The following is a 54,968-nucleotide window of genomic DNA, read 5'->3' as shown; positions in this document are numbered from 1 at the left end:
AAAAACGATTCCCAGCAGTTTGCCACAGTGGGGCGCGCTTCCAACGCCTAATTTGCAGCTCGCTTTAAGTTGCCGGCTAACAAATTCCGACATTGCCTTCGTCGTTAGCGCCTTTTGCAGCCTTTGCTCTTGAATGCCCCGGCAGCCCTGATGCGCGCTGTCATGGTGATGGGGTGGCAAGTTCAACTCCGCCGGCGGCAATTTGCGACGAACCGGCCTTCAATTCCTCTCTGGTTTGTTCTAAGGAACGAATTCATTCGGCGTAATGCCGACGCATCCCAACGAGGTTTTCTGCCCCCATGCTCGACTCCCTGAGAAACGCTGCCCAGACCCGGGTCGTCAAAGGCCTGCTGGCCCTTCTCATCCTCTCATTCATGGTGTGGGGTGGTCAGACGTTGATGGTGCCAAGCACTCCCAATGCGGTCGTTACCGTCGGCGACATCAAGGTATCGGCGAGCGACTTTCGCCTGGCTTACGAACGGCAGATCGCCCTGCTCTCGCGCCAGCTCGGTACGCCTTTGTCGCGCCAGCAGGCACAAGCCTTCGGCGTCGAGAACCAGGTCTACGCCCAGCTCGTCGCCGGTGCCGCCCTCGACCAGCTCGCTACCGACATGAATCTCGGTCTTTCGGAAGACAGGCTTGCGCGGCTGATCGGCGAAGACCCGGCCTTCCATGGAGTCAACGGGCAGTTCGACCGGCTGACATTTTCGAGCGTGCTGCGCAATGCCGGGCTGACCGAGCAGGATTACATCAACAACCGCAGCCAGGTCGCGGTTCGATCGCAGATCGTCGATGCGCTCACGGATGGTTACACGGCGCCCAAGGTACTCGTCGAAGCCATTGGCAAATACCGCCACGAGACGCGCACGATCGACTATCTGCTGCTTTCCAACGCAAATATCGATGCGGTCAAAACGCCGGGCGACGAGGTGCTCGCGCCCTGGTTCGAAAGCCGCAAGGCGAACTATCGCGCTCCGGAATACCGCAAGATCAGCTACATCAAGCTGGAGCCCGAGGACTTGGCCGCACCCGACGCCGTAACGGAGGAAGAGCTTCGCGCCGATTATGAGAAGCGCAAGGAGAGCTACCGCACGCCGGCAACGAGGACGGTCGAGCAGCTCACCTTCCCCTCGCGCGAGGCCGCCGATGCCGCGGCCGCCAAGCTTGCCGCCGGCACGTCCTTCGACGATCTGGTCAAGGCCGAGGGCAAGACGTCGGCAGATGTACTCCTCGGCGACTTCACCAAGGATCGCATGCCCGACGCAAAGATTGCCGACGCAGCCTTTGCCGTTGCCCAGGATGGCGGCACCACGCCCGTCGTCGAAGGTGCATTCGGCCCGGTCATCCTGCGCGTAACCAACATCCGGCCCGATGCGGTTCGCAGCTTTGACGAAGTCAAGGAAGAACTGCGCAAGGAAATCGCCCTCGACGCCGCCCGCGAGCAGCTCGTCGGCCTTCATGACAAGATCGAAGATGAACGCGCCGGCGGCGTGACCGTCAAGGAGATCGCCGAACAGCTGAAGCTCAAGCTCGTCACCGTCGACGCGGTCGACGCTTCCGGCAAGGATCAAAACGGCGACGAAGTTAAGGACCTTCCGGAACCGCGCGCCCTTCTCCAGGAAGTCTTCAAGGCTGACGTCGGAACGGATACCCTTGCCGTCAATATCGGGCGCGACGGCTCCGCATGGTTCGATGTCGAGGAAATCATTCCGGCGCGGGACCGGACGCTTGACGAAGTTCGCGACGAAGTGGCCGCCGACTGGACTGCGGAGCAGCAGCGCGCGGCACTGGCCGCCAAGGCGAAGGAACTCAAGGAACGTATCGAGAAGGGCGCCAAGCTCGCCGATATCGCAAGCGAACTCGGCCTTGTCGTCGAGACCAAGACCGGGCTGACCCGCGCGACCAACGATGCGAGCCTCAGCCCTGCCGCGGTGATCGCGGCCTTCGGCGGCCCGAACGGCCATGTCGCCAATGCCCCGGGGATCGGCGGCGATGGCCAGGTGCTCATGCAGGTTACGGCGGTCGAAGAGAAAGCGCCTGCCGACGCCCTCGACAACGACAGCAGCCAGATCGATGCGATTGCGCGCGCGAGCGGTGACGACATCCTGGATCAGATGGTCTCCACCTTGCAAACTGCCTACGGCGTTTCGATCAACCAGTCGCTTGCCGAAACGGCCCTGGCGCAACGGTGACGACGGAGAAGCGAACCCATGAGTGATTTGAAACCGTTCGTCGCGAAGGTCGCAGGGCGCGAGGCACTGAGTCGCGAGGATGCGCGCGCGGCCTTCGAGATCATCATGTCCGGAGCCGCCACCCCATCGCAGATCGGCGGTTTTCTGATGGCGCTCCGGGTGCGCGGCGAAACGGTCGACGAGATCGTGGGCGCGGTCGGCGCGATGCGCGCACGCATGTTGCCCGTGGAAGCGCCTGACGGAGCGATCGACATCGTCGGCACGGGCGGCGACGGTGCCGGTACCTACAACATTTCCACACTCGCCGCGCTGATCGTCGCGGGTGCCGGTGTACCGGTCGCCAAGCATGGCAACCGCGCGCTCAGCTCGAAGTCCGGAACGGCCGATGCGCTCTCCTGCCTCGGGGTCAATCTCGATATCGGACCCGCGACAATCTCGCGCTGTATTGCCGAGGCCGGTCTCGGCTTCATGTTCGCCCAGCAGCACCATTCGGCCATGCGCCACGTCGGACCGACGCGGGTGGAACTTGGAACGAGGACCATCTTCAACCTGCTCGGCCCCCTGGCCAATCCCGCCGGCGTCAGGCAGCAGCTCGTCGGCGTCTATGCGCCGCAATGGGTCGACCCGCTCGCGGAAGTGCTCCGCGATCTCGGTTCGCAAAGCGTCTGGGTCGTGCATGGCGAAGGGCTCGACGAGATCACCACGACCGGCGTGACCAAAGTGGCGGCGCTCAAGGACGGCACGATCACCAACTTCGAGCTGACGCCGGCCGATTTCGGCCTCGAACGCGTGTCGCTCGATGCCTTGAAGGGCGGAGACGGAGCCCACAATGCCGCTGCGTTGCAGGCCGTTCTCGACGGCGCGGAAAATGCCTACCGGGACATTTCCCTTGCGAATGCCGCCGCGTCGTTGATGATAGCAGGGCGCGCCAGGGACCTGTCCGAAGGCATGGCGCTGGCCCGGCAATCGCTTTCGAGCGGCGGTGCCAAGGTCGCCTTGCAGCGGTTGATCACCGTCTCGAACGCGGCTTGAGGAGAAGACATGACGGACATCCTGCGCCGCATCGAAGCCTATAAGCGAGAGGAGATCGCCGCTGCGAAAGCGCGCGTTCCGCTCGAAGAGTTGAAGGCGCGGGCCGCCGATCAGTCGGCGCCGCGCGGTTTCCACGCCGCGCTTGTGGCCCGGCGGGAAAAAGGCCAGTTCGGGCTGATCGCCGAAATCAAGAAGGCGAGCCCCTCGAAGGGTTTGATCCGGCCCGATTTCGACCCTCCGGAACTGGCGAAGGCCTATGCCGCGGGCGGCGCTGCCTGCCTCTCCGTCCTGACCGACGCGCCGAGCTTCCAGGGTGCGCCGGAGTTCCTGACGAAGGCACGCGAGGCCTGCCCGCTCCCGGCTCTGCGCAAGGACTTCATGTTCGACACCTATCAGGTTTTCGAAGCGCGCGCCTGGGGCGCCGATTGCATACTGCTGATCATGGCTTCGCTTGGCGACGATGATGCGCGCCGGCTGGAAGAAGCCGCGTTTACACTCGGCATGGATGTCCTCGTCGAAGTACACGACGCGGAGGAGATGGAGCGAGCACTTCGCCTGTCATCGCCGCTCATCGGGATCAACAACCGTAATCTCAGGACGTTCGAGGTCAACCTCGCCGTCTCCGAACGGCTCGCGGCAATGGTTTCCTCAGACCGTCTCCTGGTCGGCGAAAGCGGCGTTTTCACCCACGAAGACTGCCGGCGCCTCGAGAAGAGCGGGATTACGACCTTCCTGGTCGGTGAAAGCCTGATGAGGAAGGACGACGTGGAGGCGGCGACGCGCGCGCTGCTGACCGGCTCGGCAAATATCCTGGCGGCAGAGTGATGAGCGGGCCGACCCTCACCCATATAGACAGCGCCGGCGAAGCCCGCATGGTCGATGTCGGCGACAAGGCCGAGACGGTCCGCATCGCTGTCGCGGAGGGCTTCGTCAGGATGAAGCCGGAGACGCTGACACTCATTCGCGAAGGAAATGCCAAGAAGGGCGACGTGATCGCGACCGCCCGGCTGGCGGGCATCATGGCCGCCAAGCAGACATCCAGCCTCATTCCGCTCTGCCATCCCTTGATGCTGACGAAAGTGTCCGTCGATATTATGCCGGATGACGCCCTTCCCGGGTTGCGTGTCGAAGCGATGGCGAAGCTGACCGGACGGACGGGTGTCGAAATGGAGGCGTTGACCGCCGTCAGCGTAGCCTGCCTGACGATATACGACATGGCCAAGGCCGCTGACCGGGAAATGGAAATCTCCGGCGTGCGGCTGGTCAGCAAGTCGGGCGGGCGTTCCGGCGATTATCACCGCGGGGGAGAGATGCGCTGATGTCGCTTCTTTCGGTCGAGGAAGCACTTCAGAGGATTTTGGCCAGGGCCAATCCGCTGCAACGGACGGAGCGCGTTTCGCTGCAGGAATGCCTCGGAAGGGTGCTCTCCGAGAACGTAGCGGCCAAGCTGACTCACCCCCCTTTCGACAACTCCGCGATGGATGGTTATGCAGTCCGCCACGAGGATATCGCCGAAGTCGGAGCGGAGCTCTCCGTTATCGGCCAGTCGGCCGCAGGACACCGTTTTCGCGGCGAGGTGAAGGGCGGGGAAGCCGTACGCATCTTTACCGGCGCGCCGGTACCTGCAGGCGCCGATACCGTCATCATTCAGGAAGACACGGAAAAACTGCCGGACGGACGCATCCGCACCCTGTTTGCGCCGGCAAAGGGCCGCCACATCCGTTTGGCGGGCCAGGATTTCCTGGCAGGTGACGTCGCGCTTTCCGCCGGAAGCGCGCTCGATGCCGGCCGCCTGACGCTCGCGGCCGGGATGAATCATCAGGACCTGCCGGTTTTCTCGCGAACCAAGGTTGCAATCATCGCCACGGGCGACGAATTGTTGCCGCCGGGAAGTACCCTCGGCCCCGACCAGATCATCGCTTCCAACAGTTTCGGGATCGCTGCGGTTGCCCGCGAAAATGGGGCCGAAGTTCTTGATCTCGGCATTGTCGGCGACGATCGGACGGCGATCGCCAGCGCCGTCGCCAAGGCACAGGCAGCCCAGGTGGACGTGCTGGTAACACTCGGAGGAGCCTCGGTCGGCGATCACGATCTCGTCCAGTCGACGCTTCTCGGCTGTGGCATGACGCTGGACTTTTGGCGCATCGCCATGCGACCGGGAAAACCGCTGATGGTCGGCGATCTCGACGGCGTCACGGTGCTCGGCCTTCCCGGAAACCCGGTTTCGAGCCTCGTCTGCGCCCTGCTCTTCCTCGAGCCTTTGACGCGCAAGCTTTCGCATCTTCCGCCCCGTTCGAGACTGGTCGATGCACGGCTTGCCGCAACGCTACCGGCCAATGACCGGCGCCAGGATTATATACGTGCCCGCCTCACGCTCGAGGCGGACGGTTCGCTCGTGGCGCATCCCTTCCCGCGGCAGGATTCGTCCATGGTCAGCGTTTTCGCGCAGTCCGACGGGTTGATCGTGCGGCGACCGGGTGCTCCCGAAGCCGCAAGCGGAGAGGCATGCAGGGTTTTCAGGCTCAGAGATCCCGCCTGACTTGCGTTGGACCTAATTGAAATGCCCCCGAATCGGCGAAGAAGGCTGGAGAGCTGAGCTACGGCGCCCTGCCCGCGGGAGGTTTTTCCTGCGCCGCTTTCCGAAACAACAAGGCCGATGCGACCCAGAGCATTACGAACAAGGCATTGACGCCAAGGATCTCCAGCGGCGGACTTGCCGGGTAACCCATCCCTGCGGCTACCGCGACCGCGGCGACCAGCGCCTGCGCGAGCGCCGTTGCGAAGAAAGCGCGTGCCATTCCGGCCGGTTGAAAGCGCGCAATGAAGGCGCTGATGATGCCGAACGCCAGCACCCCGCCATAGAGGGGGTTGGCGGGGTCATCCTCGGTCCCGATGATGCCAACGGCGAGATTCGCCCACACCAGGAGGAATGCTGTCGCCAGCGCAAGGCCGACGGCTGCGCGGTATGCGTTGCCGGCAGAGAACCTCGCCGACGCCTCATAGACGCCGCCTGCGGCGATCAGCATGGCTCCGAAGACAGCGAAATCGGCGACATCCCAGGCCACTTCCTCCGTGACTTGCATTGCGAGCAAGGGCAGCAGCATAAGCGCCGCGGCCGCGCCCCACGCCGCTCTCCTCCAGAGTCTCCCGCGTCCCTTACGATTTTCCGCCTTCGCCGCCATCTGCATCGCCCGCGCGCATTCACCTCGACTACTTCCAAGCGGATCGCGGTGATTTTAGGTCGGATCGACCTGAAATCATGAATGTGATCGATTCCGATGAGTCGAGACGCGGGATGTCGCGGAAAACCGCGTCATGAAAGTGTTTCACCGGCCCGGCTGACGAGGATCTTGTCGATGCGTCGGCCGTCCATGTCGATCACCTCGAAGCGGTAGCCGTGGGCCTCGGCGGTGTCGCCCTCCTCCGGAGTCTTGCGCAACTGCTGCACCAGGAAGCCGGCTATGGTTTCGAAATCGCCGTCCGCTTCGATTCCATCGATGCCGATCTGGAGGTGAATTTCATCGATCGGCGTCCGTCCGTCTACGATATAGCTGCCGTCGTCGCGCTGGCGAATGAGAGCGTGTTCGGAATTATCATAATTCGACGGGATGACGCCGACGATTGCCTCCAGGATGTCGGCGGTGGTGATGATCCCCTCCGTGCTCCCGTATTCGTCGACAATCATCGCCATATTGATGCTGGACGACTTGAAGGCTTCGAGAGCCTTCAGACAGGAGGCCGTCTCCGGCAGGGTAAGAATTTCGCGGACATAATCGCGGATGTTGAAGGGCGCGGCCGGCGCAACATTCAATATTTCCTTGGTAAGGACCGCGCCGATGACATCACCCGATGGGCCGTCGATCACCGGGTAGCGCGAGTGGCCGAATTGCCGGATCTTCTGTCCGATCGTCTCCAGGCTGTCGTGAACGTCGATGAAACCGACCTCTGTGCGGTGGGTCATGATCGATTTGACGTTGCGATCGCCGAGGCGGATGATTCGCCGCAGCATCTCGTGCTCGCTCTTCTCGATGGCGCCGCTTTCGACGCCTTCCGCCATGATCGCCTGCACTTCCTCTTCGGTGACGCGATCGGAATCCTCCGGCCTCATGCCCATGAGCCGCATCGCAATAGAGGCCGCCGTTTCGAAAATAAAAACGACCGGCGCTGCGATACGGGAAAGCAGCGCCATCGGACCGGCGACGAACATGGCCAGCCCTTCCGGATTTCGCAGCGCCAGCTGCTTGGGGATGAGCTCGCCGATGACCACCGACAGAAATGTAATCAGCGTGACGACGAGTGCGACCGCGACGGTGTCGCCGTAAGGGCTGATCCAACCGATGTCGTTCAGGAACGGAGCAATCTTTGCCGCGATCGTCGCGCCGCCATAGGCGCCCGCGAGGATGCCGACAAGGGTGATGCCGACCTGCACCGTCGACAGGAACTTGCCCGGATCCTCGGCGAGCGTGAGCGCGGCCTCCGCGCGCCGGTTACCCTGCTTCACCATCTGACGAAGCAGCGGCTTGCTTGCCGAGACGATTGCCATTTCCGACAACGCGAAGAAAGCGTTGATCAAGAGCAGAATGAAAATGACAAGAAGCTCGAACATAGTCTCCGGTTCACCGTTGAAAAAAGGGCCGCCGCGCGACTGCCCGCTTCCCAGATAGGCTAAGCCGCATGGTCGGGCAAGGCCACCAGCAGGAATTCACGACCGGGCGCCGGAGCCTGGATCACGATGTTCTGAGGTCGGCTCGACCTAAAAGCATGAACGTAAGTTAGCGGGAAGCGTCTCATAAGACGCGCGGCGCTGTAGGAAACGTATCGGAGGACTGCAACCTCTCCTCCCCTCATCCCTGTGCTCGTCACAGGGATCCAGCAGCGCCGCGTCCGCGGCGCGGGAAGCGTTCTTTCAGCCCAAGGACTTGGTCTGGCTGGATTCCTGTGACAAGCACAGGAATGAGGACCGGGGATGTGCGCCTATTGCAACATTCGCTGCGAATAATGCGAGGGATGATCGACCTGCGACGCGAGAAACGCGCCGAGGGCCGCACCCTCTCCGCCCCCTGTGCTCGTCACAGCGATCCAGCAGCGCTGCGTCCGCGGCGCGGGAAGCGTTCTTTCAGCCCAAGGACTTGGTCTGGCTGGATGCCTGTGACGAGCACAGGAATGAGGAAGTCAAAAAAAGCGCGGCGGGTGTCCCGAATCTCAACAGGCCTTAGAAGGCCGCTGTCTTGTCAAAGTGTTTGAGGGCCTTCGGTCAGGCTTCTGCACCGCCGCCGCTTAGCGCCTGACGGATACGCGCACGCCCCACCTTGATCACATGCTCCATCGCCAGGCGTGCAGCCGCTTCGTCGCGTTTGCCGATCGCCTCGACGATGCGGATATGGTTGCGCGCAACTTCGTCGATGCCGCCCTTCTCGGCTGTCGGCGAACTGAGCTTGAACACGCCCACAAGAGCTGCCTCGATCAAGCCCCCGACGGTACGCAGAAAGGGATTGCCGGATGCTTCGATGACCGAGAGATGGAACTTGAGGTCCGCTACGGCGAGGCTCTCGGGGGTGTGATTCGCCTCGCCCATGGCGACGGCGAGCCGCATCATCCCCGCGATTTCCGCATCCGATGCGTTTCTTGCCGCCAGTGCCGCAGCATGGGTCTCGAAGGCAAGCCGTACCTCGCTCAGATGGTAGAGAAAGTCCTCATCGACGCCGCAGGCGAAATGCCAGGTGAGAATGTCGCTGTCGAAAAGATTCCATTCCTTTCGGGGCGTGACGCGCGTGCCGATCCTGGCGCGCGGAACGATCATGCCCTTGGCGGCAAGCGTCTTCATCGCTTCGCGCAGTACCGTCCGCGAGACGCGGAAACGGAGCGCCAGTTCAGGATCTCCGGGGAGAATGCTGCCGACCGGGAACTCGCCCGAAACGATCGCCTTGCCGAGCTGATCCACGACCTGTGCATGGCTCGTCCGCTTCGGCGTGCCGGATATCACGGTCTCAAGCACGCTCTTCAACCACTCCTCCCCAGGGAAACTCCTCATCGTCAGCGTGATTCTTGCCGGCGACGATCAACACTAGATCGAATAGGCGATTCCTGAAAGGCCTGCGGAGAGTTGCAGGCAGGCCGTCGGACTATAGAAAACCCCGCGCACGAGGCGCGGGGTTGCAATTGCCGTGTTCGGGCGTTCGATTATTGCGGCAGCTTGTCGTCTACGCCTTCGACATAGAAGTTCATGCCGAGCAGCGTCGCGTCGTCGGCGGTCTCGCCCTCTTTCAGCCACGGGCTGCCATCCTGCTTGTTGAGCGGACCGGTGAACGGCTTCAGTTCGCCGGACTTGATTTTCGCCTCCGTCGCTTCCGCCATCGCCTTCACGTCATCGGGCATGTTGGTGTAGGGCGCCATGGTCAGGATGCCGTCCTTCAGGCCGTCCCAGCTCGAAGTCGTCGACCATGTTCCATCGAGGAAGGCCTTGGTCCGCTTCACATAGTAGGCGCCCCAGGTATCGACGATCGCAGTCAATTGCGTCTGCGGGCCGGCGGCAATCATGTCGGATGCCTGGCCGAAAGCCTTGATACCGCGCTCGGCTGCGACCTGCATCGGCGCGGTCGTGTCGGTATGCTGAGTGATGATATCGACGCCCTGGTCGATGAGCGCCTTGGCGGCGTCCGCTTCCTTGCCCGGATCAAACCAGGTGTTCGCCCATACGACCTTGATCTTGAAGTCCGGATTGACCGCCCGGGCACCGATGACGAAGGCGTTGATGCCCATCACCACCTCGGGAATCGGGAAGGAGGCGATGTAGCCGGCAACGCCCTTTTCCGACATTTTCGCGGCGATCTGGCCTTGGATGTAGCGGCCTTCGTAGAAACGGCTGTTATAGGTGGCCACGTTCGGCGCGGTCTTGTAGCCGGTCGCGTGCTCGAACTTCACATCCGGGAACTTGCCGGCGATCTTGATCGTCGCATCCATGAACCCGAAGGACGTGGTGAAAATCAGACCACAGCCGGAACGCGCCAGGCGCTCGATCGCGCGTTCGGCGTCCGGACCTTCCGGCACGTTTTCCAGGAACTGCGTTTCGATCTTGTCGCCGAGTTCCTTTTCGAGCTCCTGGCGGCCGATGTCGTGGGCCTGGGTCCAGCCGCCGTCTGTCTTCGAGCCGACATAGATGAAGCAGATCTTTGCCTTCTCCTGAGCGCTTGCAGCCGGCGCGATACCGAGCACGGCGACGGTGGTTGCGAGGGCGACGAGTAGTTTTTTCATTTTTAACCTCTGTCGGTTTGAGAAATGTCCGTCTGGCTGTTGTTCTTCACCGGTCCGGCACAAACGGCTTGCCGAGCGATGCCGGCGTATTGATCAGGGTCATACGCCGGTTATGCGATATGAGAATGAGTACGACAATCGTTGCGAGATAGGGAAGCGCAGTGAGGAACTGCGACGGAATGCCGATGCCGAAAGCCTGCGCATGAAGCTGGCTTATCGAGACGGCTCCGAAGAGATATCCTCCGGCGACCACGCGCCAGGGCCGCCAGGAGGCAAAAACCACCAATGCCAGCGCGATCCAGCCGCGGCCGGCCGACATGTTCTCCACCCATTGAGGCGTGTAGACGAGCGACAATTGCGCGCCGGCAAGTCCGGCGCAGGCGCCGCCGAACAGAACGGCCAGGTAGCGTGTGCGAATGACGTTCACGCCGAGGGCGTGGGCCGAGGCGTGGCTGTCGCCCACCGCCCGCAACTTCAAACCCGCACGGCTCCGGAACAGAAACAGATGGACGCCCACCACGATCGCGACCGACGCATAGAATATGGCGTCCTGCCGAAACAAAAGCGGTCCGACGACCGGTATCTTCGACAGGAGCGGAACTGCGATCGGCTGCAGCTTGATACCCTGCATCCCGAGAAAACTTTCTCCGACCATCCCGGAAACGCCGAGCCCGAGGAGCGTGAGCGCCAGGCCGGTCGCTACCTGGTTGGCAACGAGCGTCAGCGTCAGGAAGCCGAACAGCAGCGAAAACACGGCGCCGGCAGCGATGCCGGCAAGAATTCCCACATAGGGCGAGCCGCTGAGCTGCGTCGCCGCGAAGGCGCAGACAGCTCCCATGATCAGCATGCCTTCGACGCCGAGGTTGAGCACGCCGGACCGTTCGGCGACGAGCTCGCCCAGGGCGGCGAGGACCAGTGGCGTCGCAGCCGTGATGACGCTTAAGAGGATTGCTTCGACTATGCCCATCAGTGCGCCTCTTCCGTCTTGACCGCTGCGAAGCGATCCCACACCAGCCTGATGCGATAGTGAATGAGCGCGTCGCACGACAGCACGAAGAACAGCAGCAGCCCCTGGAAGACGCGCGTCACCTTGTCGGATACGCCGATCGAAAGCTGCGCGGCCTCGCCGCCGAGATAAGTCAACGCCAGGACGAGACCGGCGGCCACGATTCCGAGCGGATTGAGCCGGCCGAGGAACGCGACGATGATGGCGGTGAAGCCGTAACCGGGCGAGATCACCGGACGCAGCTGCTGCATGGCTCCGCTCACTTCCGAAATGCCGGCGAGCCCCGCCAGCGCGCCGGAAAACAGCATCGAGAACCAGATCATCCTGCGCGAGGAAAAGCCGGCAAAGCGCCCTGCCCGCTCGGATTGGCCGAGAACGGTGATTTCGAATCCCTTCAACGTATAGCGCATCATGAACCACACCAGCACCGCCGCGATGATCGCGAAGGCAAAACCCCAATGCGTACGCCCCGAGGCGAGCATTTCGGGAAGGACAGCGTCCGCGCCGAACGTTCGCGTTTCCGGGAAGTTCATACCTTGAGGGTTGCGCCAAGGGCCACGCACGAGCCAGTCGAGAAAGAGCTGGGCCACATAGACCAGCATCAGACTCGTCAAGATCTCGTTCGTATTCATATGCGCCTTCAGGAAGGCCGGTATCGCGGCGAAGAGCGCTCCACCGAGCATGCCGAGAAGCATCATCAGCGGCAATATCAACGGCGACTGCCAATCGTAGAAGAGTACCGGGAGGGCCGAGCCGGCGATTGCGCCCATGATGAACTGCCCTTCTGCGCCGATGTTCCAGTTGTTGGAGCGGAAGCAGACGGAGAGCCCGACGCCGATCAGGACCAGTGGCGCCGCCTTGATCGCGAGTTCATGCAGCGACCAGACCTCGCTCAGCGGCTCCACGAAGAAGCTGTAGAGCGCGGTCGCCGGATTCTTGCCGAGCAATGCGAACATCACGCCGCCGAAGATGATGGTCAGCGCAAAAGCGATGAACGGCGAGAGGATGGAAAACAGCGTCGAGGCCTTCGCGCGCTTTTCGAGTTCAATGCGCATGCGCTGCTCCCGTACCTTCCGCCCGGCCTTCCGATCGGCCATACATGCCGCCCATCAACAGGCCGATCTTTTCGCGCGAAAGTTCACGGGCCGGATAGGGATCGGAGAGACGCCCGTCGCTTATGACGGCAATCTCGGTCGCCACTTCGAATATTTCATCGAGGTCCTGACTGATGACAAGGACAGCGGATCCCGCTTTTGCGAGATCGACCAGGGCCTGACGGATACGGCTCGCCGCTCCGGCGTCGACGCCCCAAGTGGGCTGGTTGACGACGAGCACGGCCGGCTGACGGTCGAGTTCCCGTCCGACGATAAACTTCTGCAGATTGCCGCCGGAGAGTGATCCGGCCGGCGGATCCTCGCCGCTCTTGCGCACGTCCATCGCCTCGGCAATCCGCTTCGTCGCCGCCTGGACGGCGCCGTGGCGGATGATCTTCAGTGCGCCGCCGCCGAGAAAAGCCCGTCGATCCGATTGGTTGCGCGCGAGCACGAGATTGTCGGAGAGCGACAGCGCCGAGACCGCGGCGTGCCCATGGCGCTCCTCCGGCACGAAACCGGCGCCCATCAGACGGCGGGCATTGATGTTCCTGGTCCCCACCGGCCGCTGGCGGATCTGGATGGCATTGTCGTCGGCGACCGGATATTCGCCCGAAAGCGCATCGAAGAGCTCGCTCTGCCCGTTGCCGGCCACACCGGCGATCGCGAGCACCTCGCCTGCCCTGACCTTGAGACAGATGTTCTTCAAGGAGACCGCAAAGGGCGTGCGCGCCGCGACGGAAAGATGCCGCGCCTCCAACTGCACGTCGCCTCTGGTGCTCGTTCCCTCCGGCGTCACGACGGCAACGTCGCTGCCTACCATCATGCGTGCAAGAGAGGCGGGCGTTTCCGCGCGCGGATCGCAGGCGCCGGTTACCTTGCCGTGTCTCAGCACCGTCGCGCGGTCGCAGATGCGCTGCACTTCCTCGAGACGATGGCTGATATAAAGGACGGAACGCCCCTCCGATCGCAATTTCTGCAGCGTCTCGAAAAGGCGGTCCGCTTCCTGGGGCGTCAGCACCGAAGTCGGTTCGTCGAGGATGATGAGCTGCGGGTTCTGCAGGAGAGCCCGGACGATTTCGATCCGCTGCCTTTCTCCGACCGAGAGATCGGCGACGTGCGCCTTCGGATCGAGCGGCAGGCCATAGATGCGCGACAGCCGTGACGCTTCCTCGGCAACCCGGGCAAGCGAAACCGACCTGTCCATTGAAAGGGCGATATTCTCGGCGACTGTCAGCGCCTCGAACAGAGAGAAATGCTGAAAGACCATGCCTATGCCGAGCCGGCGGGCGTCGCTCGGGCTGCCGATGCGAACATTCGACCCCTGCCACATGATCTCGCCGGCGCTCGGCGCGAGCACGCCGAACAGCATCTTCACCAGCGTCGACTTTCCCGCGCCGTTCTCGCCGAGCAGCGCTTGGATTTCTCCGGGTTCTATCTGCAGATCGATTGCATTGCAGGCCGCGAACGAGCCGAACAATTTCGTAAGGTTGCGAACGGCCAGCAGCGGGCCGCTCGCGGTTTGTCCCTTTTCAGGCACGCTGCCCTCTTCCCCTCTTCGATCCCCGCTCGCCATACTGCACGTTCCTTTGATCGTACCCGATCAATCGACAAGAACCTGCAGCCACGTGAAGACTACGGCGACCTTCGCGTCCGATAAGACGCCGGCGCCGTAAGGCCTCTGTCAGGGAATCAGCAATGTCGTTCCACTTGTTTTTCTTGTTTCGAGATCCGTATGCGCCCGACCGGCTTCGGCGAGCGGATAGGTCTGATTGATATTGATACGCACTTTGTTGCTTTGCACAACATCAAACAGGGAATTTGCACATGCCTCCAGGGCCGGCCGGGTCGCGACATACGTGAAGAGCGTCGGGCGCGTCGCATAGAGCGCGCCCTTCTGCGCCAGGATACCGATGTTGAAAGCATCCACCGGCCCGGAGGAATTGCCGAAACTGGCCCAGAGGCCGCGCGGCTTCAGGCAGTCGAGCGAGGCCGGATAGGTGTCGCGCCCAACGGAATCGTAGACGACATCGACGCCGCGCCCGCCGGTCAAGTCCTTGACGCGCTCCACGAAATTGTCCGTGCGGTAGTTGATGACGTGGTCGTAACCATGGGCAAGAGCCAGATCGATCTTCTCCTGCGATCCGGCTGTTCCGATCACCGTCGCACCAAGTGCCTTGGCCCACTGCCCCGCAATGAGCCCGACGCCGCCGGCGGCGGCGTGAAAGAGCAAGGTCGTCTCCGGGCCTACCTTGAAGGTCTGGTTGAGAAGGTATTGCGCGGTCATGCCCTTGAGCATCATCGCAGCCGCCGTCTCCAGGCTGATTCCGTCCGGCACCTTCAAGAGTTGCGAGGCGTCTACGTTGCGCTCGCTGGCATAGGCGCCGTCAGCGGATGCATAGGCGACGCGGTCGCCGACCGAAAACATGCTGACCCCATCGCCCACCGCAGTCACTACCCCGGCGCCTTCCTTGCCCGGAACGAAGGGAAGTCCGGTCGCCGACTTGTAAAGGCCGGTGCGAAAATAGACGTCGATGAAGTTGAGGCCGATCGCCACCTGCCGGATCTGCACTTCGCCGGGTCCGGGCGCCGCAAGCGTCACGCCCTCCATCTTCAGAACTTCCGGTCCGCCAAGTTCGCGAACGACGATCGCCTGTGCCATGTCCAACTCCTAATCGATTGCGATGATTTCGGGCCGAGCCTGACCGATCGCGCTCAGGCACGCCCGAGTTTCGGGAATATCTGCAGTATGAAACCGATGACGTAGAGGTAAAGCCCGGTTGCCACGACGCCCACCACAACCCAGGGCGGGGTCTTGAAATGCAGGAGCAAGGCATACATGCCGAGCACCGACCAGATGAGAAAGACGCCGAGATTGAGCGGCCTCAGCCTTTTCACACGCACCGGATGCAGGAAGTTGATGGGCAGGAACGTCAAAATCACGGAGAGGAAGACGACAATCGATGCAGTGACTTCGCTCGCCTGGATCACAAAAAGGGTGAAGACGACCATGTTCCAGACGACCGGAAATCCGGAGAAGAAATACTCATCCGTCTTCATCCCCATATCCGCATAGTAGATAGCGCTCGAAACCACGATCGCTCCGGCGGCCACGAACGACCAGGGTTCGCCGATCATGCCGCTCTGGTAGAGCGCGAAGGCCGGCAGCAGCACATAGGTCACGTAGTCGATGACGTTGTCGAGCGTATCGCCGGACCAGTTGGGCAGCACCTCCTTGACCTGGACCTTGCGGGCGATCGGCCCGTCGATGCCGTCGACGAGCAAGGCCAGACCGAGCCACCAGAACATGTCGACGAAGCGGTGCTCTGCCGCAGCGACGACGCCGAGAAAGGCCAGGAACGATCCGGACGCTGTAAGGATATGCACGGAAAAGGCGCGGATTTCCGCGTAAGGAACGCGTCTGTAATTGAAGAACTTCATGTGCGAAGCTGCCCTGTCCCTTGTCCCGGTCCCTCTGCGCCGCCAGTCAGCCGCTATTTCAGCACCGGCACCACTTTGGCCGTAATATGCACCGTTTGCCGAGCATCGCCAGCAAATTCCAACCGTTCGCCGCTTTGAGGCGGTATTGTCCTGTGGACATGCGGCGCATGCCCCTGCGGTGATTCTGCCCATTTATTTCAATGGGGTAAGCGGCTAGAACTAAAGCATGTCGCCCGAAGCTGTGGGCACGAACAGCACGCTGAAGGACTTCGGATGAACGCGGGCACTTCAGGCTGCAATATCGAGACGAACGCGGGCAACCGCACGGGAGGGCCTGTCGGCCATGGATCACTATGACATCGCAATAATCGGCGCGGGGCTTGCCGGCTCGTTGGCGGCCATCGCTCTTGCACGCGAAGGTCACCGTGTTGCGCTCGTCGGCCCGCGGCCTGCCATCGCCGACGGCCGCACCACCGCGCTCATGGACCAGTCGATCGAATATTTGAGGAAGCTCGATCTTTGGGATGAGGTCGAGCCGCTGACGGCACCACTGGTCGCCATTCACATCCTCGACGGGACCAGGCGGCTTTTTCGGGCGCCCCCGGTCAATTTCCGCGCCTCCGAAGTAGGCCTCGAGGCTTTCGGCTACAACATTCCGAACGCGCCCTTCCTCGAGATTGTGGAAAGGCACGAAGCGGAACTGCCGACGCTCGAGCGTGCGACCGCCGCGGCAACGAGAATCGACATCGACGGCGCAGAGATTCGGATCGGCCTTGGCGATGGCCGCTCGATCACTGCCGATCTGGTGGTCGGCGCCGACGGGCGACGCTCGGCCGTGCGGGAGGCGGCCGGGATCGGCGTTCGCACCTGGTCCTATCCCCAGGCTGCTATCGTCCTGAATTTCAGCCATGAACTGCCGCATCAGGACGTTTCGACCGAGTTCCATACGGAAAGCGGTCCGTTTACGCAGGTGCCGCTTCCCGGCAATCGCTCGAGCCTCGTCTGGGTCCGGAAGCCTCGCGATGCCGAGGAGATGCTGACGCTTGCACCGGATATCCTCTCGCGCACGATCGAGGATCGAATGCAGTCGATTCTCGGCAAGGTCACGACAGAGGGAATGCCGCAATCATTTCCGCTTTCCGGCCTTTCTGCCCGTCGTTTCGGCAAGGGTCGCGTCCTGCTCGTCGGCGAAGCCGCCCATGCCTTTCCACCGATCGGGGCCCAAGGGCTGAACCTCAGTCTTCGCGACATCATGACCCTTGTCGATCTCGTCGGCCGGCCAACGGGCAGCCGCCTGCCGGCAGACACAGGCGACCGCTTCGATGGCCGGCGGCGCGCCGACATTCTCAGCCGCACGGCGAGCGTCGACCTGCTCAACCGTTCGCTGCTCTCGAATTTCCTGCCGGTGCAGGCCTTGCGTGCGGCTGGCCTGCATCTCCTCTCCTCTGCAGGCCCGTTGCGCGGACTTTTGATGCGCGAGGGAATTCACCCCGGCAGCGCGCTGCAGGCGTTCAAGGAGGGTTTACGGGAACAGATCCGCCGGAAGAGCGCCTGAGCGTATGAGGTATAGCAGCCCGGTGACCGTCGCGACCGAGAGCAGCGTCGTGATGAGGATCGTCGCCGATGCCCGCTCCTGCCAGACGCCGTATTGTTGGCCGATCACGAACACATTGGTTGCGGTCGGCAGCGAAGCGAGCAGCACTGCCGTCTGTACCCAGATGGGATCGTAGGCACCGCCAAGGCTGAGCGCCAGATACATGAGCACCGGATGAAGCACGAGCTTTGCCGGAACGATGTAACCGATCTCCGCGGGAATACGCTTAAGCGGGCGCAGCGCAAGCGTGACCCCCATCGCAAACAGGGCGCAAGGCGCCGCCGCTTGCGCCAGGTAGTCTATCAGCCGCTGCAGCGGCAGCGGGGCTTCGAAAGAGAGAAAAGCCGCGGCGACGCCGGCAAAGGTCGACAGGATGAATGGATGAAAGGCTATCCGGCGCGCAATGCCGAGCGCGAGGACTGCAGGCTTCTGCTTGCTGCCTCCCGCAGCCGCCATCAGCGCCGGAGCGACGGTGAAATGCGCTGCATTCTCGAAGCAGAAAATCAGCGCCACCGGAACGGCCGCCGTCTCCCCGAGAGCCAGCAGCGCCAGGCCGGGGCCCATGTAGCCGATATTGCCATAAGCACCGGCGAAGCCCTGCATCGTCGCCTCGGCAACCGTATTGCGGCGAAGGAACAGCCCTATGGCGAAAATCAGAGCAAAGACGACATAGGTCGTGCCTACGCTGGTCAGGATGAAATCGGCACGGGTAAGCTCCTCCACCGGCGTGCGCGATACCAGCTTGAAGAAGAGCGCCGGCAGCGCCAGGTAGACGATGAACGTGTTCAGCCAGCCCATCGCCTCGCCCGGATGGTCGACGAGGCGCGCCGTCAGGTAGCCGAGAAAGATGAGGCCGAAGAACGGCAGCACCAGACCCGTGATTTCCGCCATGATCTCCCTCGCCGCTGCTGGAGCGCTTCCAGGAAAAGTGTGTAGCGGTTTTCCGTCCGGAAGTGCGTTGTTTAAAGACTCAGCGCTTCCAGGAAAAGTGCGTAGCGGTTTTCCGTCCGGAAGTGCGTTGTTCGAAGACTCAGCGCGTCCGGGAAAAGTGGGTGACGTTTTCCGCCCGGAAGCTGTAGCTGGGCGTGCTTAGCCGATTTGGGAGAGAATTGGGAAGGTCTGCTGGAACCAGATCGCGACGGAACTGACGAAACCGAAGAGGAAAGCAAGGCCGGCGGCGACGAGCAGAGCGCCCATCAGCTTTTCGATGAGCCCCAGATGGCGGCGAAAACGCGAAAGAAAACGCATGAAGGCACTCGAAAAGCCCGCCGCGATCCAGAACGGCACTGCGAGCCCGAGCGAATAGATCGCCAGCAGAGCAGCGCCGTCGACGACCGTATCGCGCGCGGCGGCAACACCCAGTATGGTGCCCAGCACCGGGCCGATACACGGTGTCCAGCCGAAGGCGAAGGCAAGACCCATGACATAGGCTCCAGACAGGGTCGCCGGCTTGCCACCCTGGAAACGTGCCTCGCGGGCAAGCAGGCCGATCCGGAAGACCCCGAGGAAATGCAGTCCCATGACGATGATGATGATCCCGCCTATGCGCGAAAGAAGATCGAGATGCTGCCTGAGCAAAAGACCGATCGAAGAGGCGCCTGCCCCGAGCGCCACAAAGACCGTCGCAAAGCCGAGCGTGAAGAACAGCGCCGCCGGCAGGACGGCCCTGCGCGTGCTTGCGGTTGCCACGGCATTTCCGTCCCGGAACTGGTCGACGGAAACGCCTGCCATATAGCACAGGTAAGGCGGCACCAGGGGCAGGACGCAGGGCGAGAGAAAGGACAGAGCACCTGCCAGAACGGCGGTCCAGATGGAAATATCTGCAATCGACAAGGTATCAGAACTCCGGCACTCGACTTGCCGCCTTCTTACCCGCATGTATGGAGCGAAACCAATCACCTTTTGGCGATCATTTTGACGCACCGAGCCATGGCCGCACCGACGGGGACGGCCGCGCACAGGGCCGCTCGCTTCGAACCCATAATGATGGTTTAGTGCAATTTTTGGGTTGACCGGCGCAAAGCCTGCGTGCATATGTCCGGCCACTCCGCCGGGCCTGCAGGCCCGGCATGGGAGCGCGTAGCTCAGCCGGTAGAGCAACTGACTTTTAATCAGTAGGTCCAGGGTTCGAATCCCTGCGCGCTCACCATAAAAAACAAGCACTTAAAGACGCTTTTCCGATACGCCAGGAATGGTGGGTCGCCACCGAGTCGCCACGGCGTCGGGTCAGCTTAGGGGTGGCGGATCGACCCTAAACCTCTCGTCGAGCCCTTGGGGGAGTTTCGGCTGACTCTCCTCCGCTGCCTTGCGCATTATTTTGGAAGCTTGCTGCACGGCCGCCAAGTCGGCTTCTGACGTATCGAACGAGGCCAACAATTCCGACAAAACCTTTTCTTCCAATTCATCGATCAAGTGCCATAGCGCAGAGTCTGGGTATTTCTCGATGAAAGAGGATTGATGCGGGAGTGCGATCTTCAAGATCTCATTGGTTTCGCTGATGTCTTTTAGCGAGAGGACACCTCCAGTCCTGAGGCTTGTCAGAATCGCAGTTGCATAGCTGTACACAGAGCGAAGAGCCGCAAATGAAGCCCAGGCCTTCGGCGGGGCGAAAAGTCGCTCTTGGCTTGCATTTGGCTTTACTTCAGCCAACGCCTTCTCCACCCCGGACACCTTCCAAAGGGTTTCGCCAAAAGCTGAGAGTTTTCGGCTCTCGACAGGATCGTCCTTAAGAGTTTTAAAAATTGCGTCAACGTTTAGATGGGAAACGAAAGAGACGGCCATTCTAAATCGGCTCTGATCGACGGTTGCGGACCAGAGCGCTTCGGCAGCTTTGATTCTGCGTTTTTCAAGTTCTTCGTACCGACTCGACATTGCGGCTAGGGCGCCGGCTCGGAGATCCTTGATTTCCAATTCCTTGGTCCGAAGATCAGCCTTCAGCTTCTCGATCTCTCTGTCAAAGCCATGCTGAACACCTTTTTCGACGAAAGCTTTCAAAAGGTATCCGCCTGCAAGCGACAGTATCGCCACAGTGCCACTTGATACGAGTGCCGGTCCCCAAGCTTCCCACGACATGCCACAACCCCGTTTGACGGTCATCATGTGTTGCAGAGTCGTGCTTCAAGGAAAAGAGGCGCAGGTAACCGCTTGGGAAGACAACGTGTGCTAAAATAAAACTTGTCAGAGTATGGGGCGTCTCATGTCAGAGAATCGCTATAACCTCCGTCAGGAAGCAGACGGCTCGTGGACTGTGTTCGACATCTTCACCGGCATGCCGGCCGAGGTGAATGAGGTTGAGCAAGTGGGGCTGGAGCTCGAGCAAGCCGACGATCTCGTCGACCTGCTGAACCTGTTGTATATCAAGCGGAGATCTGGGCCGGTGCATTAGCGTGACCGCGTCTTTCCGCGCTTGCCGGTTCTCAGTTCGTGAGCTATCGCCCTCGCCGCAGCCAACGCCGCCTTGCCTCGATCGTCGGGATGCAGCGCCGGCTCTTTCTGACCCGGCTGGACTACGCACAGCCTCTGCATCTCCTCAATCGCAGCGAGAGTCGTGAGATCCTTTCCAGCGATTCGCATCAGCTTCAACCGGCCGCGCTTTGCCTCACGGCGGAGACCGGCGGGCGAAATACCTCCCTGCGGAAATGCGATTGCAATGATGTCCTTGAGGCGCATTGGTGCGTTAGGATCAGGCTTTTCGTCTTCCGCTACGAGACTCACCGCATCGCCTTCCGCCACCCAGCCGCCCTCGCCTCTTGCCCAGTACCGCAGCCCAGCCCCCTCGCCTCAACGTCGGCGAGCCGCTAGAAATTCAAGTAAATATTGACGCCCGGTCGACGGTTGTAGCGATAGTCGTCGCGATATCCGTAGCTCTGGGTGTAGTCGTAGCGTGGGAAGCACCTGCCGTAGTAGCGGCATGAACGCCAAGCGTGCCGCCTGTTCCAATGGCTGTCGCGCCAATTGCGCCGATGATTGACCTGCTCAACTGCGCCCGTCTTCACGTGATCCGGCCGAGGCACGGAGATCGGCGCGGCGCTTGCCGGCAGAGCGAAAGTCGCAGCCATAACTGCGGCTGTGAAGGCCGATAAGAACTTATTCATGAAGGCATCCTCCTCGGTGCGGATGAGATTGCACCGTGGTGGCTGAACTGCTGATGAATGGGTTACGCATCACAGGAAAGGCCCCTCGCCCAAGATGAGCGAAGGGCTGGCGCCAGTGTGAACCGTCGCCGGGAGCGCGTTGATCCGGTTGGTGAGCCGGCAGCCTGACGGCTGGTGGTGGCAAGTAGCGCTCTGTGTTCTTAGAATTCGTCGCGTCGCCAGGACGCGTAACTCAGCCAATCACGATCGCCGCGGTTATTGTTGCAGCGCTTGCATGCCATCGCGAGGTTTGACCAGTGGCCAGTGCCCCCATCAGCGCGGCGATGTAGATGCTCCAGTGTCGCTGCATAGGGCTGCGCGGCGTCGTATGGCCGGTACGTCAGGATCACGTGCTCGCCGCAGTAGCAGCAGCGCCCTTGCTGCTGCCAGAACAGAAGCCACCGGAAATACCTTCCTGCTCGCGTGTCCATTGCTGCCTCCAAGTGGTTGCCGCCTTCATGGGTCGACGCGGCGCCGAGCCTTGGTCTCGGCTGCCGCAGATCGGCATGCGTGAAACTTAGGCGGGCTGCAGCCGCTCCGTGGCTTTTTGGATTTCATTGATTTGGAAGGCAAGTTCGTCGAGGCCAGAGTCTTCCCGCAGCTTGAACTCGAGCAGATCTTCCATGGCCTTCAGGTTGCTGAATACCTCTCCGATCAAAGTGACGGCTACCCTTGCCTTCATCTGAAGATCGTGGGCGTCCTGCGACCAGGGGCGGTGCGGGCGGCTGTCATCAGCGCCCTGCACCTGCTCTCTGCCAGTCTCAGCGGACTGGCATCTTAATCTTTTGCCTTCTTCAGGCTCAAAGGCGATCGTCGGCACGGGTCTTAATCTTGCAATCTTCGCGGTCATGTTGTCTCCTCGTGTTGCGATGTTACCGAAAAACCGGTATGTCATTAAAAAACACTAACATCACATCAATGTCAACATAAAATTATGACATTGGTGTTTTTTAATGAGGTCAATGAATGTCACCTGCACAGTGTCGTGCCGCCCGAGCATTGTTGAACTGGACGCAACCCCATCTTGCCGAAGCGGCTGGGGTGTCTCCATCTACCCTTCGCGACTTCGAATCTGGCAAGCGGGTGCCAATAGCGAACAACTTGGTTGCAATTCGCACTGCGCTCGAAGCGGTCGGGGTCACCCTCTTGGAGGGCGGCGACGTTGCAGCGGGACCAGGGGTCGCCATGCATCCGAAGTCTTAGACGATGGCGACGATGTACTTTACTGACAAAGCTCTCAAAGAGCTCGCGTCAGGATACCAAGAGATCAAGCCGAAATGCCTGGCATTGCGAGAGGAGTTTGTGGACCACCCCTACAAGACCGAACGTGGTCGAGAATACGGAACACATGGATTTGGCAGGAGAGTCGGTACTCTAGCGCGATGCATCCAGAGAATTTTCTCCGACCTCCCGCCTGATGCTGAAGGTGTTCCCCAGCGGGAAACGCTGCTGGACGTTTCAATCACGCTTCAGGCGCTCATCACAAACGTCTCGGGCTGCCTGGACAACCTCACTTGGACTTGGGTGTTCGAGAAGAGCGTTGCTCAGCCCGATGGCGCCGCACTTGATCAAAAGATGGTCGGACTTGGAAAGAGGTACAGGCATGTCTGGCAATCCTTCCCGCCACCCTTCCGCGACTACCTTAAGAGCCGAACGGATTGGTTCAGGCATGTAAAGGAATTCCGCGATTCGCTTGCCCACCGCATTCCTCTTTACATTCCACCCTATTCGATCGATCCGAAAAATCAGGATTGGTATTACGAGCTAGAACGGATGTCGTGGGCCGAGTTGTGCAATGGGAACATCGAAAAGCATAAATCACTGAAGAAGGAACAAGAGGGCCTAAGGTTCTTCCGACCCATCATCGCGCATTCCCTGGTCGAGGGGTCACCCCTAGCAGTTTTCCACGCCCAGATCATTGCTGACTTTAATACAGTGGAGGAGCTCGGTCGCCGTTTCCTCGATGAGATGAAAGCCGAACCTTGACCGCGCCAACTCAAGGTAATAGCTTCCAATTCGCGGTCTACCAATCCGCGCAGGCGACCCGGCCTCTCACCACGAAATGGGCTTTCTTGTGCTTTCGGCGCCCGTCGGAAGCTGCTCTGTTTTTGTGGTGGAAAATGAACGAACCAGCAGCGCTCGACGCCGTTTACACAACTGACGAAGCAGCCGAACGTTTGCGCGTATCCCGGCGGACGATGATCAAGCTCGGCCGCGATCTGGGGGCGTGCTCCATGATCGGCCGGGAGTACTTTTTCAGCGAGCGCGACCTGCTCGATATCTGGCAGGCTCAGCGGGCAATGCCGACGAGCTCGCGAGGACGCGCCATTAGCGTGAAGGGGTTTCTGTCTGATGTGCGGCTCCAACATTCGCTACAGCGGCTCACGCAGAAAAAGAGGAAGCGCCGCCAATGAAGATCGATCTTCTTTCCCAACTTCCGCTCTTCGCCACCGACAAAGAACTGGCCGTGGCGATTGTCGGCAAGGAACGCGCATCCATGTGGGTAAAAACCGTTATCCCGCAACTCGAGCGCAAGGGATTCCCGCGCATCGACCCTCTGCACGACGGCAGACCAGTGCCGCTGGTAAAAAAATTCTATGACGGATATTTCGGCATCACTGCCGGCTTCGCGGCGGTAGCGCCCGACGGGAAAGAGAACTTGGGCATGTGGAAGTCTCAACGCCGCGCCAGGAGGACTGGCGGTGAACCACTACCCAAAGTCGATCAACATTCCTAACGGCAACAATTTAGGGGCGACTCATGCATCGAAAAATTCTAGCCGTGGCAAGCATCGCCGCGATCGTGTCCTCGTGCGCCACGACCGAAAGCATGACGCGTATGAATACGTATAAGTTTCCCGTCCACCACGTCAAAATGGCGGACGACACCTATAGGGTCTACGATCACAAAACGGATAACTCCTTGATGGCCGCTCCGAGCCTCGGCACGACAATGGCGATCGGTGCAGCGCAGGGCGCAACGCTTGGCCTTGCCGACACGATGACGCCCGAGACGCGGCTGGAGGCAGCCGCGCAACAGCACCTGGTAAATACTGGCCGCGGCGGCTGCAAGATCAATCGGGGTTATCTTCTCCAGAAGCCTCTATTCGAGTTCTGGTTTGAGTGTCCGACTGTGGAGTCGAAGGTGTAGCGGCGCTACTTGCCGTCGCCGTGTCGCAGCCACCTGTGGAACAACAGCCGATCCGCCCTTCCCTGCCGCCGCTGACCATGCTTAGTTGCGCACGGGCTAAATTTCTTCTTTGAGGGGCATTACATGAAAATCCGTCTGATCGTGCTGGCGTCCGCGCTGGCTGTGGCTTCCTGCGCAAAACGTCCTGACGCAATCGTGCCGGTCGATATCCCAATGGCTGCGTACAGCAATCAGAGCTGTCAGGGACTGGCACAGGAGCTGATGAGGGAGCAGGCCAACCTTGCAGCTGTTTCAAAGCAACAAAACCAAGCGGCAACAGGCGACGCGATCGGAGTGTTCCTGGTCGGTGTACCGGCATCCAGCACCTTTGGAGGAGACAAGGAAGGACAGGTCGCAGTGTCGAAGGGCAAGGTCAATGCGATCGAAAGCTCGATAAAGGCGAAGGGGTGTAAGTAGCACGTCGGCTTTGATTAGCCCCACGCCATTAGCACAGGAGGTTTTGTTGTCGGACAGAGTACCGTTCAAGACGACGCCGCTCTACCGAATGACGGCCTCCTTTCAGGAGGAACTCGAGGCGGCAAATGATGCAGATCTGGAGAAGGATCTCCTCGCAAAGTTCGTCGAACGATTCAAGGAAGCCGAGGCCAAGCGCGACAATAACTTCAGAGCTCTGCTTATCATCGATTCACTGTTGGCCTTCGCCCTTTCGGGGAGAGACATAACAATCCCTGTGGCAGGAGTGCGCACAAGTGAAGTCCCTGCGCTGCTCGAAATTCTCGTCGTACTGAGCACTGTGGGGCTATGGGTCTCCGCGGCGACCTTTGTGACTTGGCTATGTTATTCACAGCTAATATGGACGCTGCACAATCGAATAGGTGATCCAGCAAAACTTGATCCGAAATGGAGATCATTCGCAACGGCTTACAACGAAATATCAGCAACAATATTCAACCGCCAGACGACGATCCGACACAGCGAGCTTTTCGAACCCCAACGCGGATTCAAGATATTTGCGTGGCTCGTCGAAAAGGCAACGTATCTACTCTTCCTATTGGCTCCGATGACGCATCTCCTGCTGCTCGGATATGCACTTCATGGAATTTACCAGATGCATGGCCTCGCTCCGCTTTACTCTGTACTCTACAGCGCCGTAGTGATTGGGCACACCCTTACGTTAGCCCTTTGGTTTGGTCACGGCATCGAATTCAAGTTCCTGCTGCGCCGACAGAAGCTCTACGCCTAGGTCTGAATGTCTGATAGACCACCGCTGGTGTGGGCGCCTAACCAGCGCGTGTCGAGCCGTTCTCGGCTTCTGGTGAGCCGCAGTCGCACTAACGGCGGATAGGGATGGTCGAGAAATTCGTGGCCACGTTTCCATACCCATTAGCCTGCAGGAACTGCTGTAATGCGATGTGGGACACATTCGAATACGGAGACGGACCGACCCAGACCGCGCGAATTGGCAGCTTGGCTTGACCCGAAGGCCGGAACTCATAATACGGGATCACACCGAGTTTGCTGCTCCTGAACTGCGGCCATGTGAACCGCTGAACGGTGTCCCCGTGTGAAATTAGGCGCCACTCCTGCTCTGCGGCGAAGGCTGGATTTTTGAACCGATAGAGAAGCCATAAGATTTCCGCCGCTACAGACTGCATCAGTTGTGCTTTTAGCTCCGGAGAGATTTGCGCACTTGCGGGAATATCCTGTGTCCGCTGATAGATGGCCGATATTAGCTTCTTCAGGAGGTACTCCTGGAACGCCATATCATAAATTACTTTTGCCAAATATACGGGAAAGCTGAACTCATTTGCTCTTTGCAGAACATAAGTATCGAGCTCGATGGAATAGGGAACTACGTCTGAGCCGTAATCGCGCCATTGATTCAGCAGATTTTGCTCTGCACTCATACAAAATATAATCGGTCGCATGATATTTGCGGTGGCGACAATCTGCTGTTTCAGCTCCTCTACTATTTGAAGCTCGTGGTCCGGCTTTCCCTCCATAAACTGCGTTACAGCTTGCGCGAACATATACATCCCATGGACGGTCTCTGATCCGTCGTTCATGAACATCGCGTCTGCAAAACGGAGACAATTGTTTTCAACAATTCCCTTAAGGCCATCAGATGAAGTGTAGTGAAATAGACGCTCTGGGAGCGTCTGATTTATCAATGTCTCATGGATGGTGGCGGCTGAGATATTTTGAAACCAATTTTGATCGACCATCTGGTAATCCGTGAAACCCTATTTGGAAGACCGTTCTACCCAGCTTTATTGCGAAACAGCAACTGCTCGGAACTATCCATCGCCGGTTGTCAACAGACGCGGGTCGCGCCACACCGTTCGTCTTAAGATCCTAGATCGAACACCTCCGCTCCACCCTCCCAGGCATCGCACCGAAGGGCCGACTCCGGTTCCGCAGGTCGACGTTCTCGCGAAACTGTGACGGCGCGCAAGGGGCGGGAACCTTTCGAGGTATAACATGGCGCGGTGATGGTGGCGGGATTGGCGACGATGGCGGCGGCAGCAACGCCCCTCAAAACGCGACGACCGTATGGTTTCGACATCCGGGGCGGCAAGTTCGCTCTGGCTTGCCAGGCGCGAGCAGAGCGTGCGAAGCAGGAGTCGGCTTGTTGAGGAGCCTGTTGATTCTGCCGCGAGGAAAATATGGCGATAGAAAACGATCCGCTGTACGACGACTGGGACAGCGCGTTTCGGAGATTTCAAGACGCACATGACCACGTCAGGGGTGTAGTTCAGACGGGAGACCGGGGTCGGATAGAAGCCGCCAAGCGAGATCTCAAAAGGGCGCAGGAAGAGTACGACAAAATTAGCGATAAACTTTGATGAGCCGCCAGCCAAGCAAAAATAGGCCCGCCACCTTGGTGGCGGGCGGGCGAGTGCTTTAAAGCAATGTCAACAGGACATTCTTTACGATAGTTCGGTCAGGCTTTGGCATCGATCGAACTGTGTCGATGAATTGAACCATTTCTTCCACGACGTCTCTAGGCATGACGCCGAGGACTTCAGCCTCGTAAAGGTCGAGCTTTTCAGCCGTATATCGAGCAGCAATCGAAAAGCTGATAGCAGTCACGCCTGTGTCTGAAGCAGGCAAGAACGGTATGCGATTGCAGTCGATTACCAAGCAATCTTTATTATTCGGATCAGAGTTCAGGTAAAGAAACCTGCCAGCTGCCCCGTCTGCAGGGATGCATACACAGAAATGAAACTTTTTATACCCGGCAACAGGCGCGTATACTCTTACAACGTCGCCTGGATTCATTAGATGTGCTCAGAGATAAACTTGAGCTCATGCGCTTTTTCCAGAGCCGGTACGTCATAAAGCATGACGTAGCTCATATCAAAAGACTTCTTTTCGCTGTCGTCTTCCCACGCGTCAACGTAGGCCGGATCCTCGTGGGTAAGCTTCCGTATCTGCTGGAAACCTAGGGCCTTCACGGTTACAAAAGATTCGGCCAGCGCTTCGCAATCGCTTTCGGCCAGAATCGCCTCGTCGAACTCACGGCCCGCGTTCTTGTATTGAAAAGCCTTGGGGCCCACCTGCACCTTTTCCCAAGGAAAGCCGTGCTCCTGCGGGTCAAGCCTTAGCAAATTGTAAACGTTCGACGGTACAGGGCCATGCTCCATCGCCACATACCGATCGAAAGTTATCGGCCTACCGTATTCGTTCAGATGACGACGATCAGCCAGAAAGATTGACTTCACAATGTCGTACTGAGTTGCTTGCTTCCCGAGCCGGTCAGCCTCGGATACCAAAAAGACAACGGCCTCCATAATGCGAGAGTCGTTTGGCTTTAGATGAACTATGGGCGCTTTTGCGCGAATCATAACCTTCTCCAGTCCGACCAAGGGGGCCGAAACATCCGATGGCTGCTTTGCATCGTTATCTTAATATAGGAGCTATTTAGAAATTATCTACGGAGACTCGCTACGCAGATCTCGTGCTGCGTGGGTATCAGATGCCGGCGGTTTCAGCAAAGAAAAACTGATAGGGGCTCGATGCACTTGATCACCCTGCCCTGGTCGTCCGCCTCTGCGGCTGATTCTCGACGATGCGGTCAACCCGAAGGGTCATGTTATCGACCGCATCCTTCACGCCCCCGATGGCCGCCATGATCTGCTCGGTGGTTTCGCGCAGGCCCTGCTTGGAAACGTAATGCTCGGCTATATGTAGTTTGTGATGGGCAAGGTCATCCCTAACCGCTCCGATCTTGCCGTCGACGTATTTCCACACGCCGAATATCGCGCCGAAAAGGCCGACGAAGAAACCGACGGCATACATAATCTCAGGCCCGGTCACGGCTTCACCCCGCAAAGCCGAGCGAGTTTCTCATTCTCCGCCAGGATCTGGCGCTTGGTTCCTTCCGTCATCTTGTCTTCGACGGACGGCCGAACGGCGCGCGCAATGTCGCAGTAGTTACCCTGCGTCACGCAGCCACTTAGAGATAGCGCGATCAACGTCGCCACCCCCCATGTTTTGAACTTCATCTTCGACGCCCCTCGCCTGTTTTATGGCTTTCGCGTTTGCCTTAGCCTGCTCCGCCTTGGCATCAGCCTTGCCGCTGGAGCGTCCGTAAAAGAAAGCGCCCGCGACGATCGCGAGCGCAACGCTGGCAGTTGTTAGCCAGCCAGAAAAACGGGACCAGATTGCCGCTAATAAGATCACGTCGGCCGCCCCATCTTCCTGGCCCACTGCCACCACGCGACGGGAATGGCGCCGATGGCGGCAACAATGCCGGCCTCGATGGAGGCTGCGATGGCGGGATCCTCGGTAATCATGGCCCTGACTTCCTCGCCAATGTAGCCGGAGCCGTAGAGCCAGCCCGCGACCATGTAGAGCGCGATGCGAATGAAGGGTGACATTTGTCCTACTGTCATTTCTTACCCCCTTTGATGAGCGCGAGCAGGATGCGGCCGAGTGCAGCCCAGAAGCCGCCAGAGGCCGGAACAACGGCGCGCGTGCCGTAGCCGCCAGCCTTCAATGCCGCTTCGAACACGGCAGCGTGGCCGGCGATCGTCTTGGCCTTGTCCGTGCCGTTGATGATTCTGCGTGCGCCGACGTAATCGGCCTTGTCGGCGACGATGTAGTCCGCAAGCCGGCGCCCGGTGAACCAGCCGTCGGTCATGCCCTCGAACATGATTTTGGCCGCGATGTCCTGCCGCATGGCGAGATTAAAGTCGCGCAGCAGCGCGCCTTTGAGGCCGAGCTCCTTATCGGCGCGCTCGTAGTTCGAGTCCCACGTCAGTTGGACATAGCCGCGCCCATAGGGAACCTGCCCGTACTTACCTTTGACGCCGTACTTGCGGCCAGCGCCTTTGCCGTATTCGGCGATCGGCTGCATCGTCTTGGCCGTCTCGAGAAAAGCCGTTGCAAGCATGTAGGCCAAGTGCTTCAGAGGGGTGCGGCGGCGCTCGGCCTCGTCAAGAATTGCGTCGATGCCCCTCACCTGCGCGTCGGACATCTTTCCGGCGAACAGGGGCGAGCGCACCGCCGCGAAGAATTTCGCGCGGTCCATAGTGTCTCCTGAATGTTGATGGGGGGGCAGCGGGCTAAGCCACACTGGCTAATGGTGACCGGTGAAAGTTCGGCCTACACTGAAGTTGGTCGTCTCGCCCCTCGTAGGCGGCCGGGAGGCTCGTCGCCGGCCGCAGCCCTTGACGGGCCTCGCCATTGATCCACATCAATGGAAACGGGACTGGAACATGCACGATAACGAAGCGAAAAGCGCCGGGCGAAGCGAGCCGGCTTCCGACCTATCGGCAACCGCGGAAGGGTGCGCCGCTTCCAATCTTCTGGACTTTGCGGCGCAGCTTGCCGATCTCGCCGAGGACCTCAAAGCTCTGGCAGCAAGGCCGATTGAGCCAGTACCAACATTGTGCGAGCCCAACGATCAGCCTGAAGAAGGCTTCCCCGGCATCATTTGAAAGTCGATCTCCCAAGGCAGTAGCGCCATATGGCACCTTCCTGTCTGGGAGGAAGTGTCTGCCCTATAGGCAATAAAACCCCGCGTGGCGTCGGGACGTGGGCGTCACCCCCCAAATTATAAGGGTTCATCCCTTTCCAAATTATCTGAAAGAGTTCTAATGTACGAGCGAAGCACCTGGGAGGGGCATATGAGGTTTGCGTTCAGCCTTGCGTTCGCTGCAGTCGGCGTTTCATTTCTTCTTCCAAGCGACGGCTACAAGGCTGCGCTTTTTGTTCTGTGCGGAGCGCTGGTATTTTTTCTTATGCCAGGACCCGAACTCGCAATGGCTGACGTTCGTCAAGTCAATGACGTCGAGCAAGAAGACGAGGACAGCTACGACGACGACGACAACGATCCCCGTTAGAGGGCAAAAAGGCCCCTTCTCTCTGGACGAAAGAAGAGGCCCCCGTTCTGAGGGTTCGAATTCACAGACACTGCCATCTATGCGCGAATTGAGAACTTTTCAAGCGCCGCTGCAGAGACTGCACCGTCTTGTTCATGGTTCACCTTGTCGTTGTGAGGTGTGGGAAGAGCTTCTTAGAGAATCCTGAGGCGCACGCGTCTTGCCGTGCCAGTGCGATTCTCAAAATAGAGGTCGCCGCTTGCGTCGAGGCTTATGTTGAACGTTCCGTCCGCTCCGCCCGTCCCGGTGAGGCCAGAACCGAGGGTTGAGCCGGCCAAGCCGGCGCCGATGGCGCCGAGCGTCGTCAGTGTCGCGCTACCGGAAGCAATGATGAATGTGCCGTAAGCCGTCCCCGCGTTCGGAATGATCTGTACGGCGATCTGGTCACCGTTCCTCGAGGCATTCCTGATTACGCCACCGATGTCGTCGGGTATCTGTACCTGCCACTCGCGTTCGCCAATTTGCACGGCCGCGTCACTACCACCCTGGGAAAGACTTCCCAGACCCATATTGGCAATTGCCGCAAACATTTTCGCGGTGCCAGGCCCACGGTTGACCAGCATATTCGAACCATCATTGAGGCAGGAACGGAAGACACGAGCTTCACCGCCGCCACTGGTGTTGAAGAACGTGAATGTCTGTCCGGTCGCCACCCGAACGAGGGCGAAATTGTCCTTGGCTATCACGTTCTCGACCGCGTTCGTTGCTGACACTCCGAACTCGACAAATGCCCGCTGCAGCCCATGGGCGACGTTGTCTGTGATCTTGACAGGGCTCTCATAGTCCCAATCACCCACTCCGGAGCTGATGCCGAGCCGAACAAACGCCAGCGGCATCAGTTGATAGAAGGCCAGGCCATCTGCGGTCGACGAGGGGATCTTGTCCGGGTAATCGTCGCGCATGTAGCGGCAATTGTGGACCTCGAGTCCGGTCCCGTAAGTGCCGTAGACGCAGTATCCCAATTCGCCCGCGAAATGCACGTTGGAAATTTCCGTGTTTCGCGAGCGAATGTTTATGCCCTGCTCGACGTCGGCAATATAGCCGGAAGTGATTATCAGGTTCTCCACTGGACCATGGCCGCCGACGCCATAGTTCGGCGCCAGACCTTCGGGGAAGAACTCTGTGCCGGTCCCATCGATGCCGGAGCCGGTGATATGGAAATCCCTGAAAATGCAATCGCGAGACGGCGCAGCCATCGTTTGCGCCGTTAGGCTGTCGAAATCAACGGTGCGCCGGCACCCTCGCGATTTTGTTCCGGTGAATATCGAGCCGTAAACCGATGCCTCCTGAACCCCGTAGCCGATGCTGCTCGTATCCGACAGGGCGAGTCCTGTGTCTTGTATCTCTAGGTTGCTGTAGCGGGCAAGCCAGCTTCGCGAGTTGAGAATGCCCGACCCGGTGGAACCCTTGACAAGGCAGTCGTTGAATTGTGGCTGGTACATTCGATCGAGAACAAGAGCCCTCGTGTTTGCGGTGTTGTCAGCTGGATCAGGATATTCGACCGCGATGTTGTTCCAGACCAGGCGCGAAGGCGTCCAAACTCGCACCGTAACGACATGACCGGACGATGGCAGGTAGCGGTCGCGGGTGTAGTCGTCGATCTGCACCTCATTCGTGCCGGCAAGCACCCTCTGAATTAAATGGATTTCGCCGCGGTAGTATTCGCCGCGATCATCATAATGCCATAGCTGGTTTGAGGCGATCTGGATCATCATCCCCGGCTGGATGCCGGAAACCGAGTTCAGCTTGATCTTCTGTTGGAAAACCCCGACGTCACCGTCGAGCGCATAGCTTCCTACTTCGTTGCCTGCGTAGGACGACCCACCAGGCAGGAACTGAAACAGCCTGCCGGCGCTACCCGTCGCGTTGGCAACCGATTGAAGCGCGTGGAAAATGGGGCGCGATACCGGATCGCCCTGCATGAACAGCTCAAGCGGCGAAGTCCGCGAATACTGGCCCGTCTGGTAATGTGCGCCAGGAATGTAGAGCTCACGGCCCTGCGCGATTGCCGCATTGATAGCGGCAGCAATCTGCGTCGTCTCATCGACCAGGCCGTCGGGGTCGTCGGAGCCGAACGCACCGTATTCCTGAATGTTCAGGGGAATGGTTCGCGAAATCACGGTCGCCATTTTCGGGCGCGTCACCGAACCGTCCGGGACGGCAGATGCGCCAAGGGCGACCCAAAGCGTACCGTCAAAAACGAGGAAGCCGTTGCTGGTCGTATTCCAGTAAAGCGTCCCTTCCGACGGAGAGCCGCCCGCAGCCGCTGTAGCAGCCGCATCGTCAGCGAACTTTCCGAGGTATCCATCGTGGAAATCCTCGAGCAGCGCCTCAGCCGCCGCCAAAACCGCCGCACTCGCCTGATCGCTCACCAGCCGGAACGTCGTGCCGCTCACGATGCCCATGACGTTCATGCCGGCAGTCAGGCCACCAGCCGCGACGTCGTTGCCGCTGTTTGTCTTGATCGTGAGCGCAGAGCCGCCGTTGAACGAAACCGTGACCGGAGACGCCGTATTCGCCTCGAAAATGTTCATCCAGACGAGCGCCGATCCCGAAACGGGGATCGAAGTCGTCGCTTGGATGGCGTTCGGGGTGCCCGCACCCACGTCCGAAGCGATGATGAAGCTGAACGGCAGGTCCGCAACGCGAGTCCAAGATCCTACGCCGGAAGCGCCGATCTTCCGATAAATGCCGTTGTTGGCGACGGTCGCATCGCCGATAACCCACGCCATCGAGTTGGGGCCATGCGCCAAGTCGGCGTCCATAGCCGCCTTGCTGGAATAGATCAGGCCGCCGTTCGACAGGAAGGCGTTGATGGTGGACTCGTATTCGCTCAGCAGCTGCCGAACGTCAGACTTCTTGACTTTGTGGCTGCCGGAGGCCGGTACGCCATCAGTTTCATAATCGCGAAACACGGTTGCTGCGGTCGCCATGTCTTCTCCATAAAAAGAAAAGCCCCGGCGCTAGCCAGGGCTGAAAACTCAATTGTTGTTGCTATTTCAGGCCGTTACGTCAGTCCGCTACGTCACAACGAAGCTACCCGTCGCGACTGCCGTACCAGGCACGCCCGAAGGGTTGATCGACCGCAGCCACCCGTAATAGGTGCCGGCCGCTAGTGACGTGACGACGCGAAGGTCGGTCGCGCTGGGCGGCCCGTATTCGGTCGCTGCGAGCGTCGCCGTTCCAAGGTCATCGACGGTGTTGATGTAGATGCGGCAGGCGTAATAGTTGGCGCTGTTCGGCGCGGTCCATTGGAACTCCGCCTGCCCAGCGGCTGGCGTTACCGACACGCCGCTTACAGGATCAGGCGCAACCGGATCGGCCGTAGCTGTCAGGAAGATGTAAGCCGTCCATTCGGACTTGGAGCCGCCACCCCACGCACGTAGGCGCACCTTGTATTCCTCGCCGTCGACGAGGTAGCCGGAGCGAACCTGCGTGGCGCCCGCCTCAGAGAACACCGACTGCACGCCCGTCGAGCCGCTGGTGCGGTCGTATTCCAGCTCGTAAGTCAGCGTATCGTCGACAAAATCCCACGTCGCATTGATGAATGCCGCCGTAGCGCCACCCGAAACGACTTCCGTTTGGATCGTTGCCGAAAAGTCAACCGGCACAGGTACGCCGGAATCCGGCAAGGGCTCGACGGATTCGCCAGGTTCGCCTTCTTCCGTGGCAGCGTTGAAGCTGTACAGGTTCGAGTTCACCAGAATGCCCGAGAACGATATGTGCATGTTGCGCAGGTCGATCGTCACGCTGGACGTGATCTCCACAACGGCTTCGGCCAGCCCCCGAGAAGGATAGTGCAACGTCACAAAGCGCCGGTACGGAATGTCTCGCGCGCCGTCGGCCGTGTAATCCGCCACCACCGACACCCGCCTTGCATTGGCGCGAACGAAGGTCAGTTTCTGCTTGCGCTGGCAGTGATTGTGGCTCTGGATCGCCGCATTCTCAAAAGTCCGCGTGCGCTCCGTATTGTCGTCGACCACGGCATAAGGGTCGCCGTAGATCGCGGCGTCTTCCGTGATGTAGTCCTTGGCCGTGTTGACGTACCGACCGCGCACGCCGAGCACGGTGTTGGCGCGGCGCTTGTTCTTATCGACGCGGATGCTGTAGACGTTCTCCGCGGTCAACCGCACGTCAGGCGTCACGAACTCGCCGGCATGCACGCCGATCTTGCCGTCGGCGCGCTCGTAGACGACAAGCTCGGCCGCCTCGTCCATGATGCGCCCGACTTCGATCGGATCATTGCTGGCGCGGAACCAGAAGCCGCCGTGATAGCGCTTCTCAGTGCCGCCACTGCGGTTCGTCACGTTCTGGTCGCAGACGTTCGCCGCATTCGCCCAATCAGGCAGATACATGTTCTCGTAGGCCATCTTCCCGCCGACTGGATGGCAGAGGTGCCAGAGCCGCATCAGCGCCAGGTTCGTCGAGAACTCCCACGTGCTCGGGTTGTTGTAGCGATGCGAGCCGGAGCCGCCCTGCGTGCTGTCCTTGCGCGGGTCGCAGAGAAGCGCGCCGTCGCCTACTGCCGAATGCTCGGGCATCTGGTTTGGAAAGACGTCGAGGAAGTCTTTCTGGTCAACGGTGCTCACCCGCATGTAGACGGAAGCAAGTCCGTCGCCGCGGCAGTTGTTATTCCAGATCGTCGGGAATGCCGTGACAACTTCCGAATAGGCAGTCTCGGCGTTTAAGCCGAGCTTCGTCTTTATGTGGACGAAGCTGACGCCGTCCTTGTCGTAATGGCCAGGATCGGTGACACCGCCGTCGGCGTTGAGCGTTACCTTGTCGTCGTGCAGGTAATGCTGCACAAATCCCTGTATGCGGTGACCAGCCCACACCATGATGTGGTGCGCCTTGCCACCCACCTCCTCGAGGAAGACATAGTCGCTGCCCTTCTTGGCGCGGCCCAACACGTAGGCAAGAGAAGGCACGCTTTGCTTCAGGTTGTAGCTGCCGTCGTCTGGTTTCGGCACGGCCGGCTTGGATGCGAAAGCGCCCTGAAGGGCTGCTGCGCCGAGTGCCAAGCCGCCGTAGATCAGCGCAGACGTGCCGAGATAAAGCGCGTTCGCCGCGAGCGTCGTGGTCGCAAGCGACGACACGATCAGAGAGATCGTTTCAATGATACCTGGCATGGTGCTCCTAGCCGCAAATACGCGGCTACTGGATTTCCCAGGCCGCTAGAGTTTTCGCGGTCATGCGGCCGAAGCCGCCGTGCATGCGCACAAGCCAGCCTTCGCCGTCATGGATTGCGCCGAATTGGCGATGAATGTTGGATTGGCTGCCGATGACGCCGATGGCGCCACGTACGGGGCGCTGGACGCGTTTGCCGTTGACGTTGGCAACGCAGGTCGCCACGAGCGGAACAGCACCTTCGTGGGCCGCTATGATGACGCGGAAGCCTTCGTCGGTGTCGTACTTGCCCCGCAGGTGTGCCGCTGGATCCGCATGACCAAGCCATACGGCCCAGTCAGCGAGAACCATGCAGCAGTCGACGTGGCCTGGCTGCCAAGGGCGGGCGTTGTTGTCGGCGAGGAAGGCGGCCAGCGCATCAGCTCGAGCTGCTACCAGTTGGGCCACTTAATCGTCTGGTCACGCATCAGCGGCACGCGCTTGCAGAACTCATCGTCTGCCGCAGATGGATTCAAGATGGCGGAGCGCGCACGCTGGTCGACGTCCGAGAGCACGGCACCATTCGTTACGGTGCGCAGCGTGAAGCGGTTGGTGATTTCGATATTCACCATCGACCGAATGCCGTCGGCACTGGATTCGTCGACAACGTCGAGATTGTCGATCTCGCCGGTAAACACGACAATCGGATCGCCGTCGGGCTGCTCGTCCTCGTCGAGGATTTGCAATTTCACCACGAATGGCGACCCTTGCACCGAGCTCGTCTCGTCGTAATCCCAGATGCTATCGGCGGCCGATTGGCTGATCGAGATGAGGGACAGCGCCAGAGTGAACGCCTCGCCGTTGATAGCCGCCTCGAGCGACTGCAACGCGTCCTCTGTGAACTGCGCTGGCCGATAGATATTACCCTCGCCGTCGACGAACCTGCCGCCGGAGCCATCCCACACGCGAATGGTCTCTTCCGGCAACTCCGCGTCGCAGAGGATGCGCAGCGATTTAATTGCCATCGGTTCCGCCTGGCTCGCTGCCTGCCTGCCCGTCGTCCGCTTGCTTGCGGAAGATCAGCCGCCAACTGTAAGTGGCGCGCCGAATGACCTGGAACGGCTCGTAACCGTCGGCTTCCCACTCATTCAGGGTGCTCTCTACGGTCGTGCGTTCGTCTTCAATAAGATCAACAACCTTGTACATGCGGCCTCCCTTCCTTGGCGGGCGCTACAAATTCGACCAATAATCAACCGCCTCCACAAACGAGACCGACGGCAACGAGAATTTCCCAACCGCGTTCTGGTCGATGTCCATGCCGCGGTCCTCCGCCAGATGGCAGAGGCACGTCGGCTGATCGAACTCGAGATCGGCGCCGGCAGGAATAAGCTCGCGCACCGACGGTGAAATCGGCACGGTCCAGATGTCGCCGCTTATGCTGGTGACGGGGCCGGTTTCGTAGAGCGCATGGTTGTAGCTGAAGCGCACGCCAACGAGGTTGGCGTCGGCATTGATGATGCGCAGTCGGATAGACGTCGCACCTACCGGCGTCACACCATCGGTGACGACCGAAATGGCGCCCTGCGTGTACGGTGTGTCGTCGTCAAACGGCGAGTCGTCGCTATGGTCGGTCTCGATGACAGGCTCGAACTTGCCAGAGACATACGGCGCCGACAGACTGGAACGGACGCGAACCGCGATCAGGCCGGAGCGGCCGCCGAGCTTTTGGGCTATGGCGTTCCACGTTTGCCAAGCTTGGCGCGAGCGGTTCTGCATCACGATACCGGAGTACGATATGCTCCAGAATCCCAAATCCGTCCTCGTACTCGGCTCGATGCCGCCTAGCGTTCTGCCGCCCGAACGGGTGAAGGGCGCGAGGTTCGCGCTAGCCTGTTGCGGGCGGAGAACGCAGATGGGCCATTGGATGATTTCAGCCATTGATGGCCTCCGTTAGGTGCGCCACTCCGCCCCAGCTCTATTTTTCTGGTGCGCGGCCATCGTCGGGACAACTCGCTGCGTCGATTCCGTCACGGCGACCTTCACGATTGTGCCGCTTGCGGTCTCAATCCGCCGATCCGCGATGTCAGCCATGCGTCCGGAATCGTCCTGCAGAACGATCGTCACTGTGTCGTTCGACTTCGCCGACGCCTGCGGTATCCGCGGCTCCATCAGCTTCACAGGGATGTTTCGTCCATCCGGCAACGGCACGGCTGCTTCTGGACCTGCCTCGCCGAAGATTGCGGCCGACTTGGAAATGCCGCCACGAGCGAACTTCTTTAGCGGTTTACCGTGCGCGGCTATGCCCCCGGTTGCGAAGCCGAAGATGCTTCCTATTCCGCTGAGCAAGCCGCCGAAGAGGCCGCCACCGCCTTTGAAGTTGCCAAGTCCGAATGCAGAGTCGAGTGCTATGTCGAGCAGCTTGTCGGCAACCTTGCCGAGCGCGTTAGCCAGCGCATCCGCCGCCGATTTCCCGGACTGCAGATCCTTGATGAACCCGCCAGTGACGTCCTTGCCGAGCGACTTCATATCCTCAGAGATCGCCCTCGCCCGCTCCTGGCTTTCAGCCATCTGGTTGGAGGCAACGGTCGCTTGCGCGTAGCCCTCCGCGAGAGCCAGAATCTTCTCGCGAAGTTCCGGCGTGGCTGCACTCAGTTCGGCGGTCTTAATTAGTCCGGCTTCATGCGCTGCATTAAGCAGTTCCTGCGTCGCGCTGGCTTTTGTGACCGCATAATCGTAATCGTCGATCAGCGGGTTGACGCCGGCCTGCGCCACCGTCTCAGCCTGAAGTGCGGCAGTGCGCTCCTTGATCTGCTCAATTTCGCGCTGGAAGCTGTCGCCTTTAGACCTGCCGCCGCCCTTTTTACCCTTACCGCCGCCCCCACCGGAGCCTGCGCCGCCGGAGCCACCGCCAAAACCAGCCGTGCTTCTGTCTTCTCCGCCCGGTGGGTCAAGCGGGTTGAACGGCAGTTGGTTTATCGTGCGCTCTGCGCCGCGGAGGTTGGCCTGCTCACGGATGGAGCCGAGAGCATCGCGTACTCGCGTCTTTGCCGTGTTTGCCATCGCATCGGCATACGCTGCGCCGGCAGCCTCGCCCGCGCCCGCATAGCTATTCTCGACGCGACCGAGCTCGACCTTGCCAATTTCGCCGATTATTTTGACATTTGCGGGGCGCGTGTTCGGGTCCATGCCGGATCCGACGGCGCCGCCAGTACCAACCAAAGTCGCCGCAGCGCTAGCCGCGCCGTTTATGGCGGCGATTGCCGAGTTGACGCCCGACACGACTTTGTTGATGGCAGACTCAACGACGCCAATCATCGAGTTCATCGCATTAACGACTGCGCCTGCAATTGCGCTAGGCAGCTTCGTGAAGGTCGCCACGAGCGTGTCGTAGACAAGAACAAAAGAGTTGATGATTTGGTCCGCCGCGGTGACTGCGAAGTCAGCGAGATCAGACCATGAGACTTCTGCCCCACCGAGAGCATCAGAAATAATGTTGGCGATTGCCAGAAATGTGTCCGAGACGACCGCCGAAGCCTCTACCGCGCCGCTCTTGACGTTGTCCCAGATAACGGCCGCATAGTCCTGCAAGTTGGCGAGATCGCCCTGAATGGGCTGTATCTCGTCCCCAAAGGCAGACAGCGCGAAAGCGGCAGCACCGATCGCAGCGGCAATCGCCACAAATGGATTAGCAAGCGCCGCGACGCCAGCAATAGCCGCCCCCCGGCCGAAGGTGGCTGCAAGTATGAGCCCTGCGGCTGCAGCAGCGTTCGCCACCGAATCGATATTATTGGCCAGTGCACCAAGAATATTGGCGATCGTCTGCGTGACGCCGTAAGCCTCGGCCTGCGTGCCGATGTACTGCGTAAGGTTGTTCCGCAACTGCGTGAAGCTGTCGCCAATGGTGGCGTTGGTTGCGGCGAACTGCGCCTCAATTGGCTTCTGCGCGTTCAAAATCGCCTTGAAAACGCGGTCTGAGGTGAGCTTGCCTTCAGAGCCAAGATCCTTGAGCCCCGCAATTGTAGTCTTGAATTCGTCCGCAATAGCCTGCGCCAAAACCGGCGCATTTTCTCTAAGGGACTTCAGTTCGTCGCCTTGCAGGACGCCGGAGCCGAGCGCCTGGCCAAGCTGAAGAATACCAGAAGCCTGCTCGGCGGCGGACGCTCCACCCGCCTTAAACGCCTTAGAAACGATAGTCGTTGCCCGCGCGATTTCCTCTTCGGATTTGGCAACGCCAGATGCCGACCTAATAAGACGAGCATACAAGTCGACGTAATCTTCCAGCGCAACGCGCGCCTCGTTCGCCCCATCCTTCAGCGCATCGAGAGAGCGTGCCTCAACGCCGGCAGACTGCGCTGCGGCCCTGACCTTATTGCCCGCTTCAGTCCAGGCGTCGGCGTATTGGGTGATCTCGCGTGTACCAAGGCCAGCGCCGCCGATCGCAACGCCGCCCTTGAGCATATTTGCGAAAGACGCAGTGACGCTCTTGTTCAGATCCTTGAAGCGCTTATCGATCGCCTTGGCGCGCTGATTGGCTACATTGTTCGCCCTGTTGAGCGCGTTCTCAAATGATTTCGTACGCGCCTCGAGCGAAACAATGAGGCGCTGCATATCAGTTGTCATTGCCGCCGACCCTGAGCTTTGTGGAAAGGATGCGTCCGCCGATAAGGCGGGCGCTTTGGTGGCGGCTAGAAGCCCTCAATGCCCATATCGGCAAGCCGATCGTCGCTGATCGTTCCACCCTTCGGCTTTGCGCCGTTGGCCTCCGCGAACCCTTGCGTCGCGCACGCGAATTCAAACATCGTCATATCGCCGATGTTCATGTGCAGGACGCCGGCCCATTTATAGAGTGCGCCCCAATCGATCTTCCCTCGCGGCAGCGGCTTTACGCGGCCGCCGCGCTCGACTCCCCCTGGTCGGCATCGTCCTCGCCGCCGTACAGGGCTGCCATAAGGATTGCCTGAGCAGTCAGAACGGATTCGGTAAGGGGGCGGTCCTCGACGTGCCGTTTGACCAGCTTGCGGGCGGTATCCTTGTCCAGTCCCCCGCCCTCCAGACCGAGCCGTATCGGCTGGATAACGTCATCCACGCGCCATTGTCCGGAACCAAGACGCGCCAGCACCCAAGCGGGGCCGGCGTCGCTCTTATCCTCCAAGGCGCGCAGAAGATCGATCGTGAGCAGGAAGGTATGCTCCCCACCTGCCCACGTTATGTCAACTCCTCTGGCCATTCAGCATCAGGCCTTGTTGGTCCGGGTGGGTGTGCCGTCGAACTGGATCTCGATTTCAGCCGAGACCTTCTGCCCCTTGGTGCGGGTGTTCGTAAGCTGCGTCAGGAGAGCCGGCCCAGCCTCAATCTCAATATCGCCGGTCGCCGCCTTGGTGTCGCGCAGGCGGACATTCAGCGTGGCGGAGGAGTAGAACCACGTCTTCAGTTTCGACTGCGAGGACTGAGCCCACACGCCCGTTCCCGACGCGGTCACCTCGATCGAACGGACCTGCTTCTCGATGCTAAGGGGCAGAGACTCGTCATCGCAATCAGGAATCTCAGCGGAGTCGACGTTTGCCTGGCGGGAGATGGTCACGTCGATAAGGCCGCAAACGGCGGTATAGACGCCGGCAGCGCCGACGGGATCGAACTCGACGTCAAGGACGAGTTCTTCAAATTTTTCAGTAACAGCGTTAGCCATGCGGCTATTCCTTTCAGCAAAGAAAAAGCCGCACTAGGCGGCCGGTGTTTTGGTTGATTTTGATTGCCGCCTCGGTGGCGGTCTCACTTCCGTCGCTTTACCCGCCGCAATGGCAGCGTCGGCGACGTCACGCGGCACGCTGCGCACGCCCGGTTGCATCACAAATGCAACTGCCTGTTTGGGTCTGCGGTCGTAGTTGAATACTTCCGTAAAGTGCACCCACGCCATCAATTCGCCGCCATTCATCACGGCTCCTCGATCATGGCGCGCACCTGCACAACGCCGTGGCTCGTCTGCCCATCGGGGTCGCGGAAGACGCGCGTAAGCTCCACCCAAGTGTCGACAAGGGCGTTTTCGGTCAACGCCAACGAGCGCCGATGCAGTGCCTTGCGGACGAGGTCCACCAGTCGCTTGCACTCGACAAACCCCACGGCGCGGGACCAGACATCAATCTGCGCCGTCACTTCAAGTCCGGTGATGCACTCAGCATCGTCCTCGACGCTATCGATCGGCCCGAACGAAATGTATGCGGTTTTCGAGGTGTTACCCGCAGCATCAACGGGGCCAAACGGCTTTTCCGGGACGCGATCATAGACGCCGTAGGCTAGCGCCATTACATCGCTGTCAGCCTTAAGCGTGTCGAAATAGAGCTTCTGCAGTTCTGCGGCGCTGCTCATTTAGCCCCCTGTGGCGGCGTCTTTTATCGCTTTGTTTATGACGCGCGTCACGCGGCTACGGACCCTCCGGCGCACCGCCCTGTATCCTGGCCAGAAGAACGGCTGCGCAGGAATCGCAGGGATAGTAGCCCCTTCGAACATGCCGCCCGCTGCGTGTGCCGCAGTGCCGAATTCGACGAGGTGGGCGTATCGGACGCGAGTGTTGCCTGCTGTGACGATCGCTTCTTCGGGGCCGGCAGTACGCGAGCCACCCGGCTGAGAATACGGCGGCGTTGTGCCACCCGGTGGCGTGACAGCTATGCTGTCCTTAAGGTCGCCATCGTCGACGGGTGCCAGAGAGCGCTGCACGGCGGCAATCTCGTTTGCGCCCTGCACCACCGCAGCCTTTGCGGCATCCTTCGCCGCCTGCGGTATGCGCCGCAGCTTCTTGGTCAGTTGCGCCAATCCCAACATTATGTCGCCACTCCGCTCTCCGCCAGCATCTCGAGATAGCCGCGATTGTCGCTTTCCTTCGGATTTTCCCGCAGGTTGTAAACGCGACCATCGCGCGTATCGACTGCCCGCCAATCCGCCGTTACAGCGCGAGCTCGTTCACTGTTGCGAATGGTGATTATCACTGGCTGCCGGCTCTCAAGGCGGGCAGCCATTACCGTCTCGCCCCCACGAAGCCAAGCGCGATTGGCGGCTTCGGTGAATTGCAGCACCCACATTGAAATCGTGTTGCCGAACCCATCGTCCCGCTCTTCGCGTTTCTCGAATCGGAGACGCCGGTCCAACTTGCCGGCGCCAACCATTACGCTACCGCAACGCCAGGGTACTGAACGTCGAGCGACAATACGGTTGCGCTCTTGGCGAGGCCAAGAAGGACGTAATATTCGCCGGTAGCGAGATCAGCGAGCGGGCAGATGCCGCCAGCCGTATCCGACAGGTAGTAAGCCGTGCCGGCCGTAAGAACGCTGCCAAGCGTGATGTCGCCAGACTTCTGAATTGCGAGCGGCTGGCCGTTGGCCGCGCCATTGAGCGCGATGCCTCGAGGCTGACGAACCGCCGCAGTTGCAGAGTTGTTATCGGCCAGTTCGTACTTGCCGGTGGTCGTGTTCTTGTAGACCATCTGGCCAGCAGTCACGGTGGTGCCTGCCGTGCCGTGCTCGATGACGGCATTGCTGCTAACCACCACGTCACTCGGCGTAATCGTAAGGTCTGCCATATTAATCCCTCTGCGGCCTACGCGCCGCGTCTAAAATTTGTCAGGAGGGCGTCAAACGCCGTCCAATCGTCAAGCTTCGCGTTCTCGCGAACCTCGTAGGCATCAGCGATAAACAGCAGGATTGCGTGCTTCACGGCCGCGGGCGCATTTGCGTAACCGACAACCGCAGTCACGGTGATTCGCGAACCGATCTGTATCGGCGGCCACTGCTGGCCGTATTTCGTGACGATCGACGCCTCTAGTTCGTCCGCGCGGAGCTCATAAACGCTCGTCGCTAGCGTTTGCGTCGCGCCATCCGTGTCGACATAGGCGATCGAAGTCACCGACGAAACGGGCGCTTCTGGTAGCCGTTCGAGATCACAGAAGCCGTCGCACTTCATCTCAACGGTTTGTGTCGCGAAGCGCGTATTGCAGTATTTCTCTGCGTGATCGCGCGCCGATTCGATCATCAAGTCGATGTCGGCGTCGTCATCACTGAAATCTATGCGCAGACGGCGCTTTGCGTCTGCGGTCGTAACCGGCTCACTTGTCGCCGGAGTCGTTATTTTCGTTGGATACCACATCAGCCTTGCCCTTCTTGCGCCTCTCGGCGGCAGGCTGCGCGACCGCGCGCTCTGTCTTTTCCTCAGCAACCGGAACGGCGTAGCCAGCGTCGATCAGCCTGATTGCTTCTTTGTCGGGAAACTCGCGCTCGTCACCGGGGCCGATCGAGTATTCGCTGCCAGCCAAGCCGACCAACATTCTGATTTTCATGCCACCTCCTTGGGGGAAGGAGGCGGGCCGAAGCCCGCCATCCAGTATTAGGCAGCAGCCGTGATGAGGTGCTTGATGGCGCCGGACTGACCGATCTCGCCATCGAAGCGGATCAAACCAGCAATTCCCATGTCGGGCCAAAAGCGCTCGCGCATCACACCAACGACAGGGGCGCCGACCTTGCGGACGTAAAACTTGCCAAGGTCGCCGAAGAGCATGACCTTCTTTGCGGCGGCAAGGGAGTCCATCGCTTGGTTGATGTGATAGCGACGGCCGTTGAACGAAGCCGGGATGCCCGCCTGCACGTTGCCCTGTTGCCAGAGATAATTCCCATCTCCGTCTTTCAATTTTCTGACGGCCTTCAGGGTGCCGTCATTGAACATGTAGCCCGCCTTCGGCGACTGGCGATAGGCCGGATCCACGGAGTGCTCGAGATCAATGATTTCATCCCAGGTGATCGCAGTCGTTGCCGCGGCAGTGACGCCAAGGGACGATCCGGTAACAATGCCGTTCGGTGCGCTGGAACCGGTGCCGGTCGTAAGCTGCAGGTTGGCAATGCGGGCCAGACGCTCGCCCAGCAGATCGCCCAGCAGGGCTTCCATGCTGAAAATCGAGTCCATGTCGAGCTCCCACGACCACTTCACGAATTCCGTGTCGAAGGAATACGCGTCCAGAGACTTCTGCCCGAACGTGACGTCCTTGCCGCCGTCATCGGTCAATGCGGCTCCTTCCACGTGGGCCCCGGCAGTGACGGTCGTGTCGTCGACGGTAGGCAGTTTGAGCGGATTGCCACTGCTCGTCGTGATGACGGTGCACACGTCCGAATTATACATCGGGCCCCAGGCCGCCATTGCCCGATCGATCTGGTTCATCAGTTCCGTCGGAACCGTGTAACCGCCGGCGCTGGCTGTGCCTGCAGTTTGAGCACGCGACTCAAATTTCGTCATGCCGGCCTTCAGAACCGCGCGCTCTTCGGGCTCGAGATCTGAGGGATTGACACCACATACGACCTTCGCGAAGACGTGGCGATATTCGAGCTTTCCACCGTCGTCGTCCTGGCCGCGGGCTTCGCCGTCGCCGCCGTTCGGGCGGTTACGTGCGCGCTCTTCGGCGGTACGACGCTCAATCTCGGCAAGTTTCTGCTCGCGTTCGATCAGCTTTTCGAGCTTGTCAAACTCAGCCATGATCGTGTCGTGGCGAGCATCGAGCTCGCCGGCGCGGGCCTCGTCTGTGTTGGCCTTGATCGCGTCGAGCGCTTCGCGGGCGTCGTGTACGAGCTTGCCGCGCTTTTCATTCAGTTCCTTGAGGGACATTCATTTCTCCATATGAAAAAGGCCCGCGAATGCGAGCCGTTTGGATAAAAATGGCAGGATGGCCCTGCCCTCCGGCTACGCCGGGTGGACTACGAAGCCTCCTGCCGGATGCCCCGAATTCGCTGTTCCATAGCCGCTCGCTTCTCGGCTACACGCCTGCTCGCGGCTGCTGCGTTGTGTGCGGCACCGCCTTCTGCCCTCGCCGCCTCAAGCGAGCGAAGGCCGATAGTGGTGTCTTCGTATGCAGGCCACGCCACCGCCGACACTTCGTGCAGTTCAAGTTTTTCGATGGTGCGGACAGGCGTCGCGCCGGTTTCATCCCAAGTTTCCTTGGTGACCCTGAAACCGAAACTCATCCCAGAAATGTCCTGCCTGGACACCAACTCCCACAGGTCGTTGCCATCACTTGTGTTCGGGACATCGATTTCTGCGAGCAGTCCGACCCCATCTTCCTGAAGGCGGAGCGTGCCGCTCTTCGTACGGCCAATCACGCGGCCGGGATCGTGATCGACCAGAGCTCGAATGTCGCCTTTGATGGCGTCCGCAAAAGCACCTGGGGCGATCTTCTCATCGAAGTAGCCGCCGATGCTCGCCACACGATCGAACTTTGCGGCATAACCGACCAGAGTTCGCTTTGCGCTGTCCGCGCGAACCTCGACACCAAGGCCGCATGCGCGCTTTTCAATGTTGGTGGTCATGCGGCGTCGGCCTCATCGTCGGATGTGTTGTCGTTGGCTAGCGGCTCTGGCGCGCCAGCCTTGTTCTGCTGACCGTACGTTGCTGTTCCGAGCGGCGCCGTTGCGCCTTGCAGGAACAAGTCATCGCCATGAGGCTTTGCCTCTCGGTTCTCTAGTGCTCTGGCCTCGTTGGGGGTCAGCAGTGCGTTCTGCACGGCCTTCGCTAGGCCATCCATGCGCGAAAGGAAATCACCGCGCATCAATCCATCGAGAACGTGCGCGATGTAACGGTTGCCGCCGCTTCGACCGAAGAACTTGAGATTTAGCTCATCTTCCAGAGCCTTTGCCCACTGGCCGATGAGATGCTGAACCAGCATAAGATTTTGCTGTTCGGTATTCGCCATCGTGCCATGGGTCAGATCCTGCAGAAAAACAGGCGGCAGCTGGTAGGATCTCGCGATTTCTTCCACTTGGAATCGGCGCGCTTCGACCATTTGCCCCTTGGCGGGATCCATGCCGACGGGCTTCAGCTCGTTGCCAGGAGGGATGGGAAAAATCTGGCTGTTACTGGATTTGGCCGCGCCGATCGCGCGTTTGATGTCCTCGTGCGCTCGCTTCAGCGCATCAGCCCCTTGCGGCAACGGACCAACCAGCGCGAGCGGAGGAACTCCTCCGCCGGAGAAAAAGTTGGAGCCGTAATCATTCATGGCAAGGGCAAGCTGTATAGCCTTCGAAGCCATGTTGATTGGGCCATAGTGCCTCAGACCGCAACTGCGGCGCATAAAGGGAACGTCGATGACATCGGCGGCATCGTATGTCTTGCCCTCAAACTCGTATGTGACCTTCAGGCCAACGCGTTTTATCGTGGTCTTGGCCGGATCCATCGGCCAAAGCGAGTCGATACCCTGGGGAGTTCGCTCGATGTAAGCGAGGCCGCGGCCGCCAGTGAACACCTGCTGCCAAAACCATTGCCAAAACGCAAACGAGCCTAGCGCATCGTTAGGAGCGGCATTCACAACCGTCTCGAGCTTGCCGCCGATGCGTTTTGCGCCACCCTTGCCGTCTCGGTAGGCGTGGCGCGGCAATGCGGCAAGCGTTCGCGACAGGAAAGCAACCGCCGCCCAAACAGCCGGGACGCTCAATGCGCTGTCGATCGTTACAGCCGGCAGATTTGCCGATTGGATGCCGAAATACGCGAGAAAATTCTCAGCGCTGACTGGAATCGTCGGATTTTCGACATTTGAGCGCAATTCAGGCGCATTCCTTCGTGTAAATGGCCATCGCATTCAGAATGCTCCCAAATCCGCTAGTGAAAATGAAGGATCGTCCCAGGGGGAAGCTATTGGCCCGCGACCATCTGGGTTACGCGCCATAAGCATCGCGGCGTTGAAGGTCGCCACCAACGGGTCGATCTTCGCCCGACCGGCCGTCTGTTTTGTGATCAGCACGGCACCTCCGCGGACTTCCGTCTTGGCGTTACCGACACACCAGTTCATCATGGGCCTGCCGCCGTGCCTAAACGTGCGATCCTTAAGCTTACGCTCAAGGCCCCACGTGGCGGGCGACAGAGCGGAGCCCTGGCGAACACCTGTCAGCATCTTTCCTTCGATGCCGCGAGCCGCAAGCTCATCAACGAGGGCGGCCACGCCCATAGGATCGAGGCCGATTGCGTTCTCCTCGGGGAGTAAGCCAGTATCGTAGATCTTGCGGACGAGATCGGCCACCTCATGAATGTCTTGGGTGGCGTCCTCGCAGATAACCAAGTCCTTATCGCGCTCGAAGTCGCGCAGCACAGACGCAATATCCTTGCGGCGGTTCAGAACATCATCGTGCGCCCACGCCCGATTCCACGAAAGCCAGTCTCGCGTGTCCTTATCCCTGCCGATAACGGCAAGCCCGAACAAGTCGTCAAGGCCGCCGCCGTCAATCCCGACAGTCACCACGTCACTGCGTTCAAGAATGGTATCCAGCGTCAATGACGCGTCGCCGGCAGCTTCCCAGTGATCTGCGCCAGGCCATCGATCAGACCGAAGATTTAGCCCGATTTCGACGTTTAGGTGCTTAGAAAGAAAAGTTCGACGCGTGTCGCCGTCGCCAGCAAGCTCCTTGCGAAGTTCATCCTCAAGCCATTCTTGGCTGACCGACCGTCCAATGTTCGGGTTGGTAATGTAGGCGTTGGCAGGGTTTAGATAAGCTTCAGCCTCAACCATCCTGCGAGGAAATTCGTAGATGACGCCAAGGCTCTTCTTGTCCTCGACCGCGCCATCGCGGATGTTGCGGTAATAATCCAGCTTCGCCTTGAACACACCCGCGGGAGGCGCGTCGGACTGCGTCGAAAGGTAGATCGTGAAACCTTCCGGCTTCGAAATCAGGCCGCCTGTCGCCTCACGCAACATGGCATCCGCAGTTTCCTTCTTGCCGAAAAGCCAAAGCTCGTCGACGAGGACGAAGGCCGCCTTCTTGCCGGACACAGTGTCGTTGTCGGCCGCCACAACTTTAAGCGTGGCCTTGGTGCCTTTGTGCGTGATCGTCTTGCGATGATCCTGCACGTGAAGTTGCTTAGACAGCACAGGATCCGCACGCACCATGTCGGCCGCTGGCTTAAACGCGTTGTCGGCAACTTCCTTGGTTGGCGCCAGAATTAGAAGCTCGGCCGAATTTCGCCAATTTCTAATAAGAGCCGTGACCATGATTCCGGCCGCGATTGTCGACTTGGAATTCTTCTTGCTTATAAGGAGAAAGAACTCTCGGATCAGACGCCGGCCCGTTGCCGGGTCATACGCACCAAAGATCGCTGCGACGAAGTCAAAAACCCACTGGCCGCACGCGTCACCGAACGTCGGGGATCCGGGCGCATCCACGATGCGAAGGGATTTGAAAACCTCAAGCGCCGCGTCGGCCTCGGAAGGGAAGAGTGGCTTGCACGGAACAATTGATTTCTTGGCGACGATCCTGTCTTCCCAATCGACGCACGAAGTTGTCCATTCCATCAATCACCAGATGCGCTTGGCGGCGGCGGTGGAGTGGCAAACTTGCCTTCCCTCGATAGCCTCTCAGCCTCTTCCTGCTGCTGCTCTTTCTTGCCGCCAGCTGCGTCGCTTGCACGAGCGTGGACGTAAGGGGCTGCGGCGATTGCCATGCGGTCCCTCCGTTCTGAATCTGAACTGTCGTCGTTCATGACGGTAAGCATATAATCGAGAGGCGACATGCCAGACTGGCGAGCGGCCTTCTTGATGTCCGGAGCAACCTTCACAGGCTTTGCTTTCGGCGCCTTCGCTCCCTTAGGGCGCCCTGCGCCAGGGCGAAAACCACCGCTTGCCATTGCCGGTAAACCTCACTGAAAAAATCAAAGAATCCCAAAATTGTGCGCACATGCGGGGGACGCGGGTACGGCGACAGAGAGGTTCGGCAACTTTGGAATACCCCCCCTGACGTGACATTTTTGTCACATTCGCAATGTTGCGTCATCGCGCAACATTCTTTCGCGACACAAAACATCATCGATGCGCAATATTGTTGCGTGAAACATTAATGTTTCACGGTCGCATGGCATTGCACCCTGCGGCCACACGCTCGGCCTCGGCCAGCACACTTGCCCTCGCTCTGCTTACGAAGAGCGGGTGAAGCATCACCCTGCGCTGCTCACCGATAAGCTTATTGACGCTGCTCATTCGGTTAATACCAACGATGCGGCAGCGATTGGCAAGGTCATCGCCTCGCCATTGGGGAAGACGGAACTTCAGCCACTTCGCCATGTCGTTGGTGAGCGCAACAAGACACGCGCCCTCTTCAGGTATGCTGTCGAAGAACTCTTTAGTCATATCAACCAGACCAGTCATATCAATCCCACACTCCTATCGGCTCCGCTTGATCTTCGCGCTGCTTGATCGTGTCATGACAGTCGGAGCACATGCATGTTAGGTTAGTTAGATCCCAGAATAACTCTGGCCTTCCGCGATGAGGTATGGTGTGGTCTGCAACTAGCTTCGATGTATCGGCATGCAACACGCCGCATCTGCTACACTGAAACATAGCGTCAACAAGGACTTGCCACCGCAAGTCCTTCCATCGTTTCAACCCATACCATTTGCGCCAAGGCTTGGCAGCATACCGATGCTTGTCACGTGACTGCTCTTGCGGCGCGGCACTGATGACAGAACATGAAAGCCTAGAGAGCGTTGGCTTAAGCGTGGTGAGCTTGGTCATGCTGACCTACAAAACAAGAAGCGGCGAGGAGCGTGCCGGCTTATCATTCCGGTGCTCAACTCGCCGCTTGATCGCCTCGTCGCGAGAGGAGGAGCGCGCCGAGGCAATTGGGATGAGGCAGTCCCGGCAATGCTCGCGAGTTTAGAACGTCCGCGGCCCGACAGCGCCTCAAAGCAAAAAGGCCGCCTTGTGCGGCCTTCGGGGAATTTCACCCCTTCAATAAAATACGATGTGAAGACGCTATTTACCGGACATCACGCCGCGATTTTTTCTTCCGCTGGCGCGAATTTCACTCGCGCCGTCTCGTCGAGATCGATCAGCGCATCAATCGCGGCGTCAATGAGTGACGGACCACGCTTCTCTGCGTATGCAGGCGCTTGCCCCATGGCGACGCCAATCTCCTTCGCTGTCGCATCGGTTATGGCCATATCAAGCACGAGTGCATGGCGGCCGAGGTGATGGCGGAGATGATCAACATAGTCGAGAACCTCGACCTGCCGAGCAAAGTCCGGCTCACGGCCAGCTGCTGCCGAAATCTCACCAGTTGGTTTGGGCCGCTTGACGCCGCCTGCCCACTGTGGGCCGGAAACGAGGCCATCTGGGCAGCGGATTGCTGGACGTGGGAGCAGGTCGAAAGGTACCGAGCCGTCGACGCCGAGACTCTGCAGGAGTTCTCGCGCCTCTTCCGTCCCTTTCTGTGAGTCCAGCATTGGAACCAGCGCCGGTTCACCCGAAAGAGGTTTTGAATACGGCTTGGCCGTCAACGGTGACGCCACTGCGCCCCGGAGCTTCAGATAACTCCAAATTGCGCTATCCGACCTTGCCGCATTGCTGCCTCCCTTGGCGCCACGAGGGCGTTCGACCGGGCGTAGTGCCCTGCCCTTGCGCGTCTTGCCCCATTCAATCAATACGCCATCACGGAAGAGAAGGTCACCGAGTTGGGTATCAATGCCGTTGTTTTTGTTCCTGTGGTGGCTTGGCGTGCAGACCTTCTGCTCGTAGGTGTTGACGATCTCGCCCGTGAAATGCCAGCGTTCGCGGCCCACCACCTTCCAACCGACGGCGGCGAGGAGCTCCGCCTCCGAGGGACGAACTTCAATAGTGGTCTCCGGATCCAGATTATTTTCTTCCGGCGCCTCAATCTCGGATCCCGGAAAAACCATGTTCTTCCAGTGGCGCAGGGCGAAAAGCCTCCGATAGTCGCCACGGTAGGCAAGTCGTTCAAGCGCCGGCCACGCCAGTTGCTCCCGCGCCGGCTTGTTGTCGTTGGCTGGTGTGATGGCTTTGGTGGTTTTCTTCGCCCTGGCGGTGGTGGGCTTGCCGTGTGCCGCCAGGAGCTGGGACAGTTGCGAAAGATCCTTGTTGCTCGGCTTCTCGCTGATCAAAGGTGTACCTCCTACCTGGTGAATTTCGGTCGCGGATCTGGCATTGCCCGGATCGCTTCGGATGCTTCGTTGAGTATGCCGCCTGGGCCTTCCATCAGGAGGGCTGCCTTTTCTTGAGCAAGCCGGAAGGCTGCAAGGCGGGCTTCCTCCGCCGCGGTTCGGGTCACACATAGCGACAGGGCGTATTCCTTTTCGCGGTAGGCCTTGTCGCGCTCGGTCTCCAGCTCTTTGATCTTGCCCTGTAGGGTTTCGATCGTTCGATGTGCATCGACGAGAAAGGCGCGATAGTGATCGCCTCGTCGCTTCGGATCGCGTGGCGCCGTACTATCCGCCGCGAGCGTGTATGCGGATAGTTTGGCTGCCACGCTCTCGCGCCGCGCAGACTCCTCCGCTGAACGTAGACGCCTACTCACGCGTTGATAACCTCCGCCATTAAGGGCGTGAGATGGTAGCAAACCGAGGCCCGGTAGGTTGTCGGCCAATGCTCTGGCATCTCCGCCATCGCCATCGCAGCGCCGTGAGCTGGCGTGCTGGGATTGTGCTTTTCAAAGGCTGCCCGAATGGCCGGACCGTCATAGAGTTGAATCCAGCCCTGACGCGGAGCGTCTACCGCTTCGACCGCATCGTAAAACTTGTCGAGCGCGCGGCGAATGCGGACGACGTCTTCGGACGTGGCCGCGATGTCGTGTTTGGCGGCGAATGCTTCTGCTTCGTTCATTTCAATACCCTCCAAGTTCTGATCGTTCGAGCCGGTGCCACTCCCATGTTTGGTGCGTCTCGCACCACACCAACGCAAGTTGCTCGTCGCCGGATATTTCATCGAGACTGTCCACCTGGCTGGTGTCCAGTCGGTGGATGATCTTCTTCCCGTTCTTTGTCTCAGTAACTTCGATGGTCATGTCGTCCTCCTTCGCGCGCGTGAGTGATGGCTGCTTCGGGTATCGAAAACGGACCTTGGGGGTATATCCCCATACTTAGTGTACCCACTCTTACATATATCTTTGTTTTTATTACATTTTTCACATGAAAGACTGGGGGGAAGGGTGGGTGCAAGGCCGGGTGAGAGACCGCCGGAAGACCGGGGGAAATTTGCCGTCGGTATTTGTCGGTAACCAATTTTGCCCCCCACTCTTCCCCCCTCTTTCACCCGGCCAAATCCCCGGTCTTTCACCCCCCCTCGATGGGCAGAATGACTGCCGCATTCGGTAGGGATTCAGCAGACCAAAACCTCACCTTCGACTGACCGCTTTCAGTCGTGAGCTTTGCGAGGTGCACCTCTCTCGCCTGCCGCAGCATCGCTAGGATGTCTTCAAGGCGGCGCTTATCGATCGCGCCCCTCAAGTTTTTTACGATGTCACGCAGTGTGATGCCCGACTGGCCTCGCCTGACGACTTGCTGACGAACACGGAGATATTCCGCTGCTCGATCGTTGTCGGCGATGTTGTCGTTGGCGCCTCGCAGGATGACGTGCAGCGAATGCTCCGCCACAGCATTGGCCCACTCCTGAATCTCGCGAGTTATGATCGGCTCTTTCGGGTCACATCCAACCGCAACAATCAACGCGAGTCTGGCGGCGTTCTCGCCGACGCGGTTTAAGATTGGCCGATACTGCGGATCGATGGTTTTCTTCATCGCTCGGATTCGGTCGTCGAAGTCCTCGAATAGATCGTCGACACCAGGCGCCCATTCAGCGGTCACGATAGGCCACGGCTTCTCATCGGACCTGGCGGAAAGCGCACAAAACGTTCCCGTGTATTTGCCTGCTGACAAACCGAGGAGCGCAGCCACCTGATCAGACAATGCAGGTGGAATCTCCTCGATGCTGTTCGGCGGGCGGCGAACCTTAAGTGGCTCCGCGCTGCCTACGTCAACAAGAACAAGGCGGCCAAGCAGGCCCTCCGAGATATTCCCACTCGATAGCGCACCCCAGAACGTGCTTGGGGTCGACACCCCGTGGACCGTAAGACACGGGGCGACGATGCGAGGAATATTGCCGCCAGCCTTTTCTTGGCCACCCCAGAATCCAGCCGGCGCTCCCGTCAGTTCCATGAGCGATGCGGTTATCTCCGCCCGATGCGAAGCGACGTTTCGCCCGGTGTGCTCGGCCAGCCAGCGCCCGAATTCATCTTGTACGACGATCGCGGAAGGAGACTTTCTGAGTTTTCCGGCTAGGCCTGGGAGGCTTCGGATTTGATCAGTAAACAAGGTCTCACTAACCTTGCTGCCCCACGAAGTGCTGTCAGCAAGCGCAGCCGTGGCTCTAATCGTCGCATCTTTTCCGAAGCCAGATTCAGCAAGGCCGACAACGTAGAGGTTCGACCGTAGACCTGTCGGCCCTTTGTATCGGCGCCCGATCAGACCTGCTGTAAATGCCAGCGAAGCCACTAGGGACAAATGCGGCGAAGGAAAGCGTGCGCACGAAACGATGAAGCGTGCGAAGTCGCCGACAGCTCCGGGCGGAAAGCAAAGATGCTCAGGCAGGCCGGTGGCCTGCGGCAACGTCGCCGGCTGCTCATCGTCTTCTTGCTCTTCTTCCTGCATGTTGTCGTTTGCGGCGGCTGGAACTCGGCTCAGGCTGCCGAGCGTCATGCGCGCGCCGAGGTCACGCTTTTCCCAGCCAAAATCGGCTGGATCGCGACCGAGCTGGCCGCAAATCCAAAATGCTGCCTGCTGGGGGGA

At 59.8% G+C, this 54,968-nt stretch carries 64 protein-coding genes and 1 tRNA gene (1 of these 65 cut by a window edge); 17 read left to right on the top strand and 48 right to left on the bottom strand.

Annotation, left to right across the window (positions count from 1 at the left end; all coding sequences use genetic code 11):
• Positions 1-299: 299 nt before the first annotated feature.
• Genes BHD07_RS21650 through BHD07_RS21630 form a run of 5 tightly spaced genes read left to right on the top strand, consistent with a single transcriptional unit; the run spans position 300 to position 5,763 of the window.
• A complete protein-coding gene (locus BHD07_RS21650) occupies positions 300-2,192 on the top strand; it encodes a peptidylprolyl isomerase (RefSeq protein WP_338283034.1) in 1,893 nt (630 codons plus the stop codon).
• Between the two features lie 18 nt (positions 2,193-2,210).
• Positions 2,211-3,224 (top strand): anthranilate phosphoribosyltransferase, encoded by a 1,014-nt coding sequence (gene trpD / locus BHD07_RS21645; protein ID WP_338283033.1) that lies wholly within the window; start codon positions 2,211-2,213, stop codon positions 3,222-3,224.
• A 9-nt stretch (positions 3,225-3,233) separates the two neighbouring features.
• Entirely contained in the window at positions 3,234-4,049 is an 816-nt protein-coding gene (gene trpC, locus BHD07_RS21640; RefSeq protein ID WP_338283032.1) for an indole-3-glycerol phosphate synthase TrpC, read from the top strand.
• Positions 4,049-4,543, top strand: coding sequence for a cyclic pyranopterin monophosphate synthase MoaC (gene moaC / locus BHD07_RS21635; RefSeq protein WP_275597921.1), 495 nt, complete (start codon positions 4,049-4,051; stop codon positions 4,541-4,543). Before trpC ends, moaC begins: the two co-directional genes overlap by 1 nt.
• Positions 4,543-5,763 (top strand): molybdopterin molybdotransferase MoeA, encoded by a 1,221-nt coding sequence (locus BHD07_RS21630; protein WP_338283031.1) that lies wholly within the window; start codon positions 4,543-4,545, stop codon positions 5,761-5,763. Before moaC ends, BHD07_RS21630 begins: the two co-directional genes overlap by 1 nt.
• Positions 5,764-5,821: 58 nt before the next feature.
• Here the strand turns inward: BHD07_RS21630 and BHD07_RS21625 are convergent, their stop codons facing one another.
• The 9 genes from BHD07_RS21625 to pcsA form a co-directional block, all read right to left on the bottom strand.
• Entirely contained in the window at positions 5,822-6,412 is a 591-nt protein-coding gene (locus BHD07_RS21625; protein ID WP_338283030.1) for a hypothetical protein, read from the bottom strand.
• Positions 6,413-6,537: 125 nt separating this feature from the next.
• The gene (locus BHD07_RS21620) at positions 6,538-7,830 is read right to left on the bottom strand and encodes a hemolysin family protein (RefSeq protein WP_338283029.1); all 1,293 of its coding nucleotides are present in this window, start codon (positions 7,828-7,830) and stop codon (positions 6,538-6,540) included.
• A 648-nt stretch (positions 7,831-8,478) separates the two neighbouring features.
• Positions 8,479-9,228 (bottom strand): FadR/GntR family transcriptional regulator, encoded by a 750-nt coding sequence (locus tag BHD07_RS21615; protein WP_018094988.1) that lies wholly within the window; start codon positions 9,226-9,228, stop codon positions 8,479-8,481.
• Positions 9,229-9,404: 176 nt separating this feature from the next.
• Positions 9,405-10,475: a BMP family ABC transporter substrate-binding protein gene (locus BHD07_RS21610; RefSeq protein WP_018094989.1), complete on the bottom strand. Its 1,071-nt coding sequence runs from the start codon at positions 10,473-10,475 to the stop codon at positions 9,405-9,407.
• Between the two features lie 46 nt (positions 10,476-10,521).
• Positions 10,522-11,442, bottom strand: coding sequence for an ABC transporter permease (locus tag BHD07_RS21605; protein ID WP_338283028.1), 921 nt, complete (start codon positions 11,440-11,442; stop codon positions 10,522-10,524).
• Entirely contained in the window at positions 11,442-12,536 is a 1,095-nt protein-coding gene (locus BHD07_RS21600; protein WP_338283027.1) for an ABC transporter permease, read from the bottom strand. Before BHD07_RS21600 ends, BHD07_RS21605 begins: the two co-directional genes overlap by 1 nt.
• Positions 12,526-14,112 (bottom strand): ABC transporter ATP-binding protein, encoded by a 1,587-nt coding sequence (locus BHD07_RS21595; RefSeq protein WP_338283026.1) that lies wholly within the window; start codon positions 14,110-14,112, stop codon positions 12,526-12,528. Before BHD07_RS21595 ends, BHD07_RS21600 begins: the two co-directional genes overlap by 11 nt.
• Before the next feature lie 144 nt (positions 14,113-14,256).
• Complete coding sequence (locus tag BHD07_RS21590; RefSeq protein ID WP_100673212.1) at positions 14,257-15,234, bottom strand: quinone oxidoreductase family protein; 978 nt, start codon at positions 15,232-15,234, stop codon at positions 14,257-14,259.
• 53 nt (positions 15,235-15,287) lie between these two features.
• Positions 15,288-16,013 carry a phosphatidylcholine synthase gene (gene pcsA, locus BHD07_RS21585; protein ID WP_100673211.1) on the bottom strand — a complete coding sequence of 242 codons (726 nt, stop codon included), beginning with the start codon at positions 16,011-16,013 and terminating at the stop codon, positions 15,288-15,290.
• Positions 16,014-16,356: 343 nt separating this feature from the next.
• Here pcsA and BHD07_RS21580 point away from each other — a divergent pair, with 343 nt between their 5' ends.
• Complete coding sequence (locus BHD07_RS21580; RefSeq protein ID WP_338283025.1) at positions 16,357-17,568, top strand: UbiH/UbiF family hydroxylase; 1,212 nt, start codon at positions 16,357-16,359, stop codon at positions 17,566-17,568.
• Here BHD07_RS21580 and BHD07_RS21575 read toward each other — a convergent pair.
• Together BHD07_RS21575 and BHD07_RS21570 are read right to left on the bottom strand one after the other, a co-directional pair.
• On the bottom strand, positions 17,536-18,498 hold the full coding sequence (locus BHD07_RS21575; RefSeq protein ID WP_127709956.1) for an AEC family transporter: 963 nt from the start codon (positions 18,496-18,498) through the stop codon (positions 17,536-17,538). The two genes, BHD07_RS21580 and BHD07_RS21575, sit on opposite strands and share 33 nt — an antisense overlap.
• Positions 18,499-18,696: 198 nt before the next feature.
• A complete protein-coding gene (locus tag BHD07_RS21570; protein ID WP_338283023.1) occupies positions 18,697-19,440 on the bottom strand; it encodes a cytochrome c biogenesis CcdA family protein in 744 nt (247 codons plus the stop codon).
• 240 nt (positions 19,441-19,680) lie between these two features.
• On the opposite strand from BHD07_RS21570, the gene BHD07_RS21565 reads away from it, so the two are divergent.
• A tRNA-Lys gene (locus BHD07_RS21565) sits at positions 19,681-19,756 on the top strand.
• A gap of 77 nt (positions 19,757-19,833) precedes the next feature.
• Here the strand turns inward: BHD07_RS21565 and BHD07_RS21560 are convergent.
• Positions 19,834-20,706, bottom strand: coding sequence for a hypothetical protein (locus BHD07_RS21560; RefSeq protein ID WP_338283022.1), 873 nt, complete (start codon positions 20,704-20,706; stop codon positions 19,834-19,836).
• A 97-nt stretch (positions 20,707-20,803) separates the two neighbouring features.
• On the opposite strand from BHD07_RS21560, the gene BHD07_RS21555 reads away from it, so the two are divergent.
• Complete coding sequence (locus BHD07_RS21555) at positions 20,804-20,992, top strand: hypothetical protein (RefSeq protein WP_338283021.1); 189 nt, start codon at positions 20,804-20,806, stop codon at positions 20,990-20,992.
• A 412-nt stretch (positions 20,993-21,404) separates the two neighbouring features.
• On the opposite strand, the gene BHD07_RS21550 is transcribed toward BHD07_RS21555, so the two are convergent.
• The 3 genes from BHD07_RS21550 to BHD07_RS21540 form a co-directional block, all read right to left on the bottom strand.
• On the bottom strand, positions 21,405-21,701 hold the full coding sequence (locus tag BHD07_RS21550; RefSeq protein WP_338283019.1) for a hypothetical protein: 297 nt from the start codon (positions 21,699-21,701) through the stop codon (positions 21,405-21,407).
• Positions 21,702-21,901: 200 nt separating this feature from the next.
• The gene (locus tag BHD07_RS21545; protein WP_338283018.1) at positions 21,902-22,171 is read right to left on the bottom strand and encodes an HNH endonuclease; all 270 of its coding nucleotides are present in this window, start codon (positions 22,169-22,171) and stop codon (positions 21,902-21,904) included.
• An 86-nt stretch (positions 22,172-22,257) separates the two neighbouring features.
• Positions 22,258-22,590 carry a hypothetical protein gene (locus BHD07_RS21540; RefSeq protein WP_338283017.1) on the bottom strand — a complete coding sequence of 111 codons (333 nt, stop codon included), beginning with the start codon at positions 22,588-22,590 and terminating at the stop codon, positions 22,258-22,260.
• 116 nt (positions 22,591-22,706) lie between these two features.
• Between BHD07_RS21540 and BHD07_RS21535 the strand changes: the two genes are divergently transcribed.
• From BHD07_RS21535 to BHD07_RS21505, 7 genes are all read left to right on the top strand, one after another.
• Positions 22,707-22,943 (top strand): helix-turn-helix domain-containing protein, encoded by a 237-nt coding sequence (locus tag BHD07_RS21535; protein ID WP_338283016.1) that lies wholly within the window; start codon positions 22,707-22,709, stop codon positions 22,941-22,943.
• A 3-nt stretch (positions 22,944-22,946) separates the two neighbouring features.
• Complete coding sequence (locus BHD07_RS21530) at positions 22,947-23,726, top strand: hypothetical protein (protein WP_338283015.1); 780 nt, start codon at positions 22,947-22,949, stop codon at positions 23,724-23,726.
• A gap of 134 nt (positions 23,727-23,860) precedes the next feature.
• Complete coding sequence (locus BHD07_RS21525) at positions 23,861-24,154, top strand: helix-turn-helix domain-containing protein (RefSeq protein ID WP_338283014.1); 294 nt, start codon at positions 23,861-23,863, stop codon at positions 24,152-24,154.
• Positions 24,151-24,477: a hypothetical protein gene (locus BHD07_RS21520; RefSeq protein ID WP_338283013.1), complete on the top strand. Its 327-nt coding sequence runs from the start codon at positions 24,151-24,153 to the stop codon at positions 24,475-24,477. Before BHD07_RS21525 ends, BHD07_RS21520 begins: the two co-directional genes overlap by 4 nt.
• 23 nt (positions 24,478-24,500) lie before the next feature.
• On the top strand, positions 24,501-24,890 hold the full coding sequence (locus BHD07_RS21515) for a hypothetical protein (RefSeq protein WP_338283012.1): 390 nt from the start codon (positions 24,501-24,503) through the stop codon (positions 24,888-24,890).
• Between the two features lie 123 nt (positions 24,891-25,013).
• Entirely contained in the window at positions 25,014-25,346 is a 333-nt protein-coding gene (locus BHD07_RS21510) for a hypothetical protein (RefSeq protein WP_338283010.1), read from the top strand.
• A gap of 46 nt (positions 25,347-25,392) precedes the next feature.
• The gene (locus BHD07_RS21505; protein WP_338283009.1) at positions 25,393-26,133 is read left to right on the top strand and encodes a hypothetical protein; all 741 of its coding nucleotides are present in this window, start codon (positions 25,393-25,395) and stop codon (positions 26,131-26,133) included.
• An 88-nt stretch (positions 26,134-26,221) separates the two neighbouring features.
• Here BHD07_RS21505 and BHD07_RS21500 read toward each other — a convergent pair whose 3' ends face one another.
• The 6 genes from BHD07_RS21500 to BHD07_RS21475 all read right to left on the bottom strand — a co-directional run bounded on the left by BHD07_RS21500 (position 26,222) and on the right by BHD07_RS21475 (position 30,426).
• On the bottom strand, positions 26,222-27,115 hold the full coding sequence (locus BHD07_RS21500; RefSeq protein ID WP_338283008.1) for a DUF2971 domain-containing protein: 894 nt from the start codon (positions 27,113-27,115) through the stop codon (positions 26,222-26,224).
• Between the two features lie 1,056 nt (positions 27,116-28,171).
• Entirely contained in the window at positions 28,172-28,738 is a 567-nt protein-coding gene (locus BHD07_RS21495; protein WP_338283007.1) for a Panacea domain-containing protein, read from the bottom strand.
• A gap of 181 nt (positions 28,739-28,919) precedes the next feature.
• The gene (locus BHD07_RS21490) at positions 28,920-29,210 is read right to left on the bottom strand and encodes a hypothetical protein (protein ID WP_338283006.1); all 291 of its coding nucleotides are present in this window, start codon (positions 29,208-29,210) and stop codon (positions 28,920-28,922) included.
• The gene (locus tag BHD07_RS21485; protein WP_338283005.1) at positions 29,207-29,398 is read right to left on the bottom strand and encodes a hypothetical protein; all 192 of its coding nucleotides are present in this window, start codon (positions 29,396-29,398) and stop codon (positions 29,207-29,209) included. The genes BHD07_RS21490 and BHD07_RS21485 overlap by 4 nt, the downstream gene beginning before the upstream one ends.
• Before the next feature lie 174 nt (positions 29,399-29,572).
• Positions 29,573-29,788 (bottom strand): Pam3-gp28 family putative phage holin, encoded by a 216-nt coding sequence (locus BHD07_RS21480; RefSeq protein WP_338283004.1) that lies wholly within the window; start codon positions 29,786-29,788, stop codon positions 29,573-29,575.
• The gene (locus BHD07_RS21475; protein WP_338283003.1) at positions 29,785-30,426 is read right to left on the bottom strand and encodes a hypothetical protein; all 642 of its coding nucleotides are present in this window, start codon (positions 30,424-30,426) and stop codon (positions 29,785-29,787) included. The genes BHD07_RS21480 and BHD07_RS21475 overlap by 4 nt, the downstream gene beginning before the upstream one ends.
• Positions 30,427-30,613: 187 nt before the next feature.
• On the opposite strand from BHD07_RS21475, the gene BHD07_RS21470 reads away from it, so the two are divergent.
• Together BHD07_RS21470 and BHD07_RS21465 are read left to right on the top strand one after the other, a co-directional pair.
• Positions 30,614-30,835, top strand: a complete 222-nt coding sequence (locus BHD07_RS21470) for a hypothetical protein (RefSeq protein ID WP_338283143.1) — start codon at positions 30,614-30,616, stop codon at positions 30,833-30,835.
• A 189-nt stretch (positions 30,836-31,024) separates the two neighbouring features.
• A complete protein-coding gene (locus tag BHD07_RS21465) occupies positions 31,025-31,240 on the top strand; it encodes a hypothetical protein (protein WP_338283002.1) in 216 nt (71 codons plus the stop codon).
• Between the two features lie 173 nt (positions 31,241-31,413).
• On the opposite strand, the gene BHD07_RS21460 is transcribed toward BHD07_RS21465, so the two are convergent.
• From BHD07_RS21460 to BHD07_RS21330, 27 genes are all read right to left on the bottom strand, one after another.
• Positions 31,414-34,212: a hypothetical protein gene (locus BHD07_RS21460; RefSeq protein WP_338283001.1), complete on the bottom strand. Its 2,799-nt coding sequence runs from the start codon at positions 34,210-34,212 to the stop codon at positions 31,414-31,416.
• Between the two features lie 87 nt (positions 34,213-34,299).
• The gene (locus BHD07_RS21455) at positions 34,300-36,408 is read right to left on the bottom strand and encodes a hypothetical protein (protein WP_338283000.1); all 2,109 of its coding nucleotides are present in this window, start codon (positions 36,406-36,408) and stop codon (positions 34,300-34,302) included.
• Positions 36,409-36,433: 25 nt separating this feature from the next.
• Positions 36,434-36,853 carry a DUF6950 family protein gene (locus BHD07_RS21450; protein WP_338282998.1) on the bottom strand — a complete coding sequence of 140 codons (420 nt, stop codon included), beginning with the start codon at positions 36,851-36,853 and terminating at the stop codon, positions 36,434-36,436.
• Positions 36,838-37,410, bottom strand: coding sequence for a hypothetical protein (locus tag BHD07_RS21445; protein ID WP_338282996.1), 573 nt, complete (start codon positions 37,408-37,410; stop codon positions 36,838-36,840). The genes BHD07_RS21450 and BHD07_RS21445 overlap by 16 nt, the downstream gene beginning before the upstream one ends.
• Positions 37,400-37,591, bottom strand: coding sequence for a hypothetical protein (locus tag BHD07_RS21440; RefSeq protein ID WP_338282994.1), 192 nt, complete (start codon positions 37,589-37,591; stop codon positions 37,400-37,402). The genes BHD07_RS21445 and BHD07_RS21440 overlap by 11 nt, the downstream gene beginning before the upstream one ends.
• Before the next feature lie 24 nt (positions 37,592-37,615).
• Positions 37,616-38,323, bottom strand: coding sequence for a hypothetical protein (locus tag BHD07_RS21435; protein WP_338282992.1), 708 nt, complete (start codon positions 38,321-38,323; stop codon positions 37,616-37,618).
• A 12-nt stretch (positions 38,324-38,335) separates the two neighbouring features.
• Positions 38,336-41,005, bottom strand: coding sequence for a tape measure protein (locus BHD07_RS21430; protein WP_338282991.1), 2,670 nt, complete (start codon positions 41,003-41,005; stop codon positions 38,336-38,338).
• Positions 41,006-41,267: 262 nt separating this feature from the next.
• Positions 41,268-41,612, bottom strand: a complete 345-nt coding sequence (locus tag BHD07_RS21425) for a gene transfer agent family protein (RefSeq protein ID WP_338282990.1) — start codon at positions 41,610-41,612, stop codon at positions 41,268-41,270.
• A 6-nt stretch (positions 41,613-41,618) separates the two neighbouring features.
• Positions 41,619-42,071 carry a phage tail tube protein gene (locus tag BHD07_RS21420; protein WP_338282989.1) on the bottom strand — a complete coding sequence of 151 codons (453 nt, stop codon included), beginning with the start codon at positions 42,069-42,071 and terminating at the stop codon, positions 41,619-41,621.
• A gap of 33 nt (positions 42,072-42,104) precedes the next feature.
• The gene (locus BHD07_RS21415; RefSeq protein WP_338282988.1) at positions 42,105-42,317 is read right to left on the bottom strand and encodes a hypothetical protein; all 213 of its coding nucleotides are present in this window, start codon (positions 42,315-42,317) and stop codon (positions 42,105-42,107) included.
• Positions 42,317-42,748, bottom strand: a complete 432-nt coding sequence (locus BHD07_RS21410) for a DUF3168 domain-containing protein (protein ID WP_338282987.1) — start codon at positions 42,746-42,748, stop codon at positions 42,317-42,319. Before BHD07_RS21410 ends, BHD07_RS21415 begins: the two co-directional genes overlap by 1 nt.
• Entirely contained in the window at positions 42,749-43,201 is a 453-nt protein-coding gene (locus BHD07_RS21405) for an HK97-gp10 family putative phage morphogenesis protein (RefSeq protein WP_338282986.1), read from the bottom strand.
• Positions 43,201-43,542: a phage head closure protein gene (locus BHD07_RS21400; protein WP_338282985.1), complete on the bottom strand. Its 342-nt coding sequence runs from the start codon at positions 43,540-43,542 to the stop codon at positions 43,201-43,203. The genes BHD07_RS21405 and BHD07_RS21400 overlap by 1 nt, the downstream gene beginning before the upstream one ends.
• The gene (locus tag BHD07_RS21395) at positions 43,542-43,955 is read right to left on the bottom strand and encodes a hypothetical protein (RefSeq protein WP_338282984.1); all 414 of its coding nucleotides are present in this window, start codon (positions 43,953-43,955) and stop codon (positions 43,542-43,544) included. Before BHD07_RS21395 ends, BHD07_RS21400 begins: the two co-directional genes overlap by 1 nt.
• Before the next feature lie 17 nt (positions 43,956-43,972).
• Positions 43,973-44,518, bottom strand: a complete 546-nt coding sequence (locus BHD07_RS21390; RefSeq protein ID WP_338282983.1) for a head-tail connector protein — start codon at positions 44,516-44,518, stop codon at positions 43,973-43,975.
• Positions 44,478-44,708, bottom strand: coding sequence for a hypothetical protein (locus tag BHD07_RS21385; protein ID WP_338282982.1), 231 nt, complete (start codon positions 44,706-44,708; stop codon positions 44,478-44,480). Before BHD07_RS21385 ends, BHD07_RS21390 begins: the two co-directional genes overlap by 41 nt.
• A gap of 47 nt (positions 44,709-44,755) precedes the next feature.
• Positions 44,756-46,021, bottom strand: a complete 1,266-nt coding sequence (locus tag BHD07_RS21380) for a phage major capsid protein (RefSeq protein ID WP_338282981.1) — start codon at positions 46,019-46,021, stop codon at positions 44,756-44,758.
• An 89-nt stretch (positions 46,022-46,110) separates the two neighbouring features.
• On the bottom strand, positions 46,111-46,719 hold the full coding sequence (locus BHD07_RS21375; RefSeq protein WP_338282980.1) for an HK97 family phage prohead protease: 609 nt from the start codon (positions 46,717-46,719) through the stop codon (positions 46,111-46,113).
• On the bottom strand, positions 46,716-47,948 hold the full coding sequence (locus BHD07_RS21370; protein ID WP_338282979.1) for a phage portal protein: 1,233 nt from the start codon (positions 47,946-47,948) through the stop codon (positions 46,716-46,718). Before BHD07_RS21370 ends, BHD07_RS21375 begins: the two co-directional genes overlap by 4 nt.
• Positions 47,949-47,984: 36 nt before the next feature.
• Positions 47,985-49,688 carry a terminase large subunit gene (locus BHD07_RS21365; RefSeq protein ID WP_338282978.1) on the bottom strand — a complete coding sequence of 568 codons (1,704 nt, stop codon included), beginning with the start codon at positions 49,686-49,688 and terminating at the stop codon, positions 47,985-47,987.
• 546 nt (positions 49,689-50,234) lie between these two features.
• Positions 50,235-50,537 carry a hypothetical protein gene (locus BHD07_RS21360; RefSeq protein ID WP_338282977.1) on the bottom strand — a complete coding sequence of 101 codons (303 nt, stop codon included), beginning with the start codon at positions 50,535-50,537 and terminating at the stop codon, positions 50,235-50,237.
• Position 50,538: 1 nt separating this feature from the next.
• Positions 50,539-50,730 (bottom strand): HNH endonuclease signature motif containing protein, encoded by a 192-nt coding sequence (locus BHD07_RS21355; RefSeq protein ID WP_338283141.1) that lies wholly within the window; start codon positions 50,728-50,730, stop codon positions 50,539-50,541.
• A gap of 428 nt (positions 50,731-51,158) precedes the next feature.
• Positions 51,159-52,289: a hypothetical protein gene (locus BHD07_RS21350; RefSeq protein WP_338282976.1), complete on the bottom strand. Its 1,131-nt coding sequence runs from the start codon at positions 52,287-52,289 to the stop codon at positions 51,159-51,161.
• Positions 52,290-52,300: 11 nt separating this feature from the next.
• Positions 52,301-52,654: a hypothetical protein gene (locus BHD07_RS21345; protein ID WP_338282975.1), complete on the bottom strand. Its 354-nt coding sequence runs from the start codon at positions 52,652-52,654 to the stop codon at positions 52,301-52,303.
• 44 nt (positions 52,655-52,698) lie between these two features.
• Positions 52,699-53,007, bottom strand: coding sequence for a hypothetical protein (locus tag BHD07_RS21340; RefSeq protein WP_338282974.1), 309 nt, complete (start codon positions 53,005-53,007; stop codon positions 52,699-52,701).
• Between the two features lies 1 nt (position 53,008).
• A complete protein-coding gene (locus tag BHD07_RS21335) occupies positions 53,009-53,188 on the bottom strand; it encodes a hypothetical protein (RefSeq protein ID WP_338282973.1) in 180 nt (59 codons plus the stop codon).
• 268 nt (positions 53,189-53,456) lie between these two features.
• Positions 53,457-54,968, bottom strand: partial view of a bifunctional DNA primase/polymerase gene (locus tag BHD07_RS21330; protein ID WP_338282972.1) — the 3' portion only. The gene runs 879 nt beyond the window's last position; 1,512 of the gene's 2,391 nt are visible here — the last part of the coding sequence; its start codon lies off the right edge, out of view; it ends in the stop codon at positions 53,457-53,459.

This window comes from Sinorhizobium sp. KGO-5, from assembly GCF_036245905.1.
GTDB lineage: Bacteria > Pseudomonadota > Alphaproteobacteria > Rhizobiales > Rhizobiaceae > Sinorhizobium > Sinorhizobium meliloti_A.
Note: the sequence above shows the minus strand (reverse complement) of the source record. Positions and strands in the feature narration are given on the sequence as shown.

Bases quoted from the DNA above. Each gene is read 5' to 3' on its own strand.
- trpC (WP_338283032.1), top strand. From the start codon at position 3,234: ATGACGGACATCCTGCGCCGCATCGAAGCCTATAAGCGAGAGGAGATC.
- BHD07_RS21575 (WP_127709956.1), bottom strand. From the start codon at position 18,498: ATGGCGGAAATCACGGGTCTGGTGCTGCCGTTCTTCGGCCTCATCTTT.
- BHD07_RS21435 (WP_338282992.1), bottom strand. From the start codon at position 38,323: ATGGCTGAAATCATCCAATGGCCCATCTGCGTTCTCCGCCCGCAACAG.
- BHD07_RS21460 (WP_338283001.1), bottom strand. From the start codon at position 34,212: ATGGCGACCGCAGCAACCGTGTTTCGCGATTATGAAACTGATGGCGTA.
- BHD07_RS21625 (WP_338283030.1), bottom strand. From the start codon at position 6,412: ATGCAGATGGCGGCGAAGGCGGAAAATCGTAAGGGACGCGGGAGACTC.
- BHD07_RS21605 (WP_338283028.1), bottom strand. From the start codon at position 11,442: ATGGGCATAGTCGAAGCAATCCTCTTAAGCGTCATCACGGCTGCGACG.
- BHD07_RS21430 (WP_338282991.1), bottom strand. From the start codon at position 41,005: ATGACAACTGATATGCAGCGCCTCATTGTTTCGCTCGAGGCGCGTACG.
- BHD07_RS21395 (WP_338282984.1), bottom strand. From the start codon at position 43,955: ATGGCAGACCTTACGATTACGCCGAGTGACGTGGTGGTTAGCAGCAAT.
- pcsA (WP_100673211.1), bottom strand. From the start codon at position 16,013: ATGAAGTTCTTCAATTACAGACGCGTTCCTTACGCGGAAATCCGCGCC.
- BHD07_RS21340 (WP_338282974.1), bottom strand. From the start codon at position 53,007: ATGAACGAAGCAGAAGCATTCGCCGCCAAACACGACATCGCGGCCACG.
- BHD07_RS21510 (WP_338283010.1), top strand. From the start codon at position 25,014: ATGAAAATCCGTCTGATCGTGCTGGCGTCCGCGCTGGCTGTGGCTTCC.
- BHD07_RS21355 (WP_338283141.1), bottom strand. From the start codon at position 50,730: ATGTTTCAGTGTAGCAGATGCGGCGTGTTGCATGCCGATACATCGAAG.
- BHD07_RS21495 (WP_338283007.1), bottom strand. From the start codon at position 28,738: ATGATTCGCGCAAAAGCGCCCATAGTTCATCTAAAGCCAAACGACTCT.
- BHD07_RS21500 (WP_338283008.1), bottom strand. From the start codon at position 27,115: ATGGTCGATCAAAATTGGTTTCAAAATATCTCAGCCGCCACCATCCAT.
- BHD07_RS21375 (WP_338282980.1), bottom strand. From the start codon at position 46,719: ATGACCACCAACATTGAAAAGCGCGCATGCGGCCTTGGTGTCGAGGTT.
- BHD07_RS21515 (WP_338283012.1), top strand. From the start codon at position 24,501: ATGCATCGAAAAATTCTAGCCGTGGCAAGCATCGCCGCGATCGTGTCC.
- BHD07_RS21415 (WP_338282988.1), bottom strand. From the start codon at position 42,317: ATGAATGGCGGCGAATTGATGGCGTGGGTGCACTTTACGGAAGTATTC.
- BHD07_RS21455 (WP_338283000.1), bottom strand. From the start codon at position 36,408: ATGCCAGGTATCATTGAAACGATCTCTCTGATCGTGTCGTCGCTTGCG.
- BHD07_RS21385 (WP_338282982.1), bottom strand. From the start codon at position 44,708: ATGAAAATCAGAATGTTGGTCGGCTTGGCTGGCAGCGAATACTCGATC.
- BHD07_RS21420 (WP_338282989.1), bottom strand. From the start codon at position 42,071: ATGGCTAACGCTGTTACTGAAAAATTTGAAGAACTCGTCCTTGACGTC.
- BHD07_RS21400 (WP_338282985.1), bottom strand. From the start codon at position 43,542: ATGGTTGGCGCCGGCAAGTTGGACCGGCGTCTCCGATTCGAGAAACGC.
- BHD07_RS21410 (WP_338282987.1), bottom strand. From the start codon at position 42,748: ATGAGCAGCGCCGCAGAACTGCAGAAGCTCTATTTCGACACGCTTAAG.
- BHD07_RS21560 (WP_338283022.1), bottom strand. From the start codon at position 20,706: ATGATGACCGTCAAACGGGGTTGTGGCATGTCGTGGGAAGCTTGGGGA.
- BHD07_RS21535 (WP_338283016.1), top strand. From the start codon at position 22,707: ATGTCACCTGCACAGTGTCGTGCCGCCCGAGCATTGTTGAACTGGACG.
- BHD07_RS21650 (WP_338283034.1), top strand. From the start codon at position 300: ATGCTCGACTCCCTGAGAAACGCTGCCCAGACCCGGGTCGTCAAAGGC.
- BHD07_RS21425 (WP_338282990.1), bottom strand. From the start codon at position 41,612: ATGGCCAGAGGAGTTGACATAACGTGGGCAGGTGGGGAGCATACCTTC.
- BHD07_RS21590 (WP_100673212.1), bottom strand. From the start codon at position 15,234: ATGGCACAGGCGATCGTCGTTCGCGAACTTGGCGGACCGGAAGTTCTG.
- BHD07_RS21610 (WP_018094989.1), bottom strand. From the start codon at position 10,475: ATGAAAAAACTACTCGTCGCCCTCGCAACCACCGTCGCCGTGCTCGGT.
- BHD07_RS21335 (WP_338282973.1), bottom strand. From the start codon at position 53,188: ATGACCATCGAAGTTACTGAGACAAAGAACGGGAAGAAGATCATCCAC.
- BHD07_RS21520 (WP_338283013.1), top strand. From the start codon at position 24,151: ATGAAGATCGATCTTCTTTCCCAACTTCCGCTCTTCGCCACCGACAAA.
- BHD07_RS21550 (WP_338283019.1), bottom strand. From the start codon at position 21,701: ATGAATAAGTTCTTATCGGCCTTCACAGCCGCAGTTATGGCTGCGACT.
- BHD07_RS21480 (WP_338283004.1), bottom strand. From the start codon at position 29,788: ATGACAGTAGGACAAATGTCACCCTTCATTCGCATCGCGCTCTACATG.
- BHD07_RS21525 (WP_338283014.1), top strand. From the start codon at position 23,861: ATGAACGAACCAGCAGCGCTCGACGCCGTTTACACAACTGACGAAGCA.
- BHD07_RS21405 (WP_338282986.1), bottom strand. From the start codon at position 43,201: ATGTTGGGATTGGCGCAACTGACCAAGAAGCTGCGGCGCATACCGCAG.
- BHD07_RS21620 (WP_338283029.1), bottom strand. From the start codon at position 7,830: ATGTTCGAGCTTCTTGTCATTTTCATTCTGCTCTTGATCAACGCTTTC.
- BHD07_RS21475 (WP_338283003.1), bottom strand. From the start codon at position 30,426: ATGGACCGCGCGAAATTCTTCGCGGCGGTGCGCTCGCCCCTGTTCGCC.
- BHD07_RS21485 (WP_338283005.1), bottom strand. From the start codon at position 29,398: ATGAAGTTCAAAACATGGGGGGTGGCGACGTTGATCGCGCTATCTCTA.
- BHD07_RS21530 (WP_338283015.1), top strand. From the start codon at position 22,947: ATGGCGACGATGTACTTTACTGACAAAGCTCTCAAAGAGCTCGCGTCA.
- BHD07_RS21465 (WP_338283002.1), top strand. From the start codon at position 31,025: ATGAGGTTTGCGTTCAGCCTTGCGTTCGCTGCAGTCGGCGTTTCATTT.
- BHD07_RS21390 (WP_338282983.1), bottom strand. From the start codon at position 44,518: ATGTGGTATCCAACGAAAATAACGACTCCGGCGACAAGTGAGCCGGTT.
- BHD07_RS21470 (WP_338283143.1), top strand. From the start codon at position 30,614: ATGCACGATAACGAAGCGAAAAGCGCCGGGCGAAGCGAGCCGGCTTCC.
- BHD07_RS21630 (WP_338283031.1), top strand. From the start codon at position 4,543: ATGTCGCTTCTTTCGGTCGAGGAAGCACTTCAGAGGATTTTGGCCAGG.
- BHD07_RS21360 (WP_338282977.1), bottom strand. From the start codon at position 50,537: ATGACTGGTCTGGTTGATATGACTAAAGAGTTCTTCGACAGCATACCT.
- BHD07_RS21380 (WP_338282981.1), bottom strand. From the start codon at position 46,021: ATGTCCCTCAAGGAACTGAATGAAAAGCGCGGCAAGCTCGTACACGAC.
- moaC (WP_275597921.1), top strand. From the start codon at position 4,049: ATGAGCGGGCCGACCCTCACCCATATAGACAGCGCCGGCGAAGCCCGC.
- BHD07_RS21440 (WP_338282994.1), bottom strand. From the start codon at position 37,591: ATGTACAAGGTTGTTGATCTTATTGAAGACGAACGCACGACCGTAGAG.
- BHD07_RS21365 (WP_338282978.1), bottom strand. From the start codon at position 49,688: ATGGAATGGACAACTTCGTGCGTCGATTGGGAAGACAGGATCGTCGCC.
- BHD07_RS21600 (WP_338283027.1), bottom strand. From the start codon at position 12,536: ATGCGCATTGAACTCGAAAAGCGCGCGAAGGCCTCGACGCTGTTTTCC.
- BHD07_RS21445 (WP_338282996.1), bottom strand. From the start codon at position 37,410: ATGGCAATTAAATCGCTGCGCATCCTCTGCGACGCGGAGTTGCCGGAA.
- BHD07_RS21580 (WP_338283025.1), top strand. From the start codon at position 16,357: ATGGATCACTATGACATCGCAATAATCGGCGCGGGGCTTGCCGGCTCG.
- BHD07_RS21545 (WP_338283018.1), bottom strand. From the start codon at position 22,171: ATGGACACGCGAGCAGGAAGGTATTTCCGGTGGCTTCTGTTCTGGCAG.
- trpD (WP_338283033.1), top strand. From the start codon at position 2,211: ATGAGTGATTTGAAACCGTTCGTCGCGAAGGTCGCAGGGCGCGAGGCA.
- BHD07_RS21555 (WP_338283021.1), top strand. From the start codon at position 20,804: ATGTCAGAGAATCGCTATAACCTCCGTCAGGAAGCAGACGGCTCGTGG.
- BHD07_RS21540 (WP_338283017.1), bottom strand. From the start codon at position 22,590: ATGACCGCGAAGATTGCAAGATTAAGACCCGTGCCGACGATCGCCTTT.